The organism is Stenotrophomonas sp. CCNWLW57, assembly GCF_037203925.1.
In the GTDB taxonomy this organism is placed as follows: Bacteria; Pseudomonadota; Gammaproteobacteria; order Xanthomonadales; family Xanthomonadaceae; genus Stenotrophomonas; species Stenotrophomonas rhizophila_A.
Window position 1 is genome coordinate 56,082 of the sequence record NZ_JBBCBJ010000006.1, and the last position, 55,821, is coordinate 111,902.

The following is a 55,821-nucleotide window of genomic DNA, read 5'->3' on the forward strand; positions in this document are numbered from 1 at the left end:
CGCGCCGAGCAGGTGGCCCATGCGGTCCGATTCCATCCACAGCGCCATGTCCAGCGCGGTGGTGGGTACGTTCTCGAAGTAGTTGGTGCGGTCGGTGTTGGTGGTACCGTTCTGGCCGGTGACGCCGACCTGCTTGAAGGGCTCGAAGTATTCGCCGGCGTGGTTTTCGCTGCCCTGGAACATCAGGTGTTCGAACAGGTGCGCAAAGCCGGTGCGGCCGGCCGGTTCGTCCTTGCTGCCCACGTGATACCAGATGTTCACCGCCACGATCGGCGCCTTGCGGTCGGTGTGCACCACCACGCGCAGGCCGTTGGGCAGGGTGAACTCTTCAAACGGAATGTCGACCTTGGCGACCTGCGCCGGCCTTGCCATCACCGGGGCCGGGGCGAAGCTGCCCAGGGCGGCGGAAAGCGCTACAGCCAGCAGCGCGGCACGCGGTCGAAGTTGGGAGGTCATTCCGTTTCCTTGGTCATGAAAGTGAAGGGGGATGCTAGCCCGGGAGTACGGGTCAAGGCATCGGCCAACAGTCACTCCCTTTGTCAGGGAACTTTCCGGGCGCGCCGCTGACCGCTGCGGCGCCTTCTGCCGCCACCTGAACCCCCGTCCGGACAGTCGCGCAGGCCTGGATCGGACAGGTGTCCGGACAGCGGACACTCTGCGAATCCTAAAAAACCCCTTCAAATCAACAACTAAAAGTTGGCACGGGGCCTGCTTATACCCAAGTGCGGAAAGGACGCGATCAAACAAAAGCTGACTGATCGCTGAACACAACACGGAATCTGAAAATTTCTCTTGCACTCCCAGATTCGGTGTACTACCTTACTACCACACCACTGATCACCAACACTAAACAGGCCCCGTCATGAACACCAAGACCATCGCCATTGCCATCGCCCTCGCTGCCGGCTCCGCGTTTGTTTCGAACGTGCATGCCGCTTCCGCCATCACCACCCTGCCGACCGTGCAGGTCCGCCCCGCCGCCGACCAGCTGGCCCAGGCCGAAGTCGAACGCACCAGCAGCATCCCGACCCTGGCGCTGGTGGAAGTCCGTCCGACCGCCGGCCAGATCGCCGAATACCGTGCCGAACTGGCCAACAGCCAGCGCGTCACCACCCTGGCCGCCGTTGAAGTCCGCCCGACCGCCGAACAGCGCGAAGCCCTGGCTGCCGAGCAGGACACCCGCAGCACCGATTACATGGGTGCCTTGGCTTCGGCCGCCGGCACGATCGCCCGCGATGTGATCATCAACCTGCCGACCCTGCAGGTGCGCACGTCGCCGAACGACCTGCAGGCCTTCGCGGTTGAAACCGCATCGGTCCTGGTTCGTCCGTAACCGCAGGTATCGACCGACGGTCGATACCTGCCAGGGGGTCGCGGCGTAAAATGCACGAATGACCGCCAACCCTACGTTCCATGTTGTGTTGTTCCAGCCGGAAATTCCCCCGAATACCGGCAATGTGATCCGGCTCTGCGCCAACACCGGCGCGCGACTGCACCTGATCGAGCCGCTCGGTTTCGACCTGAGCGACAAGCAGCTCAAGCGCGCCGGCCTGGATTACCACGAATACGCTCGACTGCAGGTGCATCCGGACCTGGATACCGCCCTGCAGGTGATCGCGCCCAAGCGCCTGTTCGCCCTGAGTACCCGCGGCAGCGTGCGTTATGACACCCAGCAGTTCGAAGACGGCGATGCGTTCCTGTTCGGCCCGGAAACCCGTGGCCTGCCGCAGGACGTGCTGGATGCGTTGCCGCACGGCCGCCGCCTGCGCCTGCCCATGCAGCCGGACAACCGCAGCCTCAACCTGTCCAACACGGTCGCCGTGGTGATGTACGAAGCGTGGCGCCAGAGCGGATTCGCCGGCGGCGCTTAAAACGCGTTGATCCCCGTCAACTCGCGCCCGATCACCAGCTGGTGCACGGTTTCGGTGCCCTCATAGGTGATCACCGATTCCAGGTTCAACGCATGCCGGATCGCCACGTGTTCGGTGGTGATGCCGGCGCCGCCGAGCAGGTCGCGGCACTCACGGGCGATGTCGATCGCCATGCGGCAGTTGTTCCACTTGGCCAGGCTGACCTGCTGCGGCTGCAGCTGGCCGGCATCCTTCAACCGCCCCAACTGCAGTGACAGCAGCTGCGCGGTGGTGATGCGCCGGGCCATGTCGGCCAGTTTGATCTGGGCGCTCTGGGTGGCCGCCACCGGGCGCCCGAACAACACGCGTTCCTTGGTGTAGTTCAACGCCTCGTCCAGGCAGGCCACGGCCGCGCCGATCGGCCCCCAGCTGATGCCGTAGCGGGCCTGGTTGAGGCAGCCCAGCGGGCCTTTCAGGCCCTGCACGTTGGGCAGCCGGTTGCGCTCGGGCACGCGCACGTTGTCGAAGAACAGCGCGCCGGTGAGCGAGGCGCGCAGGCTCATCTTGTGCTTGATTTCCTGGGTGGTGAACCCGGCCATGCCCTTTTCCAGCACGAACCCCTGGATGCCGTCTTCGGTATGCGCCCAGACGATGGCGATATCGGCCACCGGGCCGCTGGTGATCCACATCTTGCTGCCGTTGATCACCCAGTCGCCGCCGTCGCGCACCGCGCGCGTCTTCATCGCCGCCGGGTCGGAACCGCCGTGGGCTTCGGTCAGGCCGAAGCAGCCGATCACCCGGCCGGCCGCCATGTCCGGCAACCAGCGCAGGCGCTGTTCTTCGCTGCCGTAGGCGAAGATCGGGTACATGCACAGCGAGCTCTGCACCGAAACGAAACTGCGCAGGCCCGAGTCACCGCGTTCCAGTTCCTGGCAGATCAGGCCGTAGCTGACCGCGTTGAGGCCGCCACCGCCGTACTGTTCGGGCAGGCTGGAGCCGAGCAGGCCGAGCGAGGCGATTTCCGGGATCAGTTCATCGGGGAAGCGGCCCTCGTCAAACGCGTCGCCGATGATCGGCAGCACGCGTTCGTCGGTGAAACGCGCCACCGTGGCCTGCACCGCGCGTTCCTCTTCGGTGAGCAGCGAGCGGACATCGAACAGATCGTACGGATTGAGGGCCATGGGCGGCGACATCGGGGGCAGTAGCAGGACCTCCATTGTGATGCCTGGCCCGGAGGGCGGCCAAGGCCGGGCGCAGCACGCTGCCGCCAAGCCACGCAGGGCGTGGCTCTACCGTCTTTGGTGCGGCGCAGCATGCGGTAGCCAACGTCGGCGAACTAGGCGGAAACGGCGTCTACCGGTACCCTGATGTACTGATCCAGCATTGCGCAGTGACACGTCGCGCGCGATTCCCAGGCAACCGCCGCCGGCTCCGGCCGGGACGGCACTACCCACGAGTTACGCACCCCCATGAGCGAAGAGACCACTGCCCTGCCCCCGCGTGAAGCCATGGAATTCGACGTGGTGATCGTCGGCGCCGGCCCTGCCGGCCTGGCCACCGCGATCCGCCTGCGCCAGCGCGCCATCGAGGCCGGCCGCGAGCTGTCGGTGTGCGTGCTGGAAAAGGGCTCCGAACCCGGCGCGCACATCCTGTCCGGCGCGATCATGGATACCCGCGCGCTGACCGAACTGTTCCCGGACTGGGCCGAACGCGGCGCGCCGCTGAAGCAGAAGGTCACCCGCGACGAATTCCTGTTCCTCAGCCCGGAGGGCGCGCGCAGCACGCCGCATGCGCTGCTGCCGGAATGCTTCCACAACGAAGGCAACTACATCATCAGCCTGGGCGAGGTCACCCGCTGGCTGGCCCAGCAGGCCGAAGCGCTGGAAGTGGCGATCTTCCCCGGCTTTGCCGCCGCCGAAGTGCTGTACGACGAGAACGGCGCGGTGATGGGCGTGGCCACCGGCGACATGGGCATCCGCAAGGATGGCTCGCACGGGCCCAACTTCGAACGCGGCATGGAACTGCATGCCAAGTACACGATCTTCGCCGAAGGCTCGCGCGGCCACCTGGGCCGCCAGCTGATCGCACGCTTCCAGCTCGACGCCGGCAAGGACCCGCAGGCGTACGGGATCGGCATCAAGGAGCTGTGGCAGATCGACCCGGCCAAGCATGAGCCGGGCCTGGTGGTGCACACCGCCGGCTGGCCGCTGGACAGCGATACCTACGGTGGCTCGTTCCTGTACCACGCCGACGGCGGCAAGGTCGCGGTGGGCTTCGTGGTCGGGCTGGATTACCGCAACCCGTGGATGAGCCCGTTCGAGGAATTCCAGCGCTTCAAGACCCACCCGTCGATCCGCAAGCACCTGGAAGGCGGCAAGCGCATCGCCTATGGCGCGCGCGCGATCACCGCCGGCGGCCTGTTGTCGCTGCCCAAGACCGTGTTCCCCGGGGGTGCGCTGGTCGGGTGCGAAGCCGGCTACCTCAACGCCAGCCGGATCAAGGGCAGCCACGCGGCGATCAAGACCGGCATGCTGGCCGCCGATGCCGCCTTCGACGCGCTGGCGGCCGATCGCCAGCGCGATGAGCTCAGCGCCTACCCGGCCGCGTTCGAGAGCAGCTGGCTGCATGATGAGCTGAAGCAGTCCAAGAACTTCAAGCAGTGGTTCAAGAAGGGCCGCAGCGTGGCCACGCTGATGACCGGTATCGAGCAGTGGCTGCTGCCCAAGCTGGGCATCCGCAACCCGCCGTGGACGCTGCGCCACAGCAAGGCCGACCACGAGTGCCTGGAACCGGCATCGCAGCACACCAGGATCGTGTACCCCAAGCCGGACAACGTGCTCACCTTCGACCGGCTCAGCTCGGTGTTCCTGAGCAGCACCAACCACGAAGAAGACCAGCCTTCGCACCTGACCCTCAAGGACGCGAGCGTGCCGGTACGGGTCAACCTGGCCGAGTACGCCGGGCCGGAAGCGCGCTACTGCCCGGCCGGGGTGTACGAATTCGTCGGCAGCGAAGGCCACGAGCAGCTGCAGATCAACGCGCAGAACTGCGTGCACTGCAAGACCTGCGACATCAAGGACCCCACCCAGAACATCGTGTGGGTCACTCCGCAGGGTGGCGGCGGGCCGAACTACCCGGCGATGTGATGCGGCTGCCGCGCCGGTTGCTGGTGCTGCTGTGCTGCCTGCTGCTGGGCGCGTGCGCACGTACGCCGCAGACGCCCGAGCAGGCGCGGCAGCAGGAACGCCAGCGTGCGTTCGCGATCTGCGGTGGCTGCCACACGGTCACTGCCGGCGGCGTGCACCGCTTCGGTCCCAACCTGCACGGCGTGCTGGGGCGCCGCGCGGGCAGCGTGGCCGGCTATCCCTACTCGCCTGCGATGCAGCGCGCCGACCTGGTCTGGACCGAGCAGACCCTGGATGCCTTCCTGCGCTCACCGGCCACCGTGGTGCCGGGCTCGAGGATGGTCAATGCGACGGCGGATCCGGAGCGCAGGCGGCTGGTCATCGAATACCTGAAGGAACAGCCGTAGGGACACCCCATGTGTGTCTGCGCTTCGATCAGGCTCCGCGCGGACACCCATGGGGTGTCCCTACGACTCGTCCAAGCTGGCCAGGTACACCTGCAAGGCGTCCTCGAACGCGCGGATGTCGTCGGCGCTGGCCGCCAGGCCCTGTTCTGGAATCCGCTGCATCAGCGCGCGCGCCTGGGTGGCCAGTGCTTCGGCGCCCAGCGTGCCCAGCCCTCCGACAATACGATGCAGCACCTCCACCGCGGTGTTGCTGTCGCCCATGTCGCGCGCTTCCCAGCCGCGCTGCAGGTCGTCGGCGGTGGCCTGGCGCATGCTGTCGATCAGCACCGTGGCCACGTGTTCGGAACCGAAGCGGCGCACGATCGCCGCGCGCGTGGGCGCCGCCGCAGGCACGGCTTCCACCGGCGGCGTGGCGTCACGCACAGCGTCGTCCGCATCGTCCGAGGGCAGCCAGCGGCGCAGCGCCTGGCGCAGCGTGGCCAGCGCCACCGGCTTGGCCAGCAGGTCATCCATGCCGGCTTCGCGGCAGCGCTGCACGTCTTCGGCCAGCGCGCTGGCGGTGAGCGCCAGCACCGGCATGCGCTGGCCCCTGCCACGTTCGCGCTCGCGGATGCGCCGGGTCAGCGTGTAGCCGTCCATCACCGGCATGCGGCAATCGGTGATGACCAGGTCGAAATGCGAGGATGCCAGCAACGCCAGCGCGGCTTCGCCATCCACCGCCAGCTCATGCTGCAGCCCCAGCTGCTGCAGCCGCCAGCGCATCAGGGCCTGGTTGGTGGGATGGTCTTCCACCACCAGCACCCGGCGCCGCGCCTGGCCCGGCGGCAGCGGGTCGACATCGCCGCCGGGGCGCTGCTCGTCACGCACGGTTTCCTCACCGGGCACCAGCGGCAGGCTCAACAGCACCTCCACGCGCGTGCCCTCGCCCGGCACGCTGTGCATCTCCAGTCGCCCGCGCATCAACCCCACCAGGCGCTGGCAGATGCTCAGGCCCAACCCGGTGCCCCCGTAGTGGCGGGTGATGGCCACATCGGCCTGGGCAAACGGTTTGAACAGCCGTTCGCGCTGCTCGGGTGAGATGCCGATACCGGTGTCGGCCACCGTCAGCCGCAAGGCCTGCGCCATCTCATCATCGCGCTCCACGCTCAATGCGATGGTCACCGCGCCTTCGTTGGTGAATTTGATGGCGTTGCTGAGCAGGTTGAACACGATCTGGCGCAGCCGCATGCCATCGACCAGGTGCTGGTGGGCGACGGCGGGATCGACCTCCAGGCTGAGCGAAAGGTTCTTGCTGGAAGCCTGTGGCGACAGCAGCTGCTGCACGTTGTCGAGCAGGCTGCGCAGCATGACCGGCTGCGGCTCCAGCGGCAACGCGCCGGCTTCGATGCGCGAGTAGTCGAGGATGTCATCCAGGATCTGCCGCAGCATCTGCGCCGAATCCTCGATGACCGCGATGATGCGCCGCTGCTCGCCATCCAGGTCGGTGTGCGACAGCGCTTCGACCATGCCCAGCACGCCACTCATCGGCGTGCGGATTTCGTGGCTCATGGTGGCCAGGAAGTTGGATTTGGCCGCGGTGGCCCGTTCGGCGTCGGACTTGGCGGCGGCTAGGGCATCGGCCTGTGCGCGCGCTTCGGTCACGTCCACCCAGTAACCGCTCCACAGCACTACACCGTGTTCGGCGGCATACGGCAATGCGCGGGTGCGCACCCAGCGCACGGCGCCGTGCGGGCTGGTGCGGAACTCCATGTCCAGCGCGGAGAAATCGCGCGCGGCGTCGTGCAGCGCGCGGTTGACCGCCTCGCGGTCGCGCGGGTCGATCTGGTCGACCAAGCGGGTTTCATCAGCGACCACTTCGGCGGTGCTGACCCCGAACATCGACTGCAGGTCGCCGGTGATGTACGGGAACGTCACCCGGCCATCGCTGTCACGGCGCGCCTGGTAGACGATCGCCGGCAGGTTGTCGGTCACTTCCACCAGCCGCTGTTCCAGCCGCCGCCGCATGCCGACCTCGCGGCGCAGCCGCCAGTAGCCCCAGCCATGCACGATGATGCCGGTGAGCAGCACCAGCGACAGCGGCACCGCCCAGCGCGCGACCGAGCGCCAGTCCAGCCCGGTGCGGTATTCGGCCAGCAACCAGTCGCCCCGGATGGCGGCGTGCTCGCGTGGGGTGAGGTTGGCCAGCACCCGGTCGAAGGTGGTGGCCAGCGGCGCATACTGGCGTTTGACGGCCAGCGACAGCTGGTCGCTGAAACCCGCCGGCGCGGCCACGTGCAGCTTGGCCGGATACACCTCGCGAACCACGCGGTCCACCATCGCCAGGTTACCCACGTAGGCATCGGCGTCGCCATTGGCCAGTCGCGACAGTGCCTGCTCAACGCCGCGCGCCGGCACGATGCGCGCCTTGGGTGCGTACTGGAGGATGTAGCCGCGCAGGCGCTCGGGGTCGGAGAGCAGGATGCTGCGCCCGTCCAGGTCGCCCAGCCCCAGCACCGAACGGCTGTTGTTCGGGGTGACGATCACGTTGGGCACGCTGATGAAGGGCTGGCTGAAGACCCAGTCATCGCCCAGGTAATGCGCATCGTTCGGCATGCCCATCACCACATCGACATCGCCGCGGCGCATCTGCTCGCGCACCTCGAACCAGTCGTGCGCGGGCACGCGGTTCAACTGTGCCCCGACCATGCGCAGCTGGCGCAGGTAATCGCCGGCCACCCCGCTGGGTTCGCCGGCCGCATCGATGAACGACAGCGGCGCCCCGTTCGGCGCATAGCCCATGCGCAACGGGGTGGCCAGGATGCGGCGTTCGGCCTGGCCCAGGATCAGCCGCGACTGCGCCGACCACTGCAGTGGCGGCAGCCAGCGCTTGTACAGCGCCTCGCGCTGCGCGGCGGTCACGGTGGACAGCGCGCTGTCGAGCGCTTCGGCCAGCGGCTGGCGGGCATTGGGCACGCCGAAGTGGAGGCGTTCGGGCGGCAGGTCGCTGGGCCGCAGCAGGGCGATACCGTCAATGTCCTGCTCGCGGATCAGGGTGCTGGCGACGTGCGCATTGCCGATGTACACATCGGCCTTGCCCTGGGCCACCATCGCCAGCGCGGCCCGGGTATTGGGCGCGGTCACCTGGCGGGCGGCGGGGAAGCGTGAACGCAACTGGTTGCTGGTGAGGAATTCCTGCTCGGTGACCACGCGCAGCCCGGCCAGGTCCGGGTCGCTTGAGGTACGGGTATCGCCCACCCGGCCCACCAGGGCCAACGGCGCATCGGCGTAGGAGCCGGTGTAGACCATACAGCGGGTGCGGTCCGGGGTGAGGGTGATGTTCATCACCACGTCGACCTCGCCCCGGCATGCCGCATCCAGCACATCTGCCCAATCGCGATACACCCGCACCTTCACACGCACGCCGAGCTGCCGGGTCAACAACATCAGGTAGTCGTAGCCGAGTCCATCGGGGCGGCCGTTGTGCATGAATTCGAATGGTGGCCAGCCGCTGTCGTACAGCCCCAGTAAGATGGTAGGGTTCCGGTCGATCCATTCAGCCTGGCGCGGTGACAGCGACGGTGCAGGCGCCGGAGCCGCGATGGCGCCCAGCGCGATCACCAGGCCCAGCACGACCAGCCAGCGGACAACCGAGGTACGCATGCTGTCAGTTCTCCCAGGAGTGATCCGCCCACCGCGACGTGCCCCGAGGGGCCGCTGCCTTAACGGCCATACTATTCCATGAGCTTGCGCATAATCATCGCCGACGACCACCCGGTGGTCCGCATCGGCACCAAATCCGTGATCGAATCCAGTGGCGTGGGCCACGTGGTGGCCGAAGCCAGCAGCGTGGATGAGCTTTTGGCCGTGCTCAAGGTCAAGGAGTGCGACGTGCTGGTCACCGATTACTCCATGCCCGGCGGCGGCCAGCCTGACGGTTTTGCCATGATCGGCCAGGTCCGCCGTCACTATCCGGACCTGCCGGTGCTGATGCTGAGCGTCTCCAACAACCTGGCGATCCTGCGCATGGTGGTTGGAACCGGCGTGCTCGGGCTGGTCGACAAGACCTCGTCGATGGAAGAACTGCCGGTGGCGATCCAGACCGTGCACCGCGGCCAGCCGTATGTCAGCCGGACCCTGAAAAAACGCATCGACAAGATCGGCACGGAGGGCATGGGCGACGATCGCGCACGCGCGCTGTCGCCCCGTGAGGTGGAAGTCCTGCGCCTGCTGGGCAGCGGCCTGATCGTGAAGGAAATCGCCGCGAAACTGCACAAGAGCGTGAGCACCATCAGCCGGCAGAAAGGCGATGCCATGCTCAAGCTTGGCCTGGACAATGACGCCGATCTGTTCGATTACATCAAGATCCACCGCTTCTGAAGGTGCGTCATCGATCCATGCCCTGTTTGCTGACACCACCGTTTCAATGACGAACACCGATCACCGCGTGCAGGGCCTGGACAACGATGACGTCGCCGCAGATTGGCCGGCAATCGACGACGCCGAACTTGCCTGGCTGCGCGGGCAGTATCCGGCGCTTGAGGGCGACTGCCACATGGTGTGGCACAGCCCGCGACCGTTTTCAGCGGCCGCGCTGGTGGAGTGCGGATCACGGCGCTGCTTCATCAAACGCCACCATCGCAGCGTGCGCACGGCCGACGTGCTGGCCGAAGAGCACCGTTTCATCGCGCACCTGGCCGCTGCCGGACTCCCGGTCGTGCAGGTGCTGCAGGCCTACGACGGCGCCACCGCGATCGCCCATGGCGACTGGACCTACGAACTGCACGCGCAGGGTGACGGCCATGATCTGTACCGCGACAGCCCCTCCTGGACACCGCTCGGCGATGCTGCGCAGGCGCGCACTGCCGGTGCGATGCTGGCCCGCCTGCACCTTGCATCGGCCAGCTACCCCGCGCCCCAGCGCAGCACGCACGTGCTGGTGGCGCGCGATGACCTGATCCGCGCCCATGATCCGCTTTCACTGCTGAAGCGTGAGCTGCCCGCCCGACCGGGGCTGGCCGGCTACCTGTCGCGCCAGCACTGGGAACACGACCTGCAGCGCGCGGTGCTGCCCTGGCACGCGGCCCTGGGCGAGCGCCTGGCCGCCGAGCCGGTGCTGTGGGGGCACAACGACTGGCACGTCTCCAACCTGCTCTGGCACGGCCACGGCGCCACGGCGTCGATCGCCACCGTGTTCGATTTCGGCCTGGCCTCGCCGACCAGTGCCCTGTTCGACCTGGCCACCGCGATCGAGCGCAATGCCATCGCGTGGCTGGATGCAGGCGGCGATGGCCCGGTGGCGCATGCCGATATCGCGCTGGCGCTGCTGACCGGATACCGCCAGGTACGGCCGCTGGGGGCCACCCAGGTGCACCTGCTGGCCGACCTGCTGCCGGTGGTGCACCTGGACTTCGCCCTTTCGGAAGTGGAGTACTTCCAAGGGGTTACCGGCTCGCCGGCCAACGCCGACGTGGCGTACCACACGTTCCTGCTGGGCCATGCCGACTGGTTCGCCAGCCGCCCGGGCCGGGCCCTGCTGGATGCCCTGCACGCCGCTGCCTGAACCACCGGGGTCGCAACGGCGGCCGATTGGTGTGAAACTAGCCGCTGAAGCGGGGGTGCCTGGCGTTGCCAGGCTGAGAGAGTCCCTTGGAACCTGATCCGGTTTGCACCGGCGTAGGGAGCTTGAGCAGCGAGCGCATCCCCCATTGCGGGCCGGTGCGCCTGCGCGCCGTCGCTTCGTCTCCTCTGGCTGATGACGAATCGAATGAACCGCTGCTACCGCCTCACGCTGTTGACCGCCGCCCTCTGCGCCGCCCTGCCGCTGTACGCCAGTGACGCCGACAGCGCCGCTAGCGAGCGCTCGCCCACCGACCTGGCCGGCATCCGCGTACAGGCGCGCAAGCCCGCCGCGCCGCTGGCACCGTCGAGCAGCTTTGGCAGCGCGGACTGGAAGAACACCCCGGCCTCGGTCAACGTGCTCGACAGCGCCTTGCTGGACCGCCTGCAGGTACGCACCCTGTCCGAGCTGGCCCGGCACGACGCGTCGCTGGGCGACAGCTACGCACCGGTGGGCTATTACCAGAACATCGCCATCCGCGGCTTCGCGCTGGACCCGGCCACCGGCTACCGCTTCAACGGGCTGTCCATCGCCGGCGAACAGCGGCTGGCGCTGGAAAACGTGCAGCAGGTGGAAATCCTCAAGGGTGAGGCCGGGCTGGCCGCGGGCGTGATGGCCCCGGGCGGGATCATCAACTACGTCGGCAAGCGCCCCGCCGATGTGCGCACCGTCACCCTGGCCACCGATTCGGAGGGCTCGCGCTACGCGGCGGTGGACCTGGGCGGCTGGCTTACCCCGCGCTTCGGGCTGCGCTTCAACGCGGCCTGGGATGACACCTCGTCCTACATCGAGCATGCCGACGGCCGCCGCAACTTCTATTCGCTGGCCGCCGACTGGCTGATCGGCGAACACGGCAAGCTGGAAGTGGATGCCAACTACCAGACCAGCGCGCAGCGTTCGGCGTCCGGTTACCAGCTGCTGGGCGGCAGCGAACTGCCGCGCGGCGTGGACCGCAGCCGCATGCTGGGCCACCAGCCGTGGCAGCAGCCGGTCGGCATCGACAGCACCAACCTCACCGCGCTGCATACCTACGATTTCAGCCCGGCCTGGCAGTCGCGCGTGTCGGTGGGCCACAGCCGCTCGGTGATCCAGGACAACGTCGCCTTTGCGTACGGCTGCTACTACGCTGCTGGCTGCGCCGATGGCAGCGTACCGGGCAACTACTTCGCGCCCAACGGCGACTACGACATCTACGATTACCGCAGCCCCGACGATGTGCGCCGCAATGACGAGGCACGCGGCGAACTGCGCGGCCGCTTCAGCACCGGCGCGGTGGAACACGAACTGTCGGTGGGGCTGAGCGCGTTCCACCGCACCGTGGACAAGCGCCAGAACGTCAACGAGTACGTGGGCACGGCCAACATCGGCGATGCGCAGGTACCCGTGTTCGATCCCTCGCCGCTGCAGCCGGGCCCGTCCGCGCGGCGCCTGGACAGCTGGCAGCGCGCGGTGTTCGCGCTGGACCGCATGCACGTCGGCGATGACTGGCAGTGGCTGGCCGGCGGCCGCTACGTGCGCCTGGATGAGCGCGCCTACGACAAGCGCGGCACCCCGGAACGGCACAGCCGGCTGTCGCAGTTCCTGCCACAGACCGCACTGGTGTGGCAGGCCACCGAACAGCTGAACGTGTACGCCAGCTACGTGGAAGGCCTGTCGCTGGGCCAGGAAGCGCCGTTCTGGACCTCCAACGGCAGCACCTTCCTGCCGGCCATGCAGTCGCGCCAGCGCGAGCTGGGGGTCAAGTACGCCGCCACCGACGGCCTGATGTTGGGCGCAGCGGTATTCCGCACCACGCAGCCGTTCCAGTACGCCAAGCCGGACGCCAGCGATGCCGGCTTCACCTTCGTGCAGGAAGGCACCCAGGCCCACACCGGGCTGGAGCTGACCGCCAATGGCCAGGTCACCGAACGGCTGGCGCTGAACGCCAGCGCCAGCGTGCTGCAGGCGCGCGCGCGCGATGCCGGCACCGCGTTCTACGACGGCCAGCAGCTGGTCAACGTGCCCAAGGTGCGTGCGGCCGTGCATGTGGACTATGCCCTGCCGTTCGTGGCCGGCCTGGCGGTGAGTGGCGGCTGGCGCTATGCCTCGTCGAATGCGGCCACGGTGGATGGCAGCGTCAAGGCACCCTCGTATTCGGTGTTCGATGCCGGTGTGCGCTTCCAGCACGCGCTGCGCGAGCATCCGGTGACCTGGACGCTGTCGGTGGACAACGTATTCGACCGCTTCTACTGGCGTGACACCGGCAGCAGCTATGGCGATTACTACCTGTTCGCCGGTGCGCCGCGCCAGGCGCGCCTGTCGGTCACCTTCGGCCTGTGAGCGCGCTCCTGCTCGAATGGAGCGCCGTCGCCGCCAGCCTGCTGGGGGTGTGGCTGATGGCCAAGCGCCGCGTGCTGGCGTGGCCGGTGGGACTGCTGGCGGTGGGCCTGTATGCGGTGGTGTTCATCGAAGCACGGCTTTATTCGGACACCCTGCTGCAGGTCGCTTTCGGCGGTTTCCTGCTGTACGGCTGGCTTAGCTGGCACCGGCATGCCGAGCAGGATGGCGCGATCGTAATCGTGCCGCTGCCGCGACGGCAGCTGCTGCGTGACCTCGGCGTGGGCATCGTGTTCGGCATCGCCTTGGGCGCGGCCATGCACACCTGGACCGATGCCGCGCTGCCGTGGCTGGACGCGATGCTGGCCGCCCTGAGCCTGGTGGCGCAGTGGTGGCAGGCACGCCGGCACGTGGCTACCTGGTGGCTGTGGATCTTGGTGGACGTGGTCTACGTGGGCATGTACCTGGCCAAATCGCTGGACATCACCGCCGGGCTGTACCTGGTGTTCGTCGGCCTGGCCGTGATGGGCCTGCGCGCGTGGTCGGCCGCGGGCCATGCCGGGGCGGCACTAAAACCGCGCTAGGCTTGCGTGGATGAACCAGACCCCCGAACTGCTGCGCCGGCTGCTGCGGGCCAAGGACTACATGGACCGCGCCCCGCACGAGGCGTGGCCGGTGGCGCGGCTGGCGCAGGTCAGCGCGGTGTCGGAAGCTTACTTCGCGCGGCAGTTCCGCCAGGCGTTCGGGCTGCCGCCGCACCGCTATCTGCTTACGCGGCGCATTGAACGCGCGGTGGCACTGTGCCGCGACACTGACCTGCCGATCACCGAGATCGCGCTGCAGACCGGCTGGAACAGCCTGGGCACGTTCGGGCGGATCTTCCGCGACATCACCGGGCAGAGCCCGGGCGAGCTGCGTACCCGCCTGGCCGCCGGCACCGCCGCGCAGGCGCCGGAATGCATCGCGCGTGCGGCCGGCCGGCCCGATCTCAAGACCTCAGTTTCGGAGAAGCGGCTGGGGGGCGGGACCGGTAAAAAGGACCCACCAACAACGGAGGTCCCATGAACCAGGGTATTGAAACGGTCGGCCTGTACGTGCGCGACCAGGAAGAAGCACTCGCGTTTTACGTCGGCAAGCTGGGCTTTGTGGTGCACACCGACGCCGGCAATGGCGATTACCGCTGGCTCACCGTGCAGCACCCGGACCAGCCCGGTTTCCAGCTGGGCCTGTTCCGGCCCGGTCCGCCGGTGCACGACGCCGCCACCGCACAGGCGCTCAACGCGCTGGTGGCCAAGGGCGCAATGCCGCCGCTGGTGCTGACCGTGAATGACTGCCAGGCGGTCTACAAACAGTGGTCAGCCGCGGGAGTGGAGTTCAACCAGGAACCGGTGGAGCGTTACGGCACGGTGGATGCAGGGTTCCGCGATCCGTCCGGCAACGGCTGGAAGCTGATCGAACGCGCCACCGCCGGCGCGTAATGCCTCAGTCGAGCAGAAAGCGCATCGCCCCGGTGCCCAGCGCCGGGTCGGTGCTGCCCGGCCGGCCATCTTCGATGCGCCCGGCCAGGCGCTGCATCACGCCGGGCTGCTGGATCTCCAGGTCGTACCAGCCTGCCGTGGGAGCGGCGTTCCAGCGGATCTCCATGGCCTGCCCCGCCGCCAGCTGCAGCTCACGTTCCGGCATGCGGCCCGCGTAGACGGCGGCGCGTACGCTGACGGCCTGCGCGGTGGCCGTGGTGTTGTGCAGCTGAAGCGTCAACTGCCCGCCCTCCCCGCGCAGTGACGCCTGCACCGGTGCAGCGGCGCTGGCAGCGCCACGGAACTGCCGGTGGAAGCCGTTCGGGCCCAGCAGCCACAGGTCGTAGCCTTCCCCTGCGTGTATCGGCCAGTGATCCTGCAGCGGCGCACTAGGCGCTGCTGTGTAGCGGCGCGGAATCGCCTCCAGCCGCAGCCGGTCGTAGACATGCAGTACCGCGGCGGCGCCTTCGCACCCCAGGGTCAGCTGCACCTTGGCGTTGCCTGCATCCAGCGCGATCTCCGCCTGCGGGCGGTACGGCAACGCGCGCGCCGGGCGCACACCCGGTTCCTGCTTTGCCGGTTCAAGGTCTGCCGGCAGCGCCGGCACCGTGCGCCCGGGCAGCGCCGCCGCCCGCGCGGCGATGGCTGCGGTCGCCGGCAGCGAAGCCACGAAGGGCCGCGCATCGGATGCGGTGAAATCGAAGGCACCGGTCAGGTCGCCGCACACCGCGCGGCGCCATGGCGACAGTTCGGGTGCAGCCACCCCGAAACGGCGCTCGATCAGGCGGATCACCGAGGTGTGGTCGTATACCTGCGAATCGACCCAGCCGCCGCGGCTCCACGGCGAAATCACGTACAGCGGCACGCGGGGGCCCAGCCCGTAGGGGCGGTCACGCAGGTCGAGCGGGTCGGCCTTCTCGTTGCCCGGCGACGGATGCAGGTGATACTCGCCGTCGGTGGACACTGCGGAAGCACCTGCCCAACCCCCTGTGGCGGTGGGATCTCGCGACGGCGGTGCAGGCGGCGGCATGTGGTCGAAGAAGCCATCGTTCTCGTCGAACATCAGCAGCAGCGCGGTGCGGCTCCAGACGTCCGGGTCCGCTGTCAGCGCATCCAGCACGCGCGCGGTATAGGCCGCGCCCTGGGCAGGGCTGGACGGTCCGGGATGTTCGCTGCCGGCAGCATCGGCAATGATGAAACTCACCTGCGGCAGCTGCCCTTTGAGCACATCCTCGCGCAGCTGCGCCAAGCCACGGGTGCTGACCCCGCGCTCGCGCAGCGCCGGGTCATGCCCGGGCGCGCCGCGCCACGCCTGGCGGAACGGCTCTAAGCCGGCCAGCGGGTTGTCGGTGAAGTTGTCGGCCATGTCCTGGTATATCCGCCAGTCGATGCCCGACCGTTGCAGCCGCTCGACGTAGGTGGTCCAGGTGTAGGAATCGGGGTTGCCGCCCAGTTCCGGGAAGTTGTCGTGCGAGTTGGCCACGGCCGGCCCGCCGCCGCGTGCGTGCGGATCGTTGTGGCCGGTCCACAGGAACAGCCTGTTCGGATTGGTGCCGGCCTGCATCGCGCAGTGGTAGGCATCGCACACGGTGAAGGCCTCGGCCAGCGCGAACTGGAACGGCATGTCATCGCGGCGGTAGTAGCCCATCGCATGGTCCTGCTTGGCCGCCGGCCAATGCGCCATGCGCCCGTGGTCCCACGCACGCTGCGCATCGGGCCAGGTGTGCGGGGTGCCTTCCACGCGCATGTAGCCGAAGTGCGCCGCGGTATCCAGCGGGAACGGGGCGATGCCGTGGCTGCCGGCCGCGTTCGGCTGCAACCAGATGTTGCGGCGTGGCTGCCCGGCAGCCAGCGGGGCGGCCGGCACCACGAAGCGGTCGCCGAAGCCGCGCACGCCGGGCAGCGTGCCGAAGTAGTGGTCGAAGGAGCGGTTCTCCTGCATGAACACCACGATGTGCTGCACATCCTCGAGGCTGCGGCTGCGCGCATGCGGGGCGATCGCCGCCGCACGCGTGATGCTGGGCATCAGCGCGCCGATGCCGGCGGCCAGCCCGGCCTGCAGCAGCCGGCGCCGGCCGCTGTCAGGCAAGGACGGGCGCGCAGGGCTCACAGGTCGACCCGCACCGAGAAGCCCACGGTGCGCGGCGCACCGATGAAGGCCGAATCGCTGCCGTCCACGCCGGCCAGGTAGCGGCGGTCGGTGAGGTTGCTGACCACCAGGTTGGCGCCCACGCCCTTCAGCTTCGGCGACAGGTTCTGCAGGTCGAAGCCGATGTTGGCGTTGAACACCGTGGCCGACGGCAGGCGGTTGTCGTTGGCTGCATCCAGGTAACGCTCACCGAGGTAACGCCCGGACAGGCCCACGTTCCAGCTGTCGCCCTGCCAGTCGGCCGAGACCACCAGCACGTGCTTGGGCTGGCCGATCACCTGTGCACCGTCGACGATGCCCAGTTCGGTGTCGCGCGCCACGTTGCCGCTGCCCAGGTATTTGGAACGGTTGTAGGTGTAGGCACCATTGATGCGCCAGCCGTTGTCCCAGCCATAGCCGAGCGCGGCTTCCAGGCCGGTGCTTTCCACGCCACCAAAGTTCTCGTAGACGCCATCGGTCTCGTCCAGGTAATCGATGCCGTCGGCCAGCCGCGCGGGCAGGTAGACGATGCGGTTGTCGAACTTGATGTTGTACAGGGTCAGCGAGCCGGTCAAGGGCCAACGGCTCACGCGCAGGCCGAGCTCGATGTTGTCGGCGGTCTCCGGCTCCACCCGCGAGAAGCGCTGCGCGTCGGTCTCGCCAAGCACGCCGGAGGGAATGGCCGCGAAGTTCTGCGAGAAGCCACCGAACAGTTCCAGCCCTTCCACCGGCAGGGTCCAGGTGCCGCCGGCGGAAACCAGCGGGTCGGACTTCGAATCCGAACGCACGTTCTCGGCGCTGCCGATCACGCGGTTGCGCTTCTGGTCGACGAAGAACTGCTTGACGCCCACGCGTGCGCTGAACGGCCCGAAGCGTGCCACGTCCTCCACGTAGTACATCTGCTCATCAGTCTTGTAGCGGTCTTCGAACTGCACCCAGTACGGCTGGTGGTCGAAGCTGATGTCGGTGCCGACGTTGAGCAGGCGGTGCCAGTCGCGGCGCACGCTGCGATCAAACTGCTCCAGCCACACACCAGCGCGCACGGTGTTGTCGACCGTGCCCAGGGTCTGCTTCCATTCCACGTCGGCGGTGAAGCCGGCGCGGTCGTTGTCGTAGTGCGAATGGCGGTAGGACTGCACGCCCTGCACGCCCGGTGCGTAGCAGTTGGGGTCGTACTCGGCGCTGAAACCGGCGCGCGGTACGCAGCCGGCGCGCATCTGCGCGGCGCTGCCGTCGGGATTGACGAAGTAGAACTGGCCCAGCGCGCTGCCGCCGTACACGGTGCTGCCGCCGAGGTATTCCGATTCCGGCGCGCCCGCGCCATCGTTGCGCGCCTGCACCAGGTAGGGCGGCAGCCAGTCGCCACGGCCTTCCATCCTGTGCGCGTAGCCGGTGAGCGAGAGCTTGACGCCGTTGCCGCTGTCGAACGCGCCGCGCAGGTAGCCGAAGGTGTTCTCGCGCAGCGCGCGCGAGCCGGAACGGAAGTTCTGGTCCAGGTAGGGAATGCCGGTGAGCGTGCCGGTGAGCCCGTCGCGATCCGGGTTGGTCGCGAACGCTTCCGGGGTGACACTGGTGTATTCGGGCTCGTCGGCATCGTTGTACGAGGCGTAGCCGCTCAGCGTCCAACGGTCGAGCTCGGTGATGAACTTGGCGGCCAGGTGATCGTTGCTGACGTGGCCGCTGCCGTCGATCCAGTCGTTGACGCGGGCCGAGGAGGCGCTGACCCACGCGCGGGTGTTGCCACCGAGCACGCCGGTGTCATAGCGCACATAGTACTTGCGCGCGTCGTTGTCGCCGCCACCGGCGACCATGCGCAGGCGCGCGTCCTGCAGCGGGTCGCTGGTAAGGAAGTTCAGCGTGCCGCCGAGCGCTTCGTTGGAGCGCGAGGAGATGTCCGCCGTGCCCTGGCTGACTTCAATGGTCTCCAGGTCCAGGGTGTCGATGTAACGGTTGGCCAGCGAACCGCCGCCGTAGCCGGAGCCGCCGTTGGGCAGGCCATCGATGGTGGTGCCAATCTGCTGCGTGTCGCGGTTGGTCACGAAGCCGCGCATGCTGATCTGGGTACCCCAGACCGAGGAGCCGGTGGCGTCGGCTTCGCTCACCACCACGCCGGGCAGTTCATTGAGCGCGTTGTTGACACTGCCCAGGATCTGCTGGCGCTGCAGGGTTTCCTGGCTCACGGTGGTCTTGGCGAAGCTGGTGGCCTGCCCGATGACCTGTACCTGGTCCAGCGTGCGCGCGTCATCGGCGGGGGCCGGTTCGGCGGCGATGGCCTGTACGGAAGCAGAAAGCAACAGGGCGAGCAGCGAGACACGGGGATAACGGCCAGCAGTGGGCATCGGTCATGGGCGCGGCAGTGGGGTCGGCCGGCAGTATTGGCAGCTGGGGTTACGTGCCCATGACATGCGCGCGACGGGCGTTCCGTCGCGCGCACGTGTCATTCCCTCAATGCGCGCCGTGCGTGGAGCGGTGGCGGAACCTGCGCGACATCCATTCGCCGAGGTCATCCATCACGGTGAATGCCGCCGGGATCACGATCAGGCTGAGCAGCGTGGAGGTGATCAGGCCGCCGATCACGGCAATCGCCATCGGTGCGCGGAAGCTGGAATCACCGGCGAAGCCCAGCGCGATCGGCATCATGCCGGCGCCCATCGCCAAGGTGGTCATGATGATCGGCTGCGCACGCTTGCGGCACGCATCGATGAGCGCGTCATGCTGGCTCATGCCCTGTTCGTCTTCGGCCATTACCGCGTAATCCACCAGCAGGATGGAGTTCTTGGTGGCGATACCGATCAACATCAGCAACCCGATCAACGCCGGCAGCGAGAGCATGTTCTGGGTGATCAGCAGCGCGCCGAACGCACCGCCGGCGCACAGCGGCACCGCCGCCAGGATGGTGACCGGCATCAGCGCGTGGTTGAACAGCAGCAACAGCACCATGTAGATGCAGATCAGGCCGGCGGCCATGGCCAGCATGAAGCCGATGAACAGCTCCACGAACACTTCGGCATCGCCGGTGTTGAGGAAGGTCACGCCCGGCGGCAGCTGCTTGACGCTGGGCAAGGCCTGTACTTCGGTCATCACATCGCCCAGCGGGCGGCCGTTGAGTTCGGCGGTGAGGGTCACGTTGCGCTGGCGCTGGTAGCGCGAAATCTGCGACGGGCCACTGCCCTGGCGGATCTCGGCGACGGCGGCCAGCGGCACCGGGCCATCCCGACCGGGCACGCGCAGCTGACCGATCAGCGCCGGATTGGCCAGCGTGGCCTCGGCGAAGCCGACCCGGATCGGCACCTGACGGTCGGGAAGGTTGAGCTTGGCCAGGCGCTGTTCGTAGTCGCCGGCGGTGGCAATGCGCGCCGCTTCGGCGATGTCCTGCGTGGCCACGCCGAGGTCGGCAGCGCGTGCGGCGTTGGGCACGATCTGCAGTTCCGGGCGCAGCAGCGACGCGGTGGAGGTCACGCTGCCCAGCCCCTGGATGCCGCGCAGGTCGCGTTCCAGGGCGGTGCTGGCGTCCTGCAGGCGCTGCGGGTCGTCACCGGACAACACCAGCTGCAGCAGGTTGCCGGGCTCGGAGCTGACATAGCTCACGCGGACGCCGGGCAGGTTGGCCAGGCGTGCGCGCGCGTCGCGTTCCAGCGCACGCTGGTCGCGGTCGCGGTCATCGGCCACGCCCCAGTCCAGGATCAGCGTCGCTTTGCGCGGTTCGCCCACGCCGGTGGCGCTGGGGTCACCCAGGTCGAGCACGGCGCCCACGGCGGTGTAGACCTGCTTCAGCTCGGGCATGTCCTTGAGCAGCGCACGCGCGCGTTCGGCCAAGGCCACGGTTTCCTGCAGGCGGGTGCCCGGTGGAAGCTCCAGATTGAGGTTGCTGCGGCCCAGGTCGGACTGCGGAATGAAGGTGGCCGGGATCAACGGAACCAGCGCCAGCGACCCGACGAACATGGCGAAGGCCAGCCACAGGGTCCAGCCGCGGTGGCGCAGTGCCTTGTCCACCCAGCCCAGATACCAGCCCATCAATTTCGATTCGGGCTTCTCCTCGCCATGCGGCTTGAGCAGGTAGGCGGCCATCATCGGGGTAAGCAGGCGCGCCACCAGCAGTGAGAACAGCACGGCGGTTGCGGCGGTCCAGCCGAATTCGCGGAAGAACTTGCCGGCGATTCCGGGCATGAATGCCACCGGCACGAATACGGCGGCCAGGGTCAACGAGGTGGCGATCACTGCGTTGCCGATCTCACCGGCCGCTTCCCGCGCCGCTTCCAGCGGCGGCTTGCCCATGCGCAGGTGGCGCACGATGTTCTCGATTTCCACGATCGCGTCATCCACCAGGATGCCGACCACCACCGACAGCGCCAGCAGGGTGATGATGTTGAGCGTGAAGCCGAAGAAGTACATCACCGCGAAGGTGGGAATGATCGACAGCGGCAGCGCCAGCGCCGACACCCACGTAGCGCGCCAGTCGCGCAGGAACAGCCACACCACCAGCAGCGCCAGCAGCGCGCCCTCCCACAGCATGGTCATCGACGAATCGTAGGAGCGGTGGGTTTCGTCGATGGCCGTGGTGACCAGGCGGAAGTCGATGCCCGGGTGCTCGGCCTTTATCTTGTCCAGCGCGTCATGCACGCCGGCTTCCACCTTCACTTCGCTGGAACCACGGGTGCGCGACATCGAGAACGCCACGACCTTCTCGCCGTCCAGCAACGCCGCTTCAGTGGGGTCAGCCGCAGCGTCGGTTACCGTGGCCAGGGTGGACAGCCGGACCGCGCGGCCATCCGGCAGCGCGATGGAGTAGTCGCGCAGCGCCTGCGCGTCACCGACCGTACCCAGGGTGCGGATGGTCTGCTGCGCGCCTTCGATCTCCGCCTTGCCGCCGGCGCGCTCGACCTGGATGCGCGCCAGTTGCTGCGAAACATCACCGGCGGTGATGCCCATCGCGATCAGGGCGTTGGGGTCCAGGTCCACGCGCACCTGGCGCTGCACGCCGCCCACGCGGGTGACCCGGGCCACGCCCGGCACACCGTACATCGCGCGCGAGATGTCGCGGTCCACGAACCAGCTGGCCTCGTCCGGGGTCATGTGCGGGGCGACCAGCGCGTAGGTCATCAGCGAACCGCCGATATCGACCTTGGAGATCACCGGTTCCTGGATGTCCTGGGGCAGGTCGGTGCGGATGCGGGTAACCGCATCGCGAGTATCGTCGAGCGCGGTGGCCAGGTCTGCCTCGAGCTGGAATTCGATGGTGGTGGTGCTGACGCCTTCGCTGACCGAGGAGATCACGCGCTTGACGTTGTTGACCGTGGCCACCGAGTCCTCGACCTTGCGGGTGACCTCCGCCTCCAGCTGGCTGGGCGAGGCGCCCGGCTGGGTCACGGTGACCGTGGTCATCGGGAAGGCGATGTCGGGGAAGCGGGCGACCGGCAGCTGGTAGAAGCCCCACAGGCCGGCCACGCACAGCACGAAGAAGATCAGCAGCGCGGGTAAAGGGCGCTTGATTGCCCAGGCGGAGACATTCATTTCGCGGCCGCCTTGGCATCGGCCACCACGCGCACGCGATCGCCCTCACCAAGGAAGCCGGCGCCGTCCACCACCACGCGGTCGCCGGCCTTGACGCCTTCGAGGATGGCGGTACGGCCCTGCACCGCCTGGCCGGTGCGCACGCGCAGCCGCGCGGCCTGCTGCTTGTCGTTCACCGTGAACACATAGCTGTGGCCATCGCGCTGCACGATCGCGGCGGTCGGGAGGGTCAGCACCGGGCCCTCGCCGGTGACGATGCGGCCTTCGACGTACACCCCCGGCTTGAGCGTGCCCGGCTCGGGCAGGTCGGCATACAGCGTTCCGGTGCGGGTCTGCGCGTCCACGCCCGGGGTTACCGCACGGATGCGCCCGGTGACCACGGCGCCGGCATACGGCAGCTCCACCGTGTTGCCCACGGCCACGCCGGTGAGCTGGTCTTCGGGCAACTCGGCGCGCCATTCCAGGCGGCCGTCGCGGATCAGGCGCAGCAGCTCGGTGCCGCCCGACACGACCTGGCCGGGCTGCACAAGACGCTTGGAGATCAGACCATCGGCGGGCGCGCGCAGATCGGCGAAGTCGCGGCGCAGCTTGGCCGCGTCACGCGCCGCACGGGCGGTGGCGGTCTGCGCTTCGGCATTGATGCGGTTGGCGCGCAGCTCGTCCAGGCTGCTTTCGCTGATCAGCTGCTGCGCGGCCAGCTTGGCGCTGCGCTCGTAGTTCATCCGCGCCAGGTCCTGCGCCGCCTGCGCCTGCTTCAGCGAGGCGTCGGCCTGGGCCAGTTCGCTGTCCAGCGTGCGGTGGTCCAGCTGCAGCAGCACCTGGCCCTGCTTGACCCACTGGCCGACGTCCACCGGCAGCGCGGTCACGCGCTGGCCGCTGATTTCGACGCCCAGCTGCATTTCCTCGTACGCGGAGACCGGGCCGGAGACCAGCACCGTGCGCGCCATGGTCTGCTGCTGCACGGTGGCCAGCGAAACCGGCAGCGCGGAGCTGGCGGCCGCTGCCTCCGCTTCGGCTTTTTCGTCCTTGCCGCCGCATGCGGTGACCAGGGCGAGGGTGAGCAGGAGCAGTGAACTGCGGAGAAGAGGTGCACGCATGGAGGAGCTTCCGTGTCGAAACCGCGGGAACAGGGGAAAGGGAAAACGAATCAGGGGGTTAGGGCCAGGCGCAGTTCTATGCCGTCGAGCATGAGGCCGAGGCCTTGTTCGAAGCGCGTGTCGAAATCGACCTCGCTCCAGACCTCGCGGGCGTCCCAGCAGTGCGGGAAACGCGCTTCGGCCAGGGCCATGAAGGCCTCGCCCAGCGCTTCCATGCTGCCGTCGCCGGGCCAGGACTGTTCTTCGATGACAAAGCCCATCGCGTAGTACACCAGGTCCATCGAGGCAGTCGCGGCGAACCGCACCGAGGCGCCAGCGCCGACCAGCGCGGCGATGCTGGCCTCGCCCACCCGCAGCACGTTCTCGGTGGCCAGGAAGGTGCCGGCATACACCCGGGCACCATCGCGGCGGGCCTTGAACGCGATGCGGAACTCGCGGGCGATCTGCAGCAGGGTCTGCCGCCAGGGCTGGCCCTCGGGGATGTCGCGGGCCACGTCCACGATCATGGCGTCAGCCATGGCATCGACCAGCGCTTGCTTGCTCTTGAAGTGCCAGTACAGCGACGGCGCGCGGATGCCCAATGTGCAGGCCACCTTGCGCAGGGTCACGCCCTCCATGCCGGCCTCGTCGAGGATCTTGAAGGCAGCCTCGACGATGTTGTCCCGGGCGATGGGTTGACGCACTGGGGGCTTCTACCTAACGTTGTTAGGGGGCGAATCTAACAGTGTTAGGTTGGATCGTGCAAGTAGAGCCACGCACTGCGTGGCTGTGCTTCGTTGAGGCGCCGCGGAGCCAGTATTGACGTCCCTCCAGTGGACAACGCACGCTGGACGCGGCCCAAGGTCGGGCGTGAAACGGATGATGGGGACATGGAAGGGAATCTGAGACTGCGTCTTGCTGCGTTGGCCGCCATTGCCATGGCAGCGACGGTGACCGGGTGTGGGTCGCGTTCGCAGACGGGGACCGGGCTGCTCACTGAGTTCGAGTACCTAGGATGCGAAGGCGATTGGAACGAGGAGACCTACGCACCGGAAGTTGCCCGCAGCGAGATTGCCGAGCCCATCTCCTTCCTGGTCCGGAACGCCGATACGTGTGGCTACGACACGGCGGACAAACCGGAGGCGGAACTCGACGGCGACACGCTTGAACTGCGCTACACGCTGAGCAGTAGCGGTGGGTACGTGGCGGCGTGTTACTGCGAGTATCGCGCCCGGTTCGTGGTATCAGCGCTGCCGGAAGGCATCCGCAAAGTAAGCGTCAACGGCGATGACGCGCGCATCAAGGGCACGCTGCATCGTTGATTCGGTCGCGTGCTTCTTCCGCGCTGTCAGGCGCGTGGCATACTCCGCCAGCATCGCGTGCTGCCCTGTCTGGGTGGCCGCGACCCGCCACACTCCCATTGGCCTGCCGCATATGTCCTGGCTTCCGGTTCGTCCTGCTCCTGTGCACGTCACGAACCGGCACGCTGGCGCTAGGTGCTGGCGGCTGTTGTCCTGTCTGGTGCTTGCGGTACTCGGGCTGCCTTCGGCCCATGCGTTGTCGCCCGACCGCGCGCTTTCGCAGCTTCGGCATGACCGCTGGACAGCCGACGACGGCGCGCCGGCGCAGATCTTCTCCATTGCGCAGACGCCTGACGGCCTGCTCTGGCTCGGCTCGCGACAAGGCCTCTACCGCTTCGATGGCGTGCGCTTCGAGCGCATTACCACTGCCGGTGGGAAGCCGCTGATCGACGACGATGTGCTGAGCCTGAAGGCCGAGCCCGACGGCTCGCTGTGGGTCGGCTACTTCAATGGCGGCATGAGCCGGGTCGGCGGTCCTGCACCGGGCCAGTACGACTACCAGCGCGATGACGTGCCGCTCGGGTCGGTGATGGGCTTCGCGCGTGACGCACGCAAGCGGTTATGGGCGATCACCCCGGTGGCCGTGGTCTGGCTTGACCCTGCCACCGATACCTGGACATCCGCACAGGTCATGGGCATCGACCCCGGCTGGCGGCCCGAGCGCCTGTATGCCGACCGCCAAGGCGGCATCTGGGTGGCGTATTCGGAGAACCAGGCCTTCGGCATCGTGCACCTGGCACCGGGCGCGACGCGCTTCCAGCCCTATCCCAAGCCGGTGCAGATCCCCTACTTCGATGAGGCCGCCGACGGCACGCTGTGGGCGGCCGACTACTGGGGCGTGCGCCCGCTGGCGCGCGCCGATGCCGATCCGCGCCATGCCCGTGCCACGGTGAGCTGGCTCGAGCCGGCGTTCAAGGGTGCCGGCCTGCGCTTCGACCGCGATGGCGGCATGTGGCTGAGCGCCGCCGGCGGCATTGCACGGGTGCGCGACGCGTCCACGCTGCGGGCGCCGGGACGCGGGGTGGTGCTGCCGTCACCGGAGTCCTTCGGGCCGGCCCAGGGGCTCACCTCGGAGGTGGTCTGGACGATCTTCGAAGACCGCGAGGGCAACATCTGGACCGCTACCGCGAACGGGCTCGACCGCTTCCGCGACAACGCCTTGGCGCCGATTGCGCTGCCCCGGCGCGACCAGTCCTTTGCGATGGCGGTGGCCGCCGACGGCCGCCTGCTGGTCGGCAATGCGGATCGGGGCCCGATGTGGGTCAGCCCCGATCCCAGCCAGGCCAGCGGCGCCCGCATCGACGAGCTGGGCGGACCGGACATGGAAGGGGTGACCGCGCTGCATCGCGATGGCAACGGCACGCTGTGGGTGGGCGGTGCGCGCGGCACGCTGTCGCGGCTGGGCGCCACCGGACTGGAAAAGGTAGCGCTGCCGCCGGAACTGGAAGGCGACGGCATGATCGGCATGATCAGCAGTGACCGCGCCGGTGGGCTGTGGGTGAGCCGGCTCAACGGCGGCCTGCTGCGCCTGTACAACGGCCAGTGGGAAATGCAGAACGCGAAGTACGGCATCCAGGCCGGCGTGACCCCGCGTGCGTTGGCCGAAGACGCGCAGGGGCGGATCTGGACCGATGCCGGGCAGACCATCGGCGTGTTCGAGAACGGGCGGCGCCGCGACATCAAGCAAGATGGCCCCGACATCGGCCGCATCGGCGTGCTGCGCGCCCATGGCGACGAACTGTGGGCCGGTGCGGCGCGCGGCGTGTCGATGCGCGCGAACGAGCGCTTCCAGCGGCTGCTGGGCCGCAGTGGTGAACGCTTTGAGCACACCACCGGGATCCTGCTGCGGCCCAACGGCGAGCTGTGGCTGGGCGGGCGTGGCGGCCTTACCCGGGTGCCGGCCGCCGAGCTGGCGCGCTGGCGCGCCGACCCGGCCCATGCGGTGGCCTTCGAGCGCTTCGGCGTGCTCGATGGTCTGCGCGGCAGCACCGAAAAGACCGGTGGCGTGTCATCGGTGCAGAGCGATGCGCAGGGCCGGATCTGGTTCGCGACCGATCGTGGCGTGCACTGGATCGACCCCGACCATATTCCGCGCAACCCGGCCGCAGCGCCGCCCGCGCCGTCGCTGCTGGCCGTGCAGGTGGACGACACCGCCATGCCGCTATCCCCGCACCTGCGCCTGCCGGCCGGCAGCCGTGACCTGCGCGTGGACTACACCGCACCGGCGCTGCGCATTCCCGAACGCGTGCGTTTCCGCTACCGGCTGGATGGGGTGGACGATGCGTGGCGCGAAGCGGGCACCCGCCGCCAGGCGCTGTACAGCCGACTGGAACCGGGCAGCTACCGCTTCCGGGTGATCGCCAGCGATGACGCCGGCACCTGGTCACCGCAGGAGGCATCGTTCAACGTCACCGTGTTGCCCGCGTTCTGGCAGACCGGTTGGTTCGCGCTGGCGATGCTGGCGTTGGCCGGCGCGCTGGTGTGGCTGTTCGTGCGTTGGCGGGTGGCGATCGCGCGGCTGCGGGTGCAGCGCCTGTACCGGGCGCGGGTGGGTGAACGCGAGCGGATTGCCCGCGACCTGCATGACACCCTGCTGCAGTCGGTACAGGCACTAATGCTGCGCATCGAGTCCTCGCGCCGCCGGCTGGCGTTGGGCGATGCCGCCGGCGCCGAGGCCGGGCTGGTGCATGCGCTGGAAGAGGCCGAGTCGGGCCTGGCCGAAGGGCGCGACCGCATCCGGGCGCTGCGCCGCGACGAGGCCGGCGTCGACGATCTGGAAACGGCAGTGCGCGCATTGCCGGCCCAGCTGGAACTGCCCGCCGGGATCGCGTTCGCGCTCGAGGTACGCGGCCGGCCGCGTCGCTGGCGCCAACCCGAACTGGGCGAGGTGTACCGGATCGTGCGCGAGGCATTGGCCAATGCCACCCGCCACGCCCATGCATCGCGCATCACGTCCGCATCACCTACGCGCTGCTGCACACCCTCGTCGAGATCGAGGACGATGGCTGTGGCATCCAGGACGAGGTGGTGGTCCACGGCGGCAGCGAAGGACATTGGGGCCTGCCTGGCATGCGCGAACGCGCGGCGCTGTGCGGCGGCACGTTGTCGGTGCAGGCACTGGCCACCGGCGGCACCCGGGTAGCGGTGCGCCTGCCACGCTGGCGGGGCTTCCGGCGCTGAGGAAAGCGCTTGCGTTGGGCAGCGCCACGATGCACGGTGCACTCCTCACCAGGACCTTGCCATGACCCTCCGCATCCTGACCATCGATGACCATCCCCTGATCCGCCAGGGCATCGCATCCATGCTGGAGGTGGAACCGGGCCTGGAACTGGTCGGCGAGGCCGCCGACGCACTGGACGGCATCGAACAGTACCGGCGCCTGCGGCCGGACATCGCGCTGGTCGACCTGCAGATGCCCGGTGTGGATGGGATCGAACTGACCCGCCGCCTGCGCGCGGAGTTTCCGCAGGCCCGCGTGGTCATCCTGACCACCTACCGGGGCGATGCCAATGCGCGCGACGCACTGGCAGCGGGCGCCTGTGGCTACCTGCTGAAGAGTTCGCTGCGCCGCGAACTGGTGGAGGCGCTGCACCGCGTGGCACAGGGCAAGCGCTGCCTGTCGGCGGAGATCTCCGAAGAGATCGCCCAGCACATCGGCGAGGAACCGCTGACCGCGCGCGAGCAGTCCATCCTGGCCGCGCTGGCGCAGGGGTGGGAGAACAAGCGCATCGCCAATGACCTGGGCATCTCATCGGAAACGGTGAAGTCACACCTGGCGCGCATCTTCGAGAAGATCGGTGCACGCACCCGTACCGAAGCCATCCATATCGCCCTGCGTCGGGGGCTGGTGCGGCTGGACGACTAGCGCTTCATCATCGGCAGCGGCCGCAGCGGATGGCGCAGCCCATGCCGCAGCGAGAACTGGACCAGGCGCAGGTGGAAGCCCAGGCGCGGGAATCGCTCTACGGCGCGGGTGAAGTCATCCGGATGCAGGTCGAAGCGGAGCAGACCCAGCGAAACATCGATCCAGTCGGCGCGGCGGAACGCCTCGATGCGGCGGTCCTGGTCCGGTGGGACGCGCGAGATCCGGTGGTGCTCGCTGATCATCGCCACCACCACCGGCACCAGTTCCGGCCGGTCCTGCTCGAGCAGGTACTGCCGGGCCAGCGCTTCGGAAGGCGCCAGGTAATCAAAGGTGCCAGCAGTCCAGATCCCGAGATCATGAAACGCAACGGCCACCGACAGGGCGTACAGATCGTGCACCGTGCCCGGCAGCATGCACCAGTGGAAATTGGCCACGCGGTAGGTGTGGTTGCGGTAGGGATGGAAGTCCTGGCCCAGCACCTCGGCGTGGCGCTCCAGGATCTCATCCAGCACAGCCAGGCGGTCGAGCATGGCGTTCTCCCGATGCACGGCGCGACGTCGTGCTGCTGGCAAGGGTAGCGCCGACGCGGGCCGGTGGCCGCCGCCGGCCGGGTTATCCGTAAATCCCCCATGTGGGGGCGACGGCGCCGCAGCCCCCGGATGGGGGAGCACCTGCGCGCCCGAACGACCGATGCCCCGTCCTGCGCGTGCGTGGGAGGCTGCGCACGTCCCTTCTGCCGAGGCTGCCATGAGCTACTTCACCACGTCCGACGGTACCTCCCTCTACTACAAGGACTGGGGCAACGGCCCCGTGGTGTCCTTCAGCCATGGCTGGCCGCTCAATGCCGATGCCTGGGAGGCGCAGATGTTCTTCCTGGCCAGCAACGGCTACCGCTGCATCGCGCACGACCGGCGCGGGCACGGGCGCTCCAGCCAGCCGTGGAGCGGCAATGACATGGACACCTATGCCGATGACCTGGCGCAGCTGTTCGCGCACCTCGGAGTGAGCGAGGTCACCATGGTCGGCCATTCCACCGGCGGCGGCGAAGTGGCGCGCTACATCGGCCGGCATGGCACCAGCCGGGTGGCCAAGGCGGTGCTGATGGGCGCAGTGCCGCCGATCATGCTCAAGACTGCCGACAATCCCGACGGCCTGCCGATCGAGGTGTTCGATGGTTTCCGCAGCGCCTACCTCGCCGACCGCGCGCAGTTCTTCCTGGATGTGGCGACAGGTCCGTTCTTCGGTTTCAACCGCCCGGGCGCGAAGGTGTCCGAAGGATTGATCCGCTCGTGGTGGACGCAGGGCATGCAGTCTGGCCACAAGAACGCGTATGACTGCATCAAGGCGTTCTCGGAAACCGACTTCACCGCTGACCTGGCGAAGTTCGATGTTCCGACCCTGATCATCCATGGCGATGACGACCAGATCGTGCCGATCAAGGCCGCAGCGCTGCGTTCGGCGACGCTGATCAAAGGCGCGCAGCTGAAGATCTATCCCGGCGGTGGCCACAGCTTGGGCGATACCGCCAAGGAGCAGCTCAACCAGGACCTGCTCGCGTTCCTCAGCACCTGAGCGCCTTCCCCTGCGCACCCCTTACGCGCCGGCCATGCAGGCGCGCAGCTTCGTCACCGAGGACCTGCCATGAATACTGTTCCCCCCGCAGCCCTGCATGCTGTGCCGTCCGACGTCCGCGGCCCCTCCCGCAGCGAAGAATTCATCAGCGGCGGCGAGCGCGAGCTGTTCATCCGCAGCTGGCGCCCGACCGGGCAGGTGCGCGCGGTGCTGGCCATCGTGCCCGGCTTCAACTCCCATAGCGGGCACTACCAGTGGGCCGCTGCGCAGTTCACCGCGATGGGCCTGGCCGTATATGCCGTGGACCTGCGCGGCCGCGGCAAATCCACGGGTGAACGTTTCCATGTTGAGCACTTCGACGATTACCTGGCCGACGTGCAGTCACTGCTGGATGTCGCGCGCTCGCGCGAACCCGGGCTGCCGGTATTCCTGCTCGGGCACAGTGCCGGCGGGGTGATCGCCTCGGCGTACACGCTGGCGCACCAGGACGAACTGGCCGGCCTGATCTGCGAAAGCTACGCCTTCCAGGTGCCGGCACCGGCGCCGGTACTGGCGCTGGTGCGCTGGCTCAGTGGCCCGTTCCCGAAGTTGCGGGTGCTGAAGCTGCCCAACAAGGAATTCTCGCGGCTGCCCGAAGTGGTGGCCGCGCTCAATGCCGATCCTCTCATCGCCAACGAGAAGCAGACGGCGCTCACCGTGGCGCAGATGCTGGTCGGCATCGACCGGCTCAGGCGCGGTTTCCCGAGCCTGCGCCTGCCGGTACTGATCGCGCATGGCACCGCCGACAAGGTCACCGTCCCCGCCGGCAGCCAGGTGTTCGACGACAACGCCGGTTCTACCGACAAGACCCTGCTGCTGTACAAGGACCACGCCCACGACCTGCTCAACGATGCAGGGCGCGAAGGCGTGGTGCGCGACTTCCAGCAATGGATCGAGCGGCACCTGCCCAGCGACGTCGCCGTGGATGCGGAGCGCAGCGCGTGATCACGCCAGCGCGATGCCCTTCACCAGGCGCGAGGCGAGGCGTTCGTGTTTGAGCTGTGCCAGCCACCACTCCAGCGCCCTGCCCTGGTGATCGCCGCGCCAGGCCACGTACAGCAGGTTGGGTTCGCGCGGGTCGGCCATGCGTTTTTCCACCAGCGCGCCGCGCGCAAGCAGGCCGGCCACCCGCTCGCGCGGCAGCCAGCCCACGCCCAGGCCCTCGCACTGCGCGCGGATCTTGGCATGCATGCTCGGCACCGCCAGCGACGGCTGGCCACCGAGCACGCCATAGCCGCGCACCTCGAGCCTGCGGGAGGTATCGGCCACCACCACCGCGCGGTGCTGCAGCAATGCTGACGCGTCGACCGGCTCCGGCGCCCTGGCCAGCGAATGGTGGGGCGCCACGGCAAAGACCCATTCCATCACGCCCAGCTCGAACCAGCGCAGGCCTGGAATGACCGGCGGTTCGTTGGTGGCGCCCACCACCAGGTCGGCACGCCCGTCGCGCAGCGCGTCCCAGGTGCCGGTAAGGACTTCGTGGGTAATCCGCAGGGTGACGCCGGAGGCGAGCGCGTCGAAGGCATGGATGACCGGCAGCAGCGTTTCGAATTCCAGGATCTCGTCGGTAACGATCCACAGCCGGTCTTCCCAGCCACCGGCCACCTGTTTGACCCGGCGGGTGAGCCGGGACACATCGAGCATCAGGCGCGCCGCTTCCTGGGCCAGCAGATGGCCGGCCGGGGTGAGCTGCAGGCGGTAGCGGCGGCGGTCGAACAGCAGGGCGTCGAAGCGCGCCTCCAGCTGGCGGGCGGCGTGCGACACCGTGGACGGCGCCTTGCCCAAGCGGGCTGCAGCACGCGACAGGCTGCCGCTCTCGCGGATGGCTTCCAGCAGGGCCAGTTCGTCGGCAGACAACATGTTCGATCCCTTCGAACGAGTTCGCCGCGATTGTGGCACGGAAAAGGCAGAACGCCCGCGCAACATGGGCTCACGGCACAACGCCACCATCGAAGGAGATCAGCATGAACCGTTTCAGCAGCAAGACCGTCCTTGTCACCGGCGGCAGCAGCGGCATCGGCCTGGCGGCGGCCAAGGCCTTCGCCGCCGAAGGCGCCCGTGTGGTCATCACCGGCCGCGATGCCGCCGCATTGGAGCAGGCTGCAGCGGCGGTGGGCAGCACCGCGCTGGTAGTGGTGAACGATGCCGGCGACATCGCCGCCGCGCGCGCCCTGGCCGAGACCCTGGCCGCCGCCGAGGTGCGCCTGGACGCCGTGTTCGTCAACGCCGGCGCGGCGAAGTTCGCCGCCTACCCGGACGTGGACGAAGCGCTGTGGGACCAGATCTTCAACACCAACATCAAGGGCCCCTACTTCCAGCTGCAGGCACTGCTGCCGCTGCTCAACCCGGGCGCGTCGGTGGTGATCAACGGCTCGATCAACGCCCGCATCGGCATGCCCAACACCTCGGTGTATGCGGCCAGCAAGGCGGCGGTGATTTCATTGGCCAGGACACTCTCGGCCGAACTGCTGCCGCGCGGCGTGCGCGTCAACGTACTCAGCCCGGGCCCGGTGTCCACCCCGATCTACACCAAGCTCGGCCTGGATGCGGCCGCGCTGGACGCCACCGCCGCACAGATCCAGAGCCAGATTCCGCTCGGCCGCTTCGGCACCCCGGAAGAAATTGCCGCCACCGTGCTGCACCTGTCCTCACCCGAATCGGCCTACATCGTCGGCACCGAAATCATCGCCGACGGTGGCATGAGCCAGCTCTGACACCCCGCCCTTTTCCAGGAGAATCGTCATGAAACTGCTTCCCCGTTCATTCCGCCGCGCCGCCACCGCGCTGGTGCTGATGCTGGCCGTGCATGCCACCGCGCAGGCCGCCGGCAGCGCGGCCATCCAGAGCCACACCGCCGACGTCAACGGCGTCACCCTGCATTACCTGCAGGCCGGCCAAGGCGATGCATCGCCGGTGGTGCTGCTGCACGGCTATGCCGAAACCAGCCACATGTGGCGCCCGTTGATGCCGCAGCTGGCCGGCCGCCATGTGGTCATCGCGCCGGACCTGCGCGGTGCCGGACAGTCCTCCAAGCCGGAGGGCGGCTATGACAAGAAGACGCTGGCGCAGGATATCCACGCGCTGGTGAAGTCGTTGGGCTACCCCAAGGTCAAGATCGTCGGCCATGACATCGGGCTGATGGTGGCTTACGCGTACGCCGCCCAGTACCCGGACGAAGTGGACAGCATCGTGTTGATGGATGCATTCCTGCCCGGTGTGGGCGACTGGACCCACGTGTGGCTGCTGCGTGATCTGTGGCACTTCCACTTCTATGGCGAAACCCCGCTGAAGCTGGTGGATGGCCGCGAGCGCACCTACTTCCAGCACTTCTGGAACGACTTCGCCGCCGACCGCACGCACTCCGTGCCCGAGGCCGACCGGCAGTTCTATGCGTCCGAATACGCACGCCCCGGCGGCATGCGCGCGGGCTTTGAATATTTCAAGAACTTCGAACAGGATGCCAAGGACTTTGCGGGCTTCGCGAAGACGCCGCTGCACATGCCGATGCTGGTGCTGTCCGGTGAGAAGGCCGGCGGCCAGTTCCTGATCGACCAGGCCAGGCTGGTGGACACCGACGTGGAAGGCGTGATCGTCAAAGGCTCCGGCCATTGGCTGATGGAAGAAGCCCCGGAGCAGACGATCCCCGCGCTGGTCGCGTTCCTGGACAAGTAACCGCCTGCCTACCCGCCCTCGCCGTGCGCGTTCAACCACTCGCGCGGCGAGGCGCCGGTGCGCCGGCGGAAGGCGCGCGAAAAGGTGGGCGCGTCGGCGAAGCCGAGCTCCAGCGCTACCTGCTTCACCGGACGACCGGCCCGCAGCAGCGAGGTGGCCACGTTGAGTTTCCAGTCCAGCGAATACGCCGCCGGCGTGGTGCCGGTGGCGGTCTTGAAGGCAGCGGCGAATGCGCTGCGCGACATGCCTGCGCGTTCGGCCATGCGTTCGAGGGTCCAGTCGGCATCGGGTTCGGCGTGCACCGCCATCAGTGCCTTGGCCAGGCGGGGGTCGGACAGGCCCATCATCATGCCGGGCGACACCTGCGCCTTGCCGGGGTGGTCGATGATCCAGCGCAGCACCTGGATCAACACGACCTCGAACAGGCGGTTGGCGAGCAGGCGCGACCCGCAGCGCAACTGGTCCGATTCGGCGAACAGCAGGTCCAGCGTCGCCTGCAGGCCGTCAATGGCGCCCAGTGGCAACACGATCGCTTCCGGCAGCGACTGCACGATCGGGTTGCGGGCGCCACCATCGAAATCGAGCGTGGCGCAGGTGAAGTCCGAGCCGTCCACCGGCGGGTTGATGAATTCGTGGTGCACCGCGCGCGGAAACAGCAGCAGCGTGGGTTCGCTCAGATGGGTGCGCGCCAGGCGCGAGCCGTCGCGATACAGCAGGTCCATTTCGCCCCGGCGCAGCACGTGCAGGAAGCCGCGGCCAGGCTGCGCGTCGAAGTGCTGGTGCCCGCACAGCGGGCCGGCATGGAACAGCGTGGCCTGGACCCGGAACCGCTCCAGCACCGAGGTCAGACGGTCGATGGAAGGGCTGGACGAATTGACATCCATGAGCGACATACAGACACCAAACGTCCCGACCGGGTTCCTATTATGCCCATCAACCGGCCGCCCCGCGCCGGCATTCAAAGGAATCCACACCATGTCCCGTATCCCGCTGATCAACGCCGCCGACACCACCGGCGAACGCCAGGCCCTGCTCGGCCAGATCCATTCCGCCTTCGGTGCCACCCCCAACATGTTCCGTGCCGTTGCCAATTCCACCGCTGCCCTGAAGAGCATGTGGGGATCGTTCGGCGCGCTGGGCGGCGGCATCATTCCGGCCGCGCTGGGCGAGAAGATTGCCGTGGCCATCGCCAACCGCAACGCCTGCGAGTACTGCCTGGCCGCGCACACCGCACTGGGCCGCAAGGCCGGTGCCAGCAGCCAGGAAATGAGCGCTGCGCAGGGCGGTGAGTCCGAGGATCCCAAGACGGCTGCTGCGCTGCACTTCGCGCTGCGCGTGGTGGAAGGCCGTGGCCAGATCGACGATGCCGATGTCGCCCAGCTGCGGAACGTGGGCTTCAATGATGAAGCGATCGTCGAAATCCTCGCCCACGTCGCGTTGAATCTGTTCACCAACTACGTCAACGTCGCCTTTGCGGTGCCGGTCGATTTCCCCGGCGTCAAACTGCGTTGATTCCAGCGGTCCGTGCTGGCCGGGTTCCGGCCAGCCAACCCAGGTGTTCCCTCCGTCCTGTTGCGTGAGACTACGGCAATGACCACAACCTACCGCCCGATCAACTGCGAGTTCCACGATGTGCTGGAAGCCACCGCCACCAGCCAACGCCGCGTGACCATCGTGTACGTGGACGCGGCGGGAGAGGAATGCACGGCGCTGGCACGGATCACGGACCTGCGTGCGAAGGAGGGCGCCGAGTACATGCACCTGGACGACGGAAGCGTGGTGCGCCTGGATGCCATTGCGAGCGTGGACGGCGTGCGGCTGGCCGCGTTCTAAAACCTTGGTATGCAGCCTGGTGTCCGCGCCGGTCCAACCGTGCATACCAAGAGATGGCTGTGCGCCACCCGGTGCCGGATCGATAGTGGGGCCTCACCCAAGGAGTCCACCATGTCCGACATCATCATCACCGACAAGCTGCTGTCCGCCTCCGCCTACACCGCGATCATCAACGCGCCGATCGAGAAGGTGGACATCGCGGACTGGCTGTTCAACCTGCCCGAAGCGGAGTATCAGCGCTGCTGCCCGCCCGACCATATCTCCGCTGGCTCGACCCGCACCGACGATGGCACGCGCATGTCCATCAATGTCGAGATGATCGGCAATACGCTGATGGTCCAGCACTACGTGGCCGAAATCGCCAGGCCGAGCCTGTGCCGCATGGTATCCACGTCGGACGCGTTCACGCCCAACGGTCGCACGCGGGTGCAGGTGATCTGGACGCTCAGCGTGAAGAAGATCGACGAGAACACCTGCGAATACACCAACAGCGTCGTGGCCCACCCCACGCAGGAATTCCTGGACTTCATCGCCGAACACGGCACGCCGTTCGAAGACGCGGCCGACGCCCGCCAGCGCGATGGCGGCAACCACAACGGCCGCGAGACCCCGTTGTTCGCCGCCAGCATCGAGCGACATGCACTGGCTTCGGCTGCAAGCGCGTTGCTTTGACCTGGAACAGGTTCTGGCAGACGTCGTTCGCAACGCCGGTGAGTCCTTCCACCAAGTTCCCTGAACGCGCCCTTCATTCATGTACCGGTCAGTTCAATATTCAGGGTTGATTAGATCGCCTAACGGATAATTCACACCTGTCGACCGTCCTTCTCTCTCCCCTCCCCAAGGGGGACGGTCGGCAAAACCAAATAATAAAAAGGTGTGTTCCCGATGATGAAGACCTCCCTGCTTGCCTTGGGCCTGATTGCTGCCCTGCCGTTCGCTGCTTCGGCTGCCGATGGCCTGTCGTACAACTACGTGGAAGGCGGCTACGTGAACACCGATACCAAGGGCGGCTCCGCCGACGGTTGGGCGGTGAAGGGCTCGGCCGCGATTGCGCCGAACTTCCATGTCTTTGGCGATTACAACTCGCAGGAAACCGACCGCGGCAACGTTGATGTTGACCAGTGGCGCGTGGGCCTGGGCTACAACTACGGCATCGCGCCGACCACCGACTTGGTAGCCCGCGTCGCCTACCAGAAGTTCGACCCGAAGGAAGGCCTGGATTTCAACGGTTACGCCACCGAAGTGGGCGTGCGCACCGCGTTCACCCCGATGATCGAAGGCTACGCGATGGCCGGCTACGAAGACTTCAGCAAGAAGCACGGCATCAACCCGGACGGCGAGTTCTACGGCCTGGTCGGCGCGCAGGCCAAGTTCAACCAGAACTGGGGCCTGAGCGGCCAAGTGAAGCTGGCCAAGGGTGGCGACAAGGAATGGTTCGTCGGCCCGCGCTTCACCTGGTAAGCCTGTAGCTGCACGGTACGTTGTTGGATGGCGTGATCTCTCTCTCCCTCACGCCATGAAGCCCGGCTTAGTAGGCCGGGCTTCACTTATATGGTGCCTACCTCGTCGGGGTGCCACGCAGAAACCCAGCGGAAGCTGGGTTTTCGCGTTCTGGGCATCCGGGCGGGGTTAAAAAAAACCCCGGCAATGCCGGGGTTTTTCCTGATCATTTGAACAGCGTGTCCGGATACTCCGGCTTCTGTTCGCGGGCCAACAGCGCGCGCAGGCCCTCTTCCGGGGTCTGCTCGCCGTGCAGCACGGCGCGGACCCGGTCGGAGATCGGCAGGTCGATGCCGTGGCGTCGCGCCTGGCGCATGACTTCGTCGGCGGTCTGCACCGATTCCACCACCTGGCCGATTTCGCGGATCGCGTCCTGCAGTGACTGCCCACGCCCCAGCGCCAAGCCCAGGCGACGGTTGCGCGAGAGATCGCCGGTGCAGGTCAGCACCAGGTCACCCAAGCCAGCCAGGCCCATCAGGGTTTCCGGCTTGGCGCCAATCGCAGCGGCCAGGCGCAGCATCTCGTTGAGGCCGCGGGTAATCAGGCCGGCACGGGCGTTGAGGCCCAGCTGCATGCCATCGGCCACACCGGTGGCCACGGCCAGCACGTTCTTCATGGCGCCACCGAGTTCGGCACCGACCATGTCGTCGCCGGTATAGGCGCGGAACGCCGGGCCATGCATGGCTTCGGCCACCTGCTGGGCGAACTCGGCATCGTCGCCGTGCACGGTAATCGCGGTGGGCAGGCCCAGCGTGACTTCCTTGGCGAACGACGGGCCGGTAACCACCGCCAGCGGCACTTCCGGCCCGAGGACCTCGCGCGCCACTTCATGCAGGAAACGCCCGGAGCCGGGTTCGAAGCCCTTGGTGGCCCAGGCCACGCCGGCAGCCGCCGGGCGCAGCGGCGCCAGCGCGCGCACGGTTTCACCGAACGCGTGCGACGGCACCACCACCAGGATCCAGGTGGCATCCTTGACGGCCGCAGTCAGGTCCGTGGTGGCGCGCAGGGATTCCGGCAACGGAATACCCGGCAGGTAGCGGGTGTTCTCGTGGCGCTGGTCGATGGCCTCGACCATCGCCGCGTCGCGGCCCCACAGCACGGTCTGGCGACCGTGCCGTGCAAGCAGGCTGGCCAGGGCGGTGCCCCAGGAGCCGGCGCCGAGAACGGCGACCTTGTCTGCGTTGTTGCTCATTGCTGCAGCGCCGATCAGGCGTTGCCGGCCGGCTCGGAATCGGCGAGCGAGGTTTCGCCCTGTTCCTGGCGCTGGCGCAGGGTTTCGGCGTACAGGCCTTCGAAGTTGATCGGCTGCAGGAAGAACGGCGGGAAGCCGCCGGCCTGGATCAGCTCGCTCACCAGCGAACGCACGTACGGGAACAGGATGTTCGGGCACTGGGTGCCCAGCAGCACGTCGATCGACTGCGGGTCCAGGCCGACCAGGCCGAACACGCCAGCCTGCTGCACTTCAGCCACGTAGGCGGTCTTGTCGCCGGCCTTGCAGGTCAGGGTCACGGCCAGCACCACTTCGAAGGCGCTCTCACCCAGGCGCTGCACGCGCTGGTTCAGGTTGAGCTGCAGCTCCGGCTGCACGGCTTCGTTGAACACGGCCGGCGCGTTGGGCGATTCGAAGGAAACGTCCTTGACGTAGATCTTTTCGACGGTGAACGCGGGGCCGGTGGCGGCGTCGGCCGGCGCGATGGCGCCGTTGGTGTTCGCTTCGGACATTTCCTGTTGCTCCAGAATGAATGCAGTAAAAACGGATTGTTACATGCCCTGCGATGGGGGCGTGTGGCGGCGCGCACAAGGCATGCCGCGCAATCCGGGCAAAATCAGTTGCGGCCCTTGACCAGCGGCAGCTCGGCCTGCTGCCAGGCGGGCAGGCCACCGTCGAGCACGTGCATTTGCTCGAAACCGGCCTTCTTCAAGGCCTTGGCGGCGGTTTCAGAGGCGGTGCCGGTGCGGCACACCAGCACCACCGGGCGCTGCTTGGCGTTGGCCACCAGCTTGTGCTCCGGTCCGAACTGGGCAGGCTGCACGTTGCGGCTGCCGGCAATATGGCCCTTCTCGAAATCGGTGCCCGCCGACAGGTCGACCACGACCGCCCCGCCAGCATTGATCAGCTGGGTCAGCTCGGCCGGCTTGATCGACTTGTAGCCGCGCAGCAGGCGGCGCACCTCGGTGACGAGGATGGCGACGGTCAGGCCCACGAAGGCCATCGACAACATCGGGTTTCGGCCGGCAAAGGCCAGCAACTCTTCGTAATTCACTTAGATCACGGGTCGATTAGCGGGCGCCGATTGTCGCACATGCGGGCGAACCGGCGTCCAGCCCTGGGCCAGCTCAGGATTCCTGCCACAGGTCCGGCAGCCCACTGGCCTGCAGCCAGCGCTTGCCATCGGCATCCCAGCGCCAGATTTCCTTGACCCGCACCGAACGTTCGGACTGGGTGTTGATATTGATCACCCGGACCTCGGCATTGCGGCCGATCCGGCCGTCGGGCAGCGGCACGTTGTCGCCGGCGCGGTAGCTGGAGATCTTCACCTGCTCGAACCTGCGCAGTTCCAGGTCGGTCAGCGGGTGCTCCTTGGCGTAGGCCGGGTCCAGGTACGGCAGCATGTCTTCCACGGTGCCCCAGCGCATGGTCGAGTCGTACTTGACCTGGGTTTCCTCGAGCTGCTTGCGCTGCTTCTTGGTGGTTTTCTGCTCGCCGGCGAATGCCGACACGGAAGTCAGGGCCAGCAAGGCCAGCAGCAGGATCTGGAAGGTGCGACGCATGCGAATTCCCCAATCGGCAAGGCGCCCATCCTACCGCCTTGCGAAGGCAACGAAACGTCCGGTCAGTTCAGCTGCCGGCTTGCCGGCCTCGCCGGGCTGGCGGGCCACCACCTCGATGCGGGCCTTGCCGCGCTGGGCGAAGGTGGCCAGGAAGGTGTCCCAGTCCGCATCGTCGGCCGCCTGCGCCTGGGCCAGCAGGTCCTCATAGACCGGGGCCAGGTAGCGCACGTGGCTGTCGGCCACGTAGACATCGGCATCGAAGCCGGCCAGACGCAGGCGCAGGGTGACCAGCGCCCAGCCGGACAGGGTCAGCGCCGAGGACAGGCTGCCGCCGAAGGCGTTGCCTTTGTCATTGACGTTGGCGGCCAGCGGCGCGCGCAGGGCCAGCACGCCATCGGCATAGGCATCCACGCGGATCTGCATGGCCGCTACCGGCGGCATGCGCTCCAGCACCTGCTGCAGTGAGGCCAGGTGCGCAGGGAGGGAATCTTGTTCAGACATCAGTACGGCGACGTTGCAACGAAGGCCTCGCATAATGCCTGCAATGAACAGCCACGCACATGTGCCGGATTGGACCCTGGTGTCGCTGCGCCCGCGCGGCCAGCACGCACCGCTGCGGCGCGCGGCCGAAGCGCTGGGCGCGCAGGTGATCGGCTTGTCGCCGTGGGCCCTGGTGGCCCGCCACGATGCGGGCACCCGCGCGGCCCTGGCCCAGGCGCTGGGCGCCGACCGCGTGGTGTTCAGCAGCCCGGCGGCGGTGCATGCCGCCGCGCGGCTGCAGCCGCTGCAGGCCCCGCACGCCGGCACCTGGCTGGCGGTGGGCGCCGGCACTGCCGCTGCGCTGCGCGGGCACGGCGTTGACGACGTCGTGGCCCCCACCCGGATGGACAGCGAAGGCCTGCTCGACCTGCCGGCGCTCGCCCAGCTGCAGGGGCTGCGCGCGGCGCTGGTCACCGCCCCCGGCGGGCGCGGCATCATCGCCAGTACGCTGCAGGCCCGTGGCGCGACGCTGCAGCGGGTGGATGTTTACCAGCGCAGGGCGCTGCGCCTGCCGCCCCGGCAACTGCAGCGGTTGCGCCACCAGGCCGGGCCGTGGGTGCTGGCGCTGAGCAGTGCCGAGGCCCTGGCGCTGCTCAGCGAACAGCTGCCGGCGGACCTGCTGGCGCAGCTTCGCCAGGCGCACGTGGTGGCCGCCAGCGAGCGCTTGGCCGCGCTGGCGACGGACGCCGGATTCACGCGGGTCACCCTCGCCGCCGGCCCGCTGCCGGCGCAGCTGGCGCAGGCCGCACACGCGGCTGTCACCACTGCGGCAACTTCCTGAACAGGGGTCGTTTGCGGCCTTGCAGGGCCTGCGGGCGGCGAGCGATGCTGTGCACTTCGTCGATCGCCAGCTCGTGAATGCACCGGCGCGGTCGACAAGGATGCCTGCATGAACGACATGGTTCCGCCCCCGCCCCACCGACCGCTGCGCTGGATCGTGCCGCTTGCCGCGCTTGCGGTGGTGGCCGGTGGCGCCGCGTGGGGCTGGACCCAATGGCAGGCGCAGCAGGCGCGTGTCGTGCAGCGCGAGGCCGATGCCGCCGTGCTCGTGCAGGGCCTGGCCGGCAGCGTGGAAGCGCTGCGCCGCGACCAGCGCTCCACCTCGCAGCGGGTGCAGGATGCAGCCGCCACCAACCGGGTGCTGCGCGATGAAATGCTGGGCCTGAGCCAGCGCAACGCCCTGCTGGAAGAGAACCTGGCACGGCTGGCCGACAGCACCCGCCACAACGCGCAGGCGCTGCAGCTGGAAGAGGCCGAACTGCTGCTCAGCCAGGCCGGCCAGCGCTTGGCCTTCGCCGATGACGTGGAGGGCGCCAAGCGGCTGTATGCACTGGCCGCCACGGCACTGGAAGACGTCCAGGGCACCGAATTCCTCAATCTGCGCCAAGCGCTGATGCAGGAACGCAACGCGGTCGATGCCCTCGGCCCGGGCGTGCGCGCCGGCATCAACCAGCGCCTTGGCAACTTCTCGCAGTCGCTGCTGGCGCTGCCCGAACAGATCGCTCCGGCGACGGACACCGATGCGCCGCCGTGGTGGCACCAGGTGCTGGCTCCGTTCGTGACCATCACCCCCACCGCGGTGCAGGGCCCCCTGACCCGCGCCGAGCGCACCGCCGCGTGGGATTCGCTGCAGCTGGAGCTGACCCTGGCCCGTGCCGCGGTTGAACGTGGCGACCAGGCCGGTTTCGAACAGGCATTGGACCGGGTGGCGCTGTGGATGCCGCGGCTGTGGCCGGATTCACCCGGCCTGCGCGAGCGTCGTGGTGAACTGCAGCAGTTGCGCACCCAAGTGCTACGCCCGCCGCTGCCCGAACTGGGCAGCACCCTGCAGCAACTGCGCGCCATGCGCGATGGGAGTTGATACATGAAGCCGATTCAATCCGTGGTGGTGCTGTTGCTGGCCGTGGTGCTGGGCGTGGTGGCCGCGCAATGGCTGGGCACCGAATCGCTGCGCCAGTACGGCGAGGTGATCTACCGCGCCGGCGGCAACGATTACCGCTCCACCGTGCCGCAGGTGGCACTGATGGTGCTGGTGGGCCTGCTGGTGCTGTGGCTGCTGTGGAGCCTGGTGGCCTCGCCGTTCCGTGCCTGGGGCCGCTACCGCCGCAAGCAGGGCCGCGCCCGCCTGATCGAAGGCATGCAGGCGCACGAGTACGGCCACTGGCAGCGCGCCGAGAAGCTGCTGGGCACCGCCGCCGAGGACGAAGAAGTGAGCGCGGTGGCCTACGTGACCGCCATCCGCAGCGCCGAAGCGCGCGGGGACCAGGCCGCGGTGGACCAGTACCTGCAGCGCCTGTCCACCACTGATGCCACCGCCTATGCGCTGATGCAGGCCGAACGCCTGCTGCAGCAGGAGCGCCCGGTGGATGCGATCAACGCGCTGGATGCCCCGGGCATCCAGCCGCTGCCGCCACGCGGCCTGTGGCTGCGCACCGAAGCGTTGGCACGTGCCGACCGCGCGCACGAGGCCTACGGCCAGCTGGGCGCGCTGCGCAAGCAGAAGGTGCTGCCCGATGAGGCCGTGGCCGAACTGGAAGTGCGCCTGGCCGCGCAGTCGCTGCTGGAGGCGGGCGATGTGAATGCGCTGGCCGCGCAGTGGGAAGCCACCCCGAAGGCCCTGCGCAGCGACCCCGATGTGGTGTCGGCCTACGCGCTGCGCGCCGTGGCGCTGGATTGGGATGAACCGGCCCTGCTCAACCTGGAACAGGCGCTGGATACGCGCTGGGACGAATCGCTGGTGACGCTGTACGGTCAGATGCCGGTGGAGAAGCTGGCCACCCGCCAGGCCAACCTGCAGCGCTGGCTGGGCCAGCAGCCGTCCAGCCCGGCCCTGCTGCTGGCGCTGGGCCGCATCGCCGCGCGCCAGGGCGAGCACGTCCAGGCCGAGGATTACCTGCACCGTGCCATCGCCGCCGGCGCCGGCTCCCCCGCCTGGGAAGCGCTGGGTGAGGTTTTCACCGCACGCGGCGAACCCGCGCTCGCCGCGCAGTGCTACACCAACGCCCTGCGCCAGCAGCGCGGGGAAGACAGCGTGGTGCTCGCGCGCCCGGTCGCCCCACTGGCGGCCGTAGTGCCCGAACGCGCCACGGTCGAAGAACAATCCTTGATGAGCGAACCGCTGCCGGTGCGCGACATCCATCGCGACGAGCGCGATGAATACGGCAACCCGATCCGCTGACGCCGTCCCCCCAAAAAAAAGGCCGCCCATCGGGGCGGCCTTTTTTCTTGCGCGCGATGCGAACGACTCAGCGTTCGACGATCGCCACCACGCCCATGCCGCCGGCGGTGCAGATCGAGACCAGCGCGCGGCCGCCGCCGCGTTCGGCCAGCTGCTTGGCCGCCGTGGCGATCACGCGCGCACCGGTAGCCGCAAACGGATGGCCGGTGGCCAGCGACGACCCCAACGGGTTGATCTTGGCCGGGTCGATCCTGCCCAGCGGCGCATCCAGGCCCAGGCGGTTGCGGCAGTAGTCTTCGCTTTCCCACGCACGCAGGGTGCACAGCACCTGCGCGGCGAAGGCTTCATGGATTTCGTAGATGTCGAAATCCTGCAGCGTGAGGCCATTGCGCTTGAGCATTTCCGGCACCGCGATGGTCGGCGCCATCAGCAGGCCTTCGCCGTGCACGAAGTCCACCGCCGCCACCTGCGAATCGCGCAGGTAGGCCAGCGGTTCGTGGCCATGCGCGCGCGCCCATTCCTCGCTGGCCAGCAGCACCGCCGACGCACCATCGGTGAGCGGGGTGGAGTTGGCGGCGGTGAGCGTGCCACGGCCGGAGACCTTGTCGAAGGCCGGCTTCAGCGTGGCCAGCTTTTCCAGCGAGGTATCCGCGCGCAGGATGTTGTCGCGCTCCACGCCGCGGAACGGCGCGATCAGGTCGCTGAAGAAACCGCGCTCATAGGCCGCGGCCAGCTTCTTGTGCGAAGACACCGCCCACTCGTCCTGCGAATCGCGGGAGATGTTCCACTCCTTGGCCATGTCTTCGCAGTGGTCGCCCATGCTCTTGCCGGTACGCGGTTCGGCCACGCCCGGGAATTCCGGCTTCAGTTCGCCCAGCTTGAAGCCGCGCACGATCGCCTTGATCTTGTCGCCGGTGGTCTTGGCGCGGTTGGCGGCCAGCAGGCGCGCGCGCAGCTTCTTGCCGTACACGATCGGCACGTCGGAGGTGGTGTCCGAACCGCCGCCGATGCCCGATTCGATCTGGCCCAGCGCAATCTTGTTGGCCACCGCAATGATCGTGTCCAGCGAGGTGCCGCAGGCGCGCTGCATGGTGATGCCCGGGGTGAGCGGGGACAGGCCCGAGGACAGCGTGGCTTCGCGGCCCAGGTTCCAGTCGCTGGAATGCTTGATCACCGCGCCCATCGCCACTTCGCCCAGCTGTTGCCCGTGCAGGCCGAACCGTTCCACCAGCGCGCCGAGCGTACGTACCGACATGCCCAGGTTGCCAACGTCCGAATAGGCGGTGTTCTGGCGGCAGAACGGAATGCGGACGCCACCGAGAATGGCGACGGGACGAGCGTTGGGCATGGAGATACCTGGCATGGGAGGGGTGTCTGCAACATGGCCTGCACGAAGGAGCAGGCATAATGGGGCCAAGTGTAGCTGCCGCCCTGTGATGGGCCAACTGTGAACCCATGAGCAAACCCGACCCCGGCATGAATGCCCTTGGCGTACTGGCATTGGAACTGGCCGGAGGAGACGCCCCCCGCCACGCGGCCCTGACATCCGCGCAGGCGGGCGAACTGGCCGACCGCGTTGGCCGCGACCTCGCCAAGCTGGTGCCCGGCGTGAGCGGACTCGATTTCGTGTTCGCCGGCGCCCATTTCGACCCCGCCGAAGTTCTGCGCCCCGGCTGGCCGATCCACCGCCGCCTGGAAGAACTGCAGATGCGTGCGCCCGGCCGCAACGAAGGCCCGCGCCTGCTGGCGTTCGGCGCCGGTGCCGACGGCGAAGTGCCGCTGCCGTTCCAGGCCGATGCGAGCCTCACCGGCGGTGGCCTGCGCGTGGTGCCGTTCCTGCTGACAGGCACCGACGTGGCCCAGACCACGGCCGTAGCCGAAGCACTGGAAGAGGTGCTGCTGGCCCAGGGCATGGCCCAGGCCGATACCGCCCTGCAGGCGCAGAACGCCTTCGGCGCGCAGATCGAGCACGCCCGGTATTTCACGGTGAACGACCTGGCCGCGATGATGTCGATGCAATACGACAACCAGGGCCTGGCCGAGTTGTGGCCGCTGATAGAAACGGCGCTGATGGCGCCGCAGTCGGAGCAGTGGCTGGACAGAGCGCCGGAACCGCTGCTTCGATACGCTGACGGCGAAGTGCGTATGGCACTGTTCGATCCGGCCGGCTGGTGCAGCTACTACAGCCACGACAAGGGCAACTGCGATCGCCTGCAGGGCATTTACGAGCAGTACCTGATGCGCCAGCGGCAGATGGCTGCCGTGCTGGAAGCGCACGGGCTGCCGGTGCTGTTCGTGCATTGCGAAGCAGGACAGAATGCGCGGGACCTGTTGGCGCGCTGAAGGTGGCGCGCTGACTGGATTGGAGCACGCTGGATTGGAACACGGAACGACAAGGATGCCGAGATGATGCAGCTGCTTCGCCATGCGCCCGTTGCGGCGCTTCTGCTCGCCTGCCTGACGCCGTTGCCGGCAATGGCCGCGGCACAGTGCCACGTGGCTCCTGAGTCCCAGCAGGCGCTCCCGGCCCTGGTGGGTCGGACAACATACCCCCATGCGGTCCAGCAGGCTCACGATGTGAGCCTGCGCGTCGTTGTCGATGCGCAGGGCAACCCGGTTGAGGCTTCCGTGGACGGGTCAACCAGCGCCGACGCCACCCGCCGCAGTGCGATGCGCTGGAAGTACCGTTGCGATGGCGACAAGGGCGGCATTGCCGAGTGGGTGCTGCACCAGCCTGCACAGCACTGCAAGATGAACCTGACCGTCAAGGGTTTCAATCCACCGCGCTATCCGCCCAAGGCCTTCAAAGCCGGCACGGAAGGCGAGGTGCTGCTTGGACTGTACCCGCAAGGCGACGGCCTGGTTGCGCGGCACATCATCATCGCGCAAAGCAGTGGATCGACCGTGCTGGATGAGGCCGCAGTGACCGCAGCCAGACGCTGGTCCTTCGACTGCGACGCCGGGATGGAAGACGCTGAACCCGGCCAGGAAGTGCCGGTCAACTTCCGCTTGAACTGACAGGGGAAACCGGATGCACGCATGGCACTGCCGTACCGCGCTGGCACGCATGGGGCCGCTCGCCGCGTTGACGCTTGGGCTGATGGCGTCCGCCGGCACCTGGGCCGAATACAGCGACATCCTTGGCAATGAAGCCGACAAGGTCCCGTTGGAATTCACCACCGTCACCGGCTTCATCGACGGCCTGCCCAAGCGCAGCGACGTGGAAGTATTGAAGGGGCTGCCGCTGGAGCCGGGCATGCTGGCGTACCAGTCCACCAAAGCCTCCGTCCTCGAAGATCCTGCATTTGCGTCGAGGACGTGGCTGATCTTCACCGCGCCGCATCCCATGGCGCCTTCGGTGGCCCGCCTGCGCACCTATGTGCCCGACGGCGAACTGCATCGTCGCCGCCAGGCGTGGGCCACGCTGTGCGAAAGCACCCCCGAAGGCTGCGCCCGCCTCGATGCGTACCTGAAGCGCGCGATCAGCCGCTCTGGCGGCTAGCCGCTGCAGGGGCATGGAAACGACAACGCCGGCGGATGCCGGCGTTGTGCGTTCGGGCGTAACCGGCCAACGGCCGGCGTCACCGGTCAGGGGGCCGCTTTGATCACCGCGCAGGCCAGACGGGCACCGGCATTGCCGGTCGGCTGGGTCTTGTAATCATCCGGATCGGCATGCACGATCAGGCCACGACCGATGATGTCGCTGTCGTTGCCTTCGCCGATGTTGACGTTGGTCGACACGGCTGCATCCACCACCGCGTTGCCCTGGGCGTCGGCCTTGATGTTGGGGATGTCGCCACCGTGGTGCGGGGTGGTGGCCACGTTGCCGTGGTCTTCCTTGCTCGGGTTGAAGTGGCCGCCGGCGCTGTCGCCGTTCGGCGCGCTGCAGTCGCCCTTCTCATGGATGTGGAAGCCGTGTTCGCTGTTCGGCTTCAGGCCGCTGACCTGGCCCTTCACGTGGACCTTGCCGTCGACGACGCTGAAGGTCACGTTGCCCTTCACGTCATTGCCTTGGGTCGGGGCCAGCTCGGCCACGGCACTGTGGTTGGCGTGCGCTTCGCTGGTCATCGCCGGCGGCGCTTCGGTGGTGCGCGCGGTTTCGGCGATCGGCGGGGTGGCGGTGGCGGGATCGGCGGCGGGCGCATCAGCCGGCTTGTTGCAGGCGGTCAGGCCGATGGCGGCAATGGCGGCGAACAGTGAGGTATGGATCAGGCGCATGTGGATCTCCTTGCGGGTAACGAGGGAAAAAGCGACGTCATTGGACAGCGCGTTCAGCGCGTGACCCGGATGACGCCGCAGGCGATTCGGGCGCCGGCGTTACCTGCCGGCTGGCTGCGGTAATCGTCGGCGTTGGCATGAACCACCAGCGCACGGCCAACGATGTCGGTGGCTGCACCGCCGCCGAGGGTAACCGCTGGCAGGCGTACATCGACGCTGACCCGGCCCTGCGCGTCGGCGCGCAGGTTGTCCATGTCGCCAATGTGATGTGCCCCAGCGCTGTTGCGGCCATGCGGCTGGTTGAACGGGTTGAAATGCGCCCCCGCGCTGCTGGCGTCAACGGCACTGCAGTCACCGCGCTCATGCACGTGGAACGCGGCGGTCTGCAACGGCTGCAGCCCACCGATGGTGCCGGTGATATGCACGCCCTGCGCATCGGGCACCAGCACCAGACGGCCGCTGACAATACTTGCCGAGGCAGGCGCCAGGTTGGCTTCGGCCAGCTTGGCGGTGCTCACCACCGGTACGGCCGGCACCGGCGCGCTGCGCTGCTCGGGCGCGGAACCACAGGCGGCGAGCACCAGCAGTGACGGGATCAGCAGGGCGAGGTGGGAACGACGCATCTGGAACTCCTTCTGTGCAAACTAACGTCATGGTCGTCCACGGACCATGAAAGGCACCGCGACGCGGTGCTTACATGCCATGAACAGGGATTCATCCGCCGCGCCGGCGCCCGGCGCCGAGCTTGCGGGTCAGAGTGTTGCGGCCCATGCCCAGGCGCGCGGCGGCTTCGGCACGGCGGCCGTGGGTGATCTGCAGGGCCGCCTCCAGCAACGCCTGGTCCACCCGGTCGCGCACCTGCGCATGCAGGCCTTCGGCGCCCTCGGCCAGGCGCTGACGCGCCCATGCCGACAGCATGGCTTCCCACTGGCTGGGATCGCCCTGCGCGCGGGTGCGCGGCCCGGCACCGCGGTGCAGCGCGCTGTCCACATCGGCCACGCCGATGGTGTCGGATGCGGCCAGTGCGGCCATGCGCCAGCACACGTTTTCCAGCTCGCGCACGTTGCCCGGCCAGTCGTGCTCGCGCAGCGCCTGCAGCGCAGCGGCGGTGAGCCGTTTGGGCGGCGTATCCAGCTTGCGCGCGGCGGCGGCCAGGAAGGTGTCGGCCAGCTGGGCGACGTCATCGCGGCGCTCGCGCAGCGGTGGAAGGCGCAGCCGCACCACGTCCAGCCGGTGCAGCAGGTCAGCGCGGAAGCGGCCCTGCGCCACCAGCGTTTCCAGGTCCTGGTGGGTGGCCGCAATGACCCGCACATCCACCCGGATCAATTCGCGGCCACCCACACGGAAGAACTCGCCTTCGGCCAGCACGCGCAGCAGGCGGGTCTGCAACGGCAGTGGCATGTCACCGATTTCGTCCAGGAACAGCGTGCCGCCATCGGCCTGCTCGAAGCGGCCTACATGGCGGCGCTGCGCGCCGGTGAATGCGCCGGCTTCATGGCCGAACAGCTCGCTTTCCAGCAGTTCGGACGGAATGGCGGCGGTGTTGAGCGCCACGAACGGGCCCTGCACGCGCGGCGATTCGTGGTGCAGCGCATGCGCCACCAGTTCCTTGCCGGTGCCGGTTTCGCCGTTGATCAACACCGACAGCGGCGCCTGCGCGAGGCGGCCGATGGCGCGGAACAGCGCGCGCATGGCCGGCGTGTCGCCGACCAGCTGCGGGCGCTGGTCAGGCGCGGACTCCACTGACGGGAGGCTGGGCTCGACCAGGGTGGTGTCCGGCTCCGGCAGCACGCGCTGGGCCAGGGCCACCGCATCGTCCAGATCGAACGGCTTGGACAGGAATTCCTGCGCGCCGCCACGGAACGCACCGGCGGTGCTGGCCACATCGGTATAGGCCGACATCACGATCACCGGCAGTTGCGGGTGCGCGGCCTTGAGCTTGTCCAGCAACACCAGCCCGTCATCGCCCGGCATGCGCACGTCGGTGAACAACAGGTCCGGGGCGGGTTGGCTGCCCAGCATCTCCAAGGCCGCCGCCGCGCCATCGAAACCTTCCACCGCATAGCCGGCATCGCGCAGCGCGGTGCACAGCACGAAACGTACCGCGCGGTCGTCATCCACTACCCAGACACGCTGGGCGGTGGCTTGGCTGTCATCCGCCATGCGCGGTCTCCTCGGCAGCGGGGGTGCCTTGCCCGATCGGCAGATGCACGGTGAATACGGTATGCCCGGGGCGCGAGCGGTAGGTCAGCGTGCCGCGGTGTTCGCGCGCCACCTGCTGGGCCAGCGCCAGGCCCAGCCCGGTGCCTTCGGCGCGGCCGCTGACCAGCGGCAGGAACAGGTGCTCGGCCAGCGTTTCGGGCACGCCACGGCCGTCATCGGCAATCTCCAGGCGCAGCGCCATCGGCTGCAGCTGGTCGCCGATGCGCACGCCATGTTCCACCCGGGTGCGCAGGGTGACGGTACCGGCGCCGGCCTGGATCGCATTGCGCACCAGGTTCCATATCGCCTGGGTGAGACGGTCGGCGTCGCCGTCGAATTCGGGAATGCTGGGGTCGTAATCGCGCTGCAGGCGCACCGCCCAGCCGCCTTCGCTTTCGGCCAGGCGCAGCACGCGCTCCAGAGAGGCGTGGATGTTGAGGGGCGCATGCGGCGCGGCCGGCGCCGGCGACAGCAGCTGTTCCAGCAGCCCGTTCAGGCGTTCAATCTCCGAGCCGATCAGCTCGATCAGCTCGCGCTCTTCCGGGTCGCGCTGGGCGCTGCGACGGGCCAGCAGCTGGGCCGCGCCCTTGAGGCCGGCCAGCGGGTTGCGCAGTTCGTGGGCCAGGCCTTTGAGGGCGGCACTGAGTGCGCTGGGCAGGGCCTGGGTCGGGTCCAGCCCGGGGAACTCATCCACCGGGTGCGCTTCCAGCAGCCAGCCGTCTTCCTCATGCCGGCTCAGCCAGCCCTCGGCGAAGCGCGGGGCCTCCCCGGGCAGGGCCAAGGCCAGGCGATGCAGGCGCAGGGTGTCGCGTTCGCCGCGCGCCAGGAAGTGGGCCAAGGCCTCGCCCTGTACCTCCAGCGAGGCCAGTGGCTGGCCGAGCAGGCGTCGCACGCTTACCCCCAGCCAGCGCGCAAAGGCCGGGTTGCAGCCGGCGACGCGGCCTTCGGCATCGGCCCAGGCGACCGGGGTGCCAAGGACTTCGAGGGACGGAGACGGTGGTGCGGGGGTCATTGCACCAATGTAGTGCAAAACGAGGGTCTATTTCCCCTTCCGTCCGGCACCACGCAGCCACGCAGCCCGCCGCTAATCCACGAACACCTTCGCCCAGTCCTCCCGGACACTGACCAGCGGCCACCCGCGCTCCTTCGCCAGCGCCACCGACTTCTGGGCGCCCGAGGTATACGCAATGTCCCGCTCGTCATCATCGTGGGTAACCAGCAACGCCAGCGAGGCGCCCTTTCCCTGCGTGGCGAACTGCAGCATCTGGATGTCGCCATTGGAGTTGCCGGCAGCGAAGATCGGGCGCGCGCCAATCCGGCTCCAGATCCGTACCACTTTGTTGGGGCCATCATCGAACACCTCCAGTTTCGAGGTGTGGACCACCTTGCCGATGCCGTCTTCTTCGCGGTACTGCAGCGCGACGGTGGTGCCGACCACACGCTCGGGTGGAACGCCGTACAGCTCGTGGGTGATGGGCCGCATGAAGTCGCGTCCGCCACCGGACACGATGTAGTTGGTGAACTGGTTGGCTTCCAGGTACTGCAGCAGCTCGCGCATGGGCGCGTAGGCGGTCTTCAGGTAGGGGCGTTTCAGCACCGGGTTCTCCGCGCTGCGCAGGAACTGGTCGGCCTTGCTGGCGAACGACTCCACGTCATCTTCGGCATAGGCCGAAAGCAGGCCGGCCGCCATTTCCTTGAGCGTGGTGTCATCGCCCTCGTAATGCTTGGTGATGACATCGCCCAGCCACGCCTGGTCCTTTTCATGAACGGCTTTCCAGGGTTGCCGGTCGCGTAGCGACGGGTCTGCTTCAGCCTGTTCGGCAATGCGGCGCAAGAGGAAGTCGGCTTGGATCGGCATGGGCTTTTCGCACCACAGGCAGCCGTCGTTGTCGAACACGGCGATCCGTGCGGCGGGGGGTACGTAGTCGGGTCCGTCTTCCAGGGTGACCCGTGCGACGAAGGCAATGACGGCCTGGCGCGTGGCGCCGGCGTTCCAGCTTTTGAGCAGTCCTTCGTGCATGGATATGACTCGAGGGGCTTGAAGCTAGCATGCTAGCCCTCGCGCTCGGCGGCTACCTGCGCAGAACCACTGCGCAGGGCGCAGTAGTTTTACTGGGTGCGGCGCCTCAACGCCATGATCGCTTCCGGCAGCTCGGTACGCATCTGTTCGCGCAGGGCCTCGGCAACCGCGTGGTAGCGGCGGCGCTGGATGAAGTAGCAGTACACGAACAACCCCAGCATCATCAGCATCGGCCAGGTGGAGGCGGCCACCATCGGCATGGCCACGCACAGCACCGCGATGGCCAGGGTCATCCAGTTGCAGATACCTTCCACCCGTACCTGGTTGCGCATGGCGTCCACCACCACCAGGCCGCGCATTACCGGGTAGTAGCGCCCGGTGAAGCTGGTGAAGAAGCTTTCGCGGAATGCCGTGCGGCCATCCGGCAGTGGACGGAATACCATCGGCATCCAGTCCGACGTGGCCACGTCGCGCTCCAGGCAGTTCAGCACCAGTCGGTGGCGCATCTCCGCGGTGGCGGGAATCCGCTCGTTGAACAGGCGGATGCCCGTTCCGAAGTAGAACGGGCTCCAAGCCAGTTGCAGCACGATCTCCAGGACCATCACCCCGACCACGATGTACCAGATTGCCATGTGGGTGTCCTCAGCCGCCGAAGGGAGTGTGGGGCAGTGCTGCACCCTTGGGCCACAGCAACCACAGGTTGCCCTTCTGCTTCATGTCTCCGGCCAACTTGCCCGCGGCGTCGCCGGTGCCCCAGTAGAGGTCGGCGCGCACTTCGCCGGCGATGGCGCCGCCGGTGTCCTGCGCGGCCACCGGGCGCACCACCGGGCTGCCATCAGGGCGCGTGGTGGACAGCCACAGCAGGCTGCCCAGCGGCACCACCGTGCGGTCCACCGCCACGCTGTAGCCGGCGGTGAGTGGCACGTTCAACGAGCCGCGCGGGCCTTCGTCGCCATCCGGCCCCTTGGTGAAGAACACATAGCTGGGGTTGCTGGCCAGCAGCTCGGTCACGCGCTGCGGGTGTGCATCGGCCCAGGCGCGGATCGCGTCCATGGTGACGTCTTCCTTCTTCAGCTCACCTTGCGCCACCAGCCAGCGGCCGATCGGGCGGTAGGGATGCCCGTTCTGGTCGGCGTAGGCGATGCGCAACTGGCGGCCGTCGTCCAAGCGGATCCGGCCCGAGCCCTGGATCTGAAGGAACTGCAGGTCCATCGGGTTGGACAGCCAGGCCAGCACGGGCGCGTTGACGCCCTTGGCGGAGATTTTTGCTGCGTCGTCGTAGGGGCGAAGCACGCGGCCTTCCACGCGGCCGCGTAGACGCTTGCCCTTGAGCTCGGGGTAGAGATCATCGAGCTGCACGCTGACCATGTCGGCCGGCACGCCGTAGACCGGTACGGGCGTCCTGGCAGTGCGGGTGAGGCTGCCGCTGTACACCGGCTCGTAGTAACCGGTGATCAGGCCATCGGCGCGGTGGCCGCCGGCACGCAGCGAATAGACCTCCAGGTAGTCCTGCAGGAACTGGCGGATGGCCGTTGGGGTGCTGGCGATGTTGGCAGCCGCCGCGCAGGTGGGCGCCCAGGTGGCGTCACTCTTCAGCCGCGGGCAGGCGCTGCGCCAGGCACTGAAGCCGGCCTGCAGGTCGCTGTCGCTGACCGCGGGGAGCGCTTTCCAGTCCGCCTTTGCGTAGGTGGCGGGACTTGCAGACGGCGGCGCATCGGACTTGGGAGTGCTGACGCTGCAAGCGGTGAGCAGGGACAGACCTAGAAGGGTCAAGGCAGGGTGCTTGATTGCAGCGGTGATGCGCTTGGCCTTCATGGATGCTCGTTCTGGGCGGTATCAGCGATTGATTGTAGGGGTTTGCTGAAGCAGCGAATGCAGGATGCGGGCGTCCTCGACGTCGAGGGTGGGCGGCAGGTCGTCGCGGCCACGGAAACGGCGGTGGAAGGCGCCGGCGGCGGCGCGGTCGTCAAGCGGGTAGCCGAAGGCCTGCAGGGCCAGCCACGGGTCGAAGCCCTCCGGCGCCGGGCCGTCACTGGCGCGGGGCCAGACGCCGAAACCTGCTTCGACCAGCCGCTGCCACGGGAAATAGCGGCTGGGGTCCTGCTTGCGGGCCGGCGCCAGATCGGAGTGGGCGATGATCTGGGTGCGCGGGATGTTAAGACGGGTGCACAGATCATCCAGCAGGCGGATCAGCGCGGCGATCTGGTCCGCGGCAAACGGACTGCTGCCGTCGTTGTCGATCTCGATGCCGATCGACGCTGAGTTGAGGTCGGTGATGGTGCCCCAGCGGCCGCCTCCGGCATGCCAGGCACGGCGGTTGTCGGCCACCAGCTGGTAGAGGTGGCCATCCGAGCCCACCAGGTAATGCGCACTGACCTTGCCACCGCTGTTGGCGGTACGCAGGGTGTACAGGCTCTGTTGCACGTTGTCCTGGTCGGTGTGGTGCAGCACGATGATGACCGGGTTGCGCACGTTGTGGTTCGGCGAAGGTACCCACGTCGCCAGCGGGCTACGCACATCGGTGCTGGCGCAGGCGGCAAGCAGGAAGGCGGTGAGCAGCACGAGCGGGAGGCGGATTCGGCGCATTACCCGATTGTGCTTGATTCGAGAGCGGGTTGCGCGGGTCCTGGCCTCACCACGAGGATGCGAGTCCTGGATCGCGAAATCCCACCCGCGCAGATTGGGGTCCACGTGCCTGCGCGGGTGGTGAACGACGCCGTGCGTTCCTCGTGGCCCTGAACTTTCTTCCTTCTCAACCCCGAACGAACGACAGGTTGTAGAGGAATGGCAGCCATGCAAGGAGGGCCAGTGCAATCTCAAGGATTCGCGCCCTCCTCCAATCGGTGATCCTGATGATGATCGCCATTGTCTGGATCAACAGCACCACCACGCCTGCCTGAACAACCTGCAGCGCACGCTCCGGGTTCAGATCGTAGACGTCAAACAGGCCAAGGGCTCCAGACGTGTATCTGTTGTAGGCCACCGCATGGAACAGCGCCGCGCACGCAATCCAACCGACGTAGTAGACGATGTTGATCAGGCTCTTCATTCGGCTGCCTGGAAGGATGGATAGTCGTGGCGAGCGGGCAGAAATCGTAGTGCAACACGATGCTCACCGGCTTGCGCACGTTTTGGATCGGGGAGGGCAGCCACGTGGCCAGCGGCTGCGCAAGGCGCATTTTACGAGCTACCTGGTGTCACGAGGGATTGCGCGATCAATGAACCGGACAAACGCGGTGTAAAGGAGGCCGCTCATTACGCCGATGAGCGAGAAGAGGATGAGTCGCCTGGGTGCCCAGTCCACCCAGAATCTCGGATTGGACCATATTGCTTCCCAGGCGCCGCGCGCGAACCCACCCTCCAAGACCAGCCAGCCCACCAAAGCCCCGGCCGCGCCAAAAACAATGTACCTGGGGCGCCATCTGGGGAAAATGCCGTCGACCAGCAAGACAAGTGGACATCCCACGATCAAGCCAATGATGGCACCTATGATCAGGAAAATACCCAACACAGGCAGTGCACC

At 67.8% G+C, this 55,821-nt stretch carries 53 protein-coding genes and 1 riboswitch (1 of these 54 cut by a window edge); of the genes, 27 read left to right on the forward strand and 26 right to left on the reverse strand.

Translation table 11 applies throughout. From position 1 onward, the window contains the following. A protein-coding gene (locus V9K91_RS15030) for a pitrilysin family protein (protein WP_336443643.1) crosses the window boundary here: on the reverse strand, positions 1–456 show its 5' end (the start). It extends 2,388 nt beyond the left edge of the window; 456 of the gene's 2,844 nt are visible here — the first part of the coding sequence; the start codon lies at positions 454–456; its stop codon lies off the left edge, out of view. Positions 457–862: 406 nt separating this feature from the next. On the opposite strand from V9K91_RS15030, the gene V9K91_RS15035 reads away from it, so the two are divergent. Continuing rightward, positions 863–1,333 (forward strand): hypothetical protein, encoded by a 471-nt coding sequence (locus tag V9K91_RS15035; RefSeq protein WP_336443642.1) that lies wholly within the window; start codon positions 863–865, stop codon positions 1,331–1,333. 58 nt (positions 1,334–1,391) lie between these two features. Continuing rightward, positions 1,392–1,871, forward strand: a complete 480-nt coding sequence (trmL, locus tag V9K91_RS15040) for a tRNA (uridine(34)/cytosine(34)/5-carboxymethylaminomethyluridine(34)-2'-O)-methyltransferase TrmL (protein ID WP_095362500.1) — start codon at positions 1,392–1,394, stop codon at positions 1,869–1,871. On the opposite strand, the gene V9K91_RS15045 is transcribed toward trmL, so the two are convergent. After that, the gene (locus V9K91_RS15045; protein WP_068854495.1) at positions 1,868–3,031 is read right to left on the reverse strand and encodes an acyl-CoA dehydrogenase family protein; all 1,164 of its coding nucleotides are present in this window, start codon (positions 3,029–3,031) and stop codon (positions 1,868–1,870) included. The two genes, trmL and V9K91_RS15045, sit on opposite strands and share 4 nt — an antisense overlap. A 288-nt stretch (positions 3,032–3,319) precedes the next feature. Between V9K91_RS15045 and V9K91_RS15050 the strand changes: the two genes are divergently transcribed. Together V9K91_RS15050 and V9K91_RS15055 are read left to right on the forward strand one after the other, a co-directional pair. Further along, a complete protein-coding gene (locus V9K91_RS15050; protein ID WP_068848322.1) occupies positions 3,320–4,996 on the forward strand; it encodes an electron transfer flavoprotein-ubiquinone oxidoreductase in 1,677 nt (558 codons plus the stop codon). Beyond that, positions 4,996–5,382: a c-type cytochrome gene (locus tag V9K91_RS15055; RefSeq protein ID WP_068848320.1), complete on the forward strand. Its 387-nt coding sequence runs from the start codon at positions 4,996–4,998 to the stop codon at positions 5,380–5,382. The genes V9K91_RS15050 and V9K91_RS15055 overlap by 1 nt, the downstream gene beginning before the upstream one ends. A 60-nt stretch (positions 5,383–5,442) precedes the next feature. Here the strand turns inward: V9K91_RS15055 and V9K91_RS15060 are convergent, their stop codons facing one another. After that, positions 5,443–9,021, reverse strand: coding sequence for a transporter substrate-binding domain-containing protein (locus V9K91_RS15060; RefSeq protein ID WP_336443641.1), 3,579 nt, complete (start codon positions 9,019–9,021; stop codon positions 5,443–5,445). Between the two features lie 78 nt (positions 9,022–9,099). Here V9K91_RS15060 and V9K91_RS15065 point away from each other — a divergent pair, with 78 nt between their 5' ends. The 6 genes from V9K91_RS15065 (at position 9,100) to V9K91_RS15090 (ending at position 14,772) form a co-directional block, all read left to right on the forward strand. Then, the gene (locus V9K91_RS15065; protein ID WP_068848316.1) at positions 9,100–9,738 is read left to right on the forward strand and encodes a response regulator; all 639 of its coding nucleotides are present in this window, start codon (positions 9,100–9,102) and stop codon (positions 9,736–9,738) included. 46 nt (positions 9,739–9,784) lie between these two features. Beyond that, positions 9,785–10,921 carry a phosphotransferase gene (locus V9K91_RS15070; RefSeq protein WP_306990122.1) on the forward strand — a complete coding sequence of 379 codons (1,137 nt, stop codon included), beginning with the start codon at positions 9,785–9,787 and terminating at the stop codon, positions 10,919–10,921. A 41-nt stretch (positions 10,922–10,962) separates the two neighbouring features. Next, a riboswitch (TPP riboswitch) is annotated at positions 10,963–11,058 on the forward strand. 67 nt (positions 11,059–11,125) lie between these two features. After that, positions 11,126–13,297, forward strand: coding sequence for a TonB-dependent siderophore receptor (locus V9K91_RS15075; protein WP_336443640.1), 2,172 nt, complete (start codon positions 11,126–11,128; stop codon positions 13,295–13,297). Further along, positions 13,294–13,878, forward strand: a complete 585-nt coding sequence (gene pnuC / locus V9K91_RS15080; protein WP_283938965.1) for a nicotinamide riboside transporter PnuC — start codon at positions 13,294–13,296, stop codon at positions 13,876–13,878. Before V9K91_RS15075 ends, pnuC begins: the two co-directional genes overlap by 4 nt. Positions 13,879–13,888: 10 nt before the next feature. Then, positions 13,889–14,359, forward strand: a complete 471-nt coding sequence (locus V9K91_RS15085) for an AraC family transcriptional regulator (RefSeq protein WP_249833475.1) — start codon at positions 13,889–13,891, stop codon at positions 14,357–14,359. Next, positions 14,356–14,772, forward strand: a complete 417-nt coding sequence (locus V9K91_RS15090; protein WP_249833474.1) for a VOC family protein — start codon at positions 14,356–14,358, stop codon at positions 14,770–14,772. Before V9K91_RS15085 ends, V9K91_RS15090 begins: the two co-directional genes overlap by 4 nt. Positions 14,773–14,776: 4 nt before the next feature. On the opposite strand, the gene V9K91_RS15095 is transcribed toward V9K91_RS15090, so the two are convergent. The 5 genes from V9K91_RS15095 to V9K91_RS15115 all read right to left on the reverse strand — a co-directional run bounded on the left by V9K91_RS15095 (position 14,777) and on the right by V9K91_RS15115 (position 24,230). After that, the gene (locus V9K91_RS15095) at positions 14,777–16,900 is read right to left on the reverse strand and encodes a phospholipase C, phosphocholine-specific (protein ID WP_336443657.1); all 2,124 of its coding nucleotides are present in this window, start codon (positions 16,898–16,900) and stop codon (positions 14,777–14,779) included. 17 nt (positions 16,901–16,917) lie between these two features. Then, positions 16,918–19,278: a TonB-dependent receptor gene (locus V9K91_RS15100; protein WP_336443639.1), complete on the reverse strand. Its 2,361-nt coding sequence runs from the start codon at positions 19,276–19,278 to the stop codon at positions 16,918–16,920. A 106-nt stretch (positions 19,279–19,384) separates the two neighbouring features. Further along, positions 19,385–22,450, reverse strand: a complete 3,066-nt coding sequence (locus tag V9K91_RS15105) for an efflux RND transporter permease subunit (RefSeq protein WP_336443638.1) — start codon at positions 22,448–22,450, stop codon at positions 19,385–19,387. After that, positions 22,447–23,547 carry an efflux RND transporter periplasmic adaptor subunit gene (locus V9K91_RS15110; RefSeq protein ID WP_184126242.1) on the reverse strand — a complete coding sequence of 367 codons (1,101 nt, stop codon included), beginning with the start codon at positions 23,545–23,547 and terminating at the stop codon, positions 22,447–22,449. Before V9K91_RS15110 ends, V9K91_RS15105 begins: the two co-directional genes overlap by 4 nt. Before the next feature lie 50 nt (positions 23,548–23,597). Further along, positions 23,598–24,230: a TetR/AcrR family transcriptional regulator C-terminal domain-containing protein gene (locus tag V9K91_RS15115; RefSeq protein WP_336443637.1), complete on the reverse strand. Its 633-nt coding sequence runs from the start codon at positions 24,228–24,230 to the stop codon at positions 23,598–23,600. Between the two features lie 186 nt (positions 24,231–24,416). On the opposite strand from V9K91_RS15115, the gene V9K91_RS15120 reads away from it, so the two are divergent. From V9K91_RS15120 to V9K91_RS15130, 3 genes are all read left to right on the forward strand, one after another. After that, a complete protein-coding gene (locus tag V9K91_RS15120; RefSeq protein WP_306990129.1) occupies positions 24,417–24,848 on the forward strand; it encodes a hypothetical protein in 432 nt (143 codons plus the stop codon). Positions 24,849–25,035: 187 nt separating this feature from the next. Next, on the forward strand, positions 25,036–28,029 hold the full coding sequence (locus V9K91_RS15125) for a two-component regulator propeller domain-containing protein (RefSeq protein WP_337308196.1): 2,994 nt from the start codon (positions 25,036–25,038) through the stop codon (positions 28,027–28,029). A gap of 99 nt (positions 28,030–28,128) precedes the next feature. Beyond that, on the forward strand, positions 28,129–28,752 hold the full coding sequence (locus V9K91_RS15130; protein ID WP_093535221.1) for a response regulator transcription factor: 624 nt from the start codon (positions 28,129–28,131) through the stop codon (positions 28,750–28,752). On the opposite strand, the gene V9K91_RS15135 is transcribed toward V9K91_RS15130, so the two are convergent. Beyond that, complete coding sequence (locus V9K91_RS15135) at positions 28,749–29,282, reverse strand: hypothetical protein (protein WP_093535223.1); 534 nt, start codon at positions 29,280–29,282, stop codon at positions 28,749–28,751. The genes V9K91_RS15130 and V9K91_RS15135 overlap by 4 nt on opposite strands. A 217-nt stretch (positions 29,283–29,499) precedes the next feature. On the opposite strand from V9K91_RS15135, the gene V9K91_RS15140 reads away from it, so the two are divergent. Both V9K91_RS15140 and V9K91_RS15145 read left to right on the forward strand, forming a co-directional pair. Beyond that, complete coding sequence (locus V9K91_RS15140; RefSeq protein ID WP_336443656.1) at positions 29,500–30,324, forward strand: alpha/beta hydrolase; 825 nt, start codon at positions 29,500–29,502, stop codon at positions 30,322–30,324. A gap of 69 nt (positions 30,325–30,393) precedes the next feature. After that, a complete protein-coding gene (locus tag V9K91_RS15145; protein WP_336443635.1) occupies positions 30,394–31,308 on the forward strand; it encodes a lysophospholipase in 915 nt (304 codons plus the stop codon). Here the strand turns inward: V9K91_RS15145 and V9K91_RS15150 are convergent, their stop codons facing one another. Continuing rightward, positions 31,309–32,223: a LysR family transcriptional regulator gene (locus V9K91_RS15150; RefSeq protein WP_336443634.1), complete on the reverse strand. Its 915-nt coding sequence runs from the start codon at positions 32,221–32,223 to the stop codon at positions 31,309–31,311. Positions 32,224–32,327: 104 nt separating this feature from the next. Between V9K91_RS15150 and V9K91_RS15155 the strand changes: the two genes are divergently transcribed. Both V9K91_RS15155 and V9K91_RS15160 read left to right on the forward strand, forming a co-directional pair. Continuing rightward, positions 32,328–33,077, forward strand: coding sequence for an SDR family oxidoreductase (locus V9K91_RS15155; RefSeq protein ID WP_307107716.1), 750 nt, complete (start codon positions 32,328–32,330; stop codon positions 33,075–33,077). A gap of 28 nt (positions 33,078–33,105) precedes the next feature. Next, on the forward strand, positions 33,106–34,035 hold the full coding sequence (locus tag V9K91_RS15160; protein ID WP_336443633.1) for an alpha/beta hydrolase: 930 nt from the start codon (positions 33,106–33,108) through the stop codon (positions 34,033–34,035). 8 nt (positions 34,036–34,043) lie between these two features. On the opposite strand, the gene V9K91_RS15165 is transcribed toward V9K91_RS15160, so the two are convergent. Further along, entirely contained in the window at positions 34,044–34,919 is an 876-nt protein-coding gene (locus V9K91_RS15165; protein ID WP_336443655.1) for an AraC family transcriptional regulator, read from the reverse strand. Positions 34,920–35,010: 91 nt separating this feature from the next. Between V9K91_RS15165 and V9K91_RS15170 the strand changes: the two genes are divergently transcribed. The 4 genes from V9K91_RS15170 (at position 35,011) to V9K91_RS15185 (ending at position 37,329) form a co-directional block, all read left to right on the forward strand. Continuing rightward, a complete protein-coding gene (locus tag V9K91_RS15170) occupies positions 35,011–35,547 on the forward strand; it encodes a carboxymuconolactone decarboxylase family protein (RefSeq protein WP_306990147.1) in 537 nt (178 codons plus the stop codon). A gap of 78 nt (positions 35,548–35,625) precedes the next feature. Next, positions 35,626–35,868 carry a hypothetical protein gene (locus tag V9K91_RS15175; protein WP_068848286.1) on the forward strand — a complete coding sequence of 81 codons (243 nt, stop codon included), beginning with the start codon at positions 35,626–35,628 and terminating at the stop codon, positions 35,866–35,868. 111 nt (positions 35,869–35,979) lie between these two features. Beyond that, positions 35,980–36,540, forward strand: a complete 561-nt coding sequence (locus V9K91_RS15180; protein WP_336443632.1) for a hypothetical protein — start codon at positions 35,980–35,982, stop codon at positions 36,538–36,540. 216 nt (positions 36,541–36,756) lie between these two features. After that, a complete protein-coding gene (locus V9K91_RS15185) occupies positions 36,757–37,329 on the forward strand; it encodes an Ax21 family protein (protein ID WP_068854490.1) in 573 nt (190 codons plus the stop codon). Positions 37,330–37,534: 205 nt separating this feature from the next. On the opposite strand, the gene V9K91_RS15190 is transcribed toward V9K91_RS15185, so the two are convergent. The 5 genes from V9K91_RS15190 to V9K91_RS15210 all read right to left on the reverse strand — a co-directional run bounded on the left by V9K91_RS15190 (position 37,535) and on the right by V9K91_RS15210 (position 40,641). Next, on the reverse strand, positions 37,535–38,560 hold the full coding sequence (locus tag V9K91_RS15190) for an NAD(P)H-dependent glycerol-3-phosphate dehydrogenase (protein ID WP_068848280.1): 1,026 nt from the start codon (positions 38,558–38,560) through the stop codon (positions 37,535–37,537). Positions 38,561–38,574: 14 nt separating this feature from the next. Then, positions 38,575–39,090: a protein-export chaperone SecB gene (secB, locus tag V9K91_RS15195; RefSeq protein WP_068848278.1), complete on the reverse strand. Its 516-nt coding sequence runs from the start codon at positions 39,088–39,090 to the stop codon at positions 38,575–38,577. A 104-nt stretch (positions 39,091–39,194) separates the two neighbouring features. Then, positions 39,195–39,632 carry a rhodanese-like domain-containing protein gene (locus tag V9K91_RS15200; protein WP_306990154.1) on the reverse strand — a complete coding sequence of 146 codons (438 nt, stop codon included), beginning with the start codon at positions 39,630–39,632 and terminating at the stop codon, positions 39,195–39,197. Positions 39,633–39,705: 73 nt separating this feature from the next. Further along, a complete protein-coding gene (locus V9K91_RS15205) occupies positions 39,706–40,140 on the reverse strand; it encodes a hypothetical protein (protein WP_249833460.1) in 435 nt (144 codons plus the stop codon). A gap of 30 nt (positions 40,141–40,170) precedes the next feature. Then, on the reverse strand, positions 40,171–40,641 hold the full coding sequence (locus V9K91_RS15210; RefSeq protein WP_306990157.1) for a YiiD C-terminal domain-containing protein: 471 nt from the start codon (positions 40,639–40,641) through the stop codon (positions 40,171–40,173). Positions 40,642–40,684: 43 nt separating this feature from the next. On the opposite strand from V9K91_RS15210, the gene V9K91_RS15215 reads away from it, so the two are divergent. The 3 genes from V9K91_RS15215 to V9K91_RS15225 all read left to right on the forward strand — a co-directional run bounded on the left by V9K91_RS15215 (position 40,685) and on the right by V9K91_RS15225 (position 43,858). After that, a complete protein-coding gene (locus tag V9K91_RS15215) occupies positions 40,685–41,461 on the forward strand; it encodes a uroporphyrinogen-III synthase (protein WP_336443631.1) in 777 nt (258 codons plus the stop codon). 108 nt (positions 41,462–41,569) lie between these two features. After that, positions 41,570–42,541 (forward strand): uroporphyrinogen-III C-methyltransferase, encoded by a 972-nt coding sequence (locus V9K91_RS15220; RefSeq protein ID WP_306990161.1) that lies wholly within the window; start codon positions 41,570–41,572, stop codon positions 42,539–42,541. A gap of 3 nt (positions 42,542–42,544) precedes the next feature. Then, complete coding sequence (locus V9K91_RS15225) at positions 42,545–43,858, forward strand: heme biosynthesis HemY N-terminal domain-containing protein (protein ID WP_184126259.1); 1,314 nt, start codon at positions 42,545–42,547, stop codon at positions 43,856–43,858. A gap of 67 nt (positions 43,859–43,925) precedes the next feature. Here V9K91_RS15225 and V9K91_RS15230 read toward each other — a convergent pair whose 3' ends face one another. Further along, positions 43,926–45,221 carry an acetyl-CoA C-acetyltransferase gene (locus V9K91_RS15230; protein ID WP_249833456.1) on the reverse strand — a complete coding sequence of 432 codons (1,296 nt, stop codon included), beginning with the start codon at positions 45,219–45,221 and terminating at the stop codon, positions 43,926–43,928. A gap of 92 nt (positions 45,222–45,313) precedes the next feature. Between V9K91_RS15230 and V9K91_RS15235 the strand changes: the two genes are divergently transcribed. The 3 genes from V9K91_RS15235 (at position 45,314) to V9K91_RS15245 (ending at position 47,360) form a co-directional block, all read left to right on the forward strand. Next, the gene (locus V9K91_RS15235) at positions 45,314–46,201 is read left to right on the forward strand and encodes a hypothetical protein (RefSeq protein ID WP_093535263.1); all 888 of its coding nucleotides are present in this window, start codon (positions 45,314–45,316) and stop codon (positions 46,199–46,201) included. Between the two features lie 63 nt (positions 46,202–46,264). Next, positions 46,265–46,876: an energy transducer TonB gene (locus tag V9K91_RS15240; protein ID WP_336443630.1), complete on the forward strand. Its 612-nt coding sequence runs from the start codon at positions 46,265–46,267 to the stop codon at positions 46,874–46,876. Between the two features lie 13 nt (positions 46,877–46,889). Further along, positions 46,890–47,360 (forward strand): hypothetical protein, encoded by a 471-nt coding sequence (locus V9K91_RS15245; RefSeq protein WP_336443629.1) that lies wholly within the window; start codon positions 46,890–46,892, stop codon positions 47,358–47,360. Positions 47,361–47,446: 86 nt separating this feature from the next. Here V9K91_RS15245 and V9K91_RS15250 read toward each other — a convergent pair whose 3' ends face one another. From V9K91_RS15250 to V9K91_RS15290, 9 genes are all read right to left on the reverse strand, one after another. Further along, complete coding sequence (locus V9K91_RS15250) at positions 47,447–48,076, reverse strand: superoxide dismutase family protein (RefSeq protein ID WP_210132978.1); 630 nt, start codon at positions 48,074–48,076, stop codon at positions 47,447–47,449. Between the two features lie 53 nt (positions 48,077–48,129). Beyond that, positions 48,130–48,699, reverse strand: a complete 570-nt coding sequence (locus tag V9K91_RS15255) for a superoxide dismutase family protein (protein ID WP_068848258.1) — start codon at positions 48,697–48,699, stop codon at positions 48,130–48,132. A 91-nt stretch (positions 48,700–48,790) separates the two neighbouring features. Then, positions 48,791–50,239 (reverse strand): nitrogen regulation protein NR(I), encoded by a 1,449-nt coding sequence (gene ntrC / locus V9K91_RS15260; protein ID WP_336443628.1) that lies wholly within the window; start codon positions 50,237–50,239, stop codon positions 48,791–48,793. After that, the gene (locus tag V9K91_RS15265) at positions 50,229–51,290 is read right to left on the reverse strand and encodes an ATP-binding protein (RefSeq protein WP_068848254.1); all 1,062 of its coding nucleotides are present in this window, start codon (positions 51,288–51,290) and stop codon (positions 50,229–50,231) included. The genes ntrC and V9K91_RS15265 overlap by 11 nt, the downstream gene beginning before the upstream one ends. A 72-nt stretch (positions 51,291–51,362) precedes the next feature. After that, positions 51,363–52,298: an HAD family hydrolase gene (locus V9K91_RS15270; RefSeq protein WP_336443627.1), complete on the reverse strand. Its 936-nt coding sequence runs from the start codon at positions 52,296–52,298 to the stop codon at positions 51,363–51,365. 89 nt (positions 52,299–52,387) lie between these two features. Next, entirely contained in the window at positions 52,388–52,930 is a 543-nt protein-coding gene (locus V9K91_RS15275; protein WP_336443626.1) for a hypothetical protein, read from the reverse strand. A 10-nt stretch (positions 52,931–52,940) separates the two neighbouring features. Continuing rightward, complete coding sequence (locus tag V9K91_RS15280) at positions 52,941–54,113, reverse strand: MltA domain-containing protein (protein WP_336443625.1); 1,173 nt, start codon at positions 54,111–54,113, stop codon at positions 52,941–52,943. A 21-nt stretch (positions 54,114–54,134) separates the two neighbouring features. After that, the gene (locus tag V9K91_RS15285) at positions 54,135–54,884 is read right to left on the reverse strand and encodes an N-acetylmuramoyl-L-alanine amidase (protein ID WP_336443624.1); all 750 of its coding nucleotides are present in this window, start codon (positions 54,882–54,884) and stop codon (positions 54,135–54,137) included. Positions 54,885–55,050: 166 nt separating this feature from the next. Beyond that, a complete protein-coding gene (locus V9K91_RS15290; protein WP_249833450.1) occupies positions 55,051–55,347 on the reverse strand; it encodes a hypothetical protein in 297 nt (98 codons plus the stop codon). Positions 55,348–55,821 lie beyond the last annotated feature (474 nt).

Excerpts from the sequence above, each read along its gene's own strand:
- V9K91_RS15035 (WP_336443642.1), top strand. The coding sequence starts at position 863 with ATGAACACCAAGACCATCGCCATTGCCATCGCCCTCGCTGCCGGCTCC.
- trmL (WP_095362500.1), top strand. The coding sequence starts at position 1,392 with ATGACCGCCAACCCTACGTTCCATGTTGTGTTGTTCCAGCCGGAAATT.
- V9K91_RS15045 (WP_068854495.1), bottom strand. The coding sequence starts at position 3,031 with ATGGCCCTCAATCCGTACGATCTGTTCGATGTCCGCTCGCTGCTCACC.
- V9K91_RS15050 (WP_068848322.1), top strand. The coding sequence starts at position 3,320 with ATGAGCGAAGAGACCACTGCCCTGCCCCCGCGTGAAGCCATGGAATTC.
- V9K91_RS15055 (WP_068848320.1), top strand. The coding sequence starts at position 4,996 with ATGCGGCTGCCGCGCCGGTTGCTGGTGCTGCTGTGCTGCCTGCTGCTG.
- V9K91_RS15060 (WP_336443641.1), bottom strand. The coding sequence starts at position 9,021 with ATGCGTACCTCGGTTGTCCGCTGGCTGGTCGTGCTGGGCCTGGTGATC.
- V9K91_RS15065 (WP_068848316.1), top strand. The coding sequence starts at position 9,100 with ATGAGCTTGCGCATAATCATCGCCGACGACCACCCGGTGGTCCGCATC.
- V9K91_RS15070 (WP_306990122.1), top strand. The coding sequence starts at position 9,785 with ATGACGAACACCGATCACCGCGTGCAGGGCCTGGACAACGATGACGTC.
- V9K91_RS15075 (WP_336443640.1), top strand. The coding sequence starts at position 11,126 with ATGAACCGCTGCTACCGCCTCACGCTGTTGACCGCCGCCCTCTGCGCC.
- V9K91_RS15085 (WP_249833475.1), top strand. The coding sequence starts at position 13,889 with ATGAACCAGACCCCCGAACTGCTGCGCCGGCTGCTGCGGGCCAAGGAC.
- V9K91_RS15090 (WP_249833474.1), top strand. The coding sequence starts at position 14,356 with ATGAACCAGGGTATTGAAACGGTCGGCCTGTACGTGCGCGACCAGGAA.
- V9K91_RS15100 (WP_336443639.1), bottom strand. The coding sequence starts at position 19,278 with ATGCCCACTGCTGGCCGTTATCCCCGTGTCTCGCTGCTCGCCCTGTTG.
- V9K91_RS15105 (WP_336443638.1), bottom strand. The coding sequence starts at position 22,450 with ATGAATGTCTCCGCCTGGGCAATCAAGCGCCCTTTACCCGCGCTGCTG.
- V9K91_RS15110 (WP_184126242.1), bottom strand. The coding sequence starts at position 23,547 with ATGCGTGCACCTCTTCTCCGCAGTTCACTGCTCCTGCTCACCCTCGCC.
- V9K91_RS15120 (WP_306990129.1), top strand. The coding sequence starts at position 24,417 with ATGGAAGGGAATCTGAGACTGCGTCTTGCTGCGTTGGCCGCCATTGCC.
- V9K91_RS15130 (WP_093535221.1), top strand. The coding sequence starts at position 28,129 with ATGACCCTCCGCATCCTGACCATCGATGACCATCCCCTGATCCGCCAG.
- V9K91_RS15135 (WP_093535223.1), bottom strand. The coding sequence starts at position 29,282 with ATGCTCGACCGCCTGGCTGTGCTGGATGAGATCCTGGAGCGCCACGCC.
- V9K91_RS15140 (WP_336443656.1), top strand. The coding sequence starts at position 29,500 with ATGAGCTACTTCACCACGTCCGACGGTACCTCCCTCTACTACAAGGAC.
- V9K91_RS15145 (WP_336443635.1), top strand. The coding sequence starts at position 30,394 with ATGAATACTGTTCCCCCCGCAGCCCTGCATGCTGTGCCGTCCGACGTC.
- V9K91_RS15150 (WP_336443634.1), bottom strand. The coding sequence starts at position 32,223 with ATGTTGTCTGCCGACGAACTGGCCCTGCTGGAAGCCATCCGCGAGAGC.
- V9K91_RS15155 (WP_307107716.1), top strand. The coding sequence starts at position 32,328 with ATGAACCGTTTCAGCAGCAAGACCGTCCTTGTCACCGGCGGCAGCAGC.
- V9K91_RS15160 (WP_336443633.1), top strand. The coding sequence starts at position 33,106 with ATGAAACTGCTTCCCCGTTCATTCCGCCGCGCCGCCACCGCGCTGGTG.
- V9K91_RS15165 (WP_336443655.1), bottom strand. The coding sequence starts at position 34,919 with ATGGATGTCAATTCGTCCAGCCCTTCCATCGACCGTCTGACCTCGGTG.
- V9K91_RS15170 (WP_306990147.1), top strand. The coding sequence starts at position 35,011 with ATGTCCCGTATCCCGCTGATCAACGCCGCCGACACCACCGGCGAACGC.
- V9K91_RS15175 (WP_068848286.1), top strand. The coding sequence starts at position 35,626 with ATGACCACAACCTACCGCCCGATCAACTGCGAGTTCCACGATGTGCTG.
- V9K91_RS15180 (WP_336443632.1), top strand. The coding sequence starts at position 35,980 with ATGTCCGACATCATCATCACCGACAAGCTGCTGTCCGCCTCCGCCTAC.
- V9K91_RS15185 (WP_068854490.1), top strand. The coding sequence starts at position 36,757 with ATGAAGACCTCCCTGCTTGCCTTGGGCCTGATTGCTGCCCTGCCGTTC.
- V9K91_RS15190 (WP_068848280.1), bottom strand. The coding sequence starts at position 38,560 with ATGAGCAACAACGCAGACAAGGTCGCCGTTCTCGGCGCCGGCTCCTGG.
- secB (WP_068848278.1), bottom strand. The coding sequence starts at position 39,090 with ATGTCCGAAGCGAACACCAACGGCGCCATCGCGCCGGCCGACGCCGCC.
- V9K91_RS15205 (WP_249833460.1), bottom strand. The coding sequence starts at position 40,140 with ATGCGTCGCACCTTCCAGATCCTGCTGCTGGCCTTGCTGGCCCTGACT.
- V9K91_RS15210 (WP_306990157.1), bottom strand. The coding sequence starts at position 40,641 with ATGTCTGAACAAGATTCCCTCCCTGCGCACCTGGCCTCACTGCAGCAG.
- V9K91_RS15215 (WP_336443631.1), top strand. The coding sequence starts at position 40,685 with ATGAACAGCCACGCACATGTGCCGGATTGGACCCTGGTGTCGCTGCGC.
- V9K91_RS15220 (WP_306990161.1), top strand. The coding sequence starts at position 41,570 with ATGAACGACATGGTTCCGCCCCCGCCCCACCGACCGCTGCGCTGGATC.
- V9K91_RS15225 (WP_184126259.1), top strand. The coding sequence starts at position 42,545 with ATGAAGCCGATTCAATCCGTGGTGGTGCTGTTGCTGGCCGTGGTGCTG.
- V9K91_RS15230 (WP_249833456.1), bottom strand. The coding sequence starts at position 45,221 with ATGCCAGGTATCTCCATGCCCAACGCTCGTCCCGTCGCCATTCTCGGT.
- V9K91_RS15235 (WP_093535263.1), top strand. The coding sequence starts at position 45,314 with ATGAGCAAACCCGACCCCGGCATGAATGCCCTTGGCGTACTGGCATTG.
- V9K91_RS15240 (WP_336443630.1), top strand. The coding sequence starts at position 46,265 with ATGATGCAGCTGCTTCGCCATGCGCCCGTTGCGGCGCTTCTGCTCGCC.
- V9K91_RS15245 (WP_336443629.1), top strand. The coding sequence starts at position 46,890 with ATGCACGCATGGCACTGCCGTACCGCGCTGGCACGCATGGGGCCGCTC.
- V9K91_RS15250 (WP_210132978.1), bottom strand. The coding sequence starts at position 48,076 with ATGCGCCTGATCCATACCTCACTGTTCGCCGCCATTGCCGCCATCGGC.
- V9K91_RS15255 (WP_068848258.1), bottom strand. The coding sequence starts at position 48,699 with ATGCGTCGTTCCCACCTCGCCCTGCTGATCCCGTCACTGCTGGTGCTC.
- ntrC (WP_336443628.1), bottom strand. The coding sequence starts at position 50,239 with ATGGCGGATGACAGCCAAGCCACCGCCCAGCGTGTCTGGGTAGTGGAT.
- V9K91_RS15265 (WP_068848254.1), bottom strand. The coding sequence starts at position 51,290 with ATGACCCCCGCACCACCGTCTCCGTCCCTCGAAGTCCTTGGCACCCCG.
- V9K91_RS15270 (WP_336443627.1), bottom strand. The coding sequence starts at position 52,298 with ATGCACGAAGGACTGCTCAAAAGCTGGAACGCCGGCGCCACGCGCCAG.
- V9K91_RS15275 (WP_336443626.1), bottom strand. The coding sequence starts at position 52,930 with ATGGCAATCTGGTACATCGTGGTCGGGGTGATGGTCCTGGAGATCGTG.
- V9K91_RS15280 (WP_336443625.1), bottom strand. The coding sequence starts at position 54,113 with ATGAAGGCCAAGCGCATCACCGCTGCAATCAAGCACCCTGCCTTGACC.
- V9K91_RS15285 (WP_336443624.1), bottom strand. The coding sequence starts at position 54,884 with ATGCGCCGAATCCGCCTCCCGCTCGTGCTGCTCACCGCCTTCCTGCTT.
- V9K91_RS15290 (WP_249833450.1), bottom strand. The coding sequence starts at position 55,347 with ATGAAGAGCCTGATCAACATCGTCTACTACGTCGGTTGGATTGCGTGC.